This window comes from Streptomyces kebangsaanensis (assembly GCF_001906585.1).
GTDB lineage: Bacteria > Actinomycetota > Actinomycetes > Streptomycetales > Streptomycetaceae > Streptomyces > Streptomyces kebangsaanensis.
In genome coordinates, this window is sequence record NZ_JUJA01000167.1 from 161,564 (window position 1) to 215,371 (window position 53,808).

Consider the following 53,808-nt stretch of genomic DNA (forward strand, 5'->3'; position numbering starts at 1 on the left):
GGGGGCTGCGGCCCCCGAACCTCACTTCACCGACCCCGCCATCACTCCCTGCACGAAGTGCCGCTGGAACGCGAAGAACACCACCACCGGCACCACCAGCGACAGGAACGCCCCCGGCGCCAGCACATCGATGTTGCTGCCGAACTGCCTGATCTGCGACTGCAGTTCCACCGTCAACGGCTGCGACGACGTGTCCGCGAACAGCAGCGCCACCAGCATGTCGTTCCACACCCACAGGAACTGGAAGATGGCGAGGCTGGCGATCGCCGGCCGCCCCACCGGCAGCACCAGCCGGGTGAAGATCCGCCACTCGTCACCCCCGTCCATCCGGGCGGCCTCCAGCATCTCCTTCGGCATCTCGGCGAAGTAGTTCCGCAGCAGGAACACCGCGAACGGCAGTCCGTAGGCCACGTGGAAGAGGACCACACCGGGAATCGTGCCGAACAGCCCCAGCTGCCCGAACATCTTGGCGACCGGCAGCAGCCCGATCTGCACGGGCACCACCAGCAACGCCACGACCAGCAGGAACAGCGGGTCCCGCCCCGGGAAGTCCAGCCACGCGAAGGCGTACCCGGCAAGCGCCGCGACGATGACGACGAGCGCCGTCGTCGGCACCGAGATCAGCACGGTGTTCCAGAACGCCTGCGTCATGCCCGCGTTCTTCAGCAGCGCCGAGTAGTTGTCGAACGACAGCTGCGCCGGGTTGGCGAACGCCGTCCACCAGCCGCCCTTCGCGGTGTCCTCCGCCGACCGCAGCGACGACACGAACAGTCCCGCGAGCGGAGTCAGCCAGATCAGCCCGATCACCACGAGGAACGCCTGGACGAGCCAGTGTCCCAGGCCCCGTCTGATCGCGTTCATCACTGACTCCTTCGGAAACGGCGGACGTTGAACACCATCGCGGGGATCACCAGGAGCAGCAGGAGCACGCCGAGCGCGCTGCCGAGGCCCTGGTTGTTGCCGCCGCCGAAGGACACCAGCCACATCTGGGTCGCCAGTACGGTGGCGTCCTCCTGCACCGGGCCGGGCGCGATGATGTAGACGAGGTCGAAGACCTTCATCACGTTGATCACGAGGGTGACGAAGACGACCGTCAGGACGGGCGCGAGCAGCGGCACGGTGATCCGGCGGAAGATCTGCCACTCGTTCGCCCCGTCGATGCGCGCCGCCTCCAGCGCGTCCCGCGGCAGCGCGGACAGTCCGGCGCCGATCAGCACCATCGCGAACCCGGTCCAGATCCACAGGTACGCCCCGATGATCATGGGGGTGACCAGCGTCGGCCCGAGCCAGGAGATGCCCTGGTAGGGCGGGGCGAAGTTGGACTCCGGCAGCTTCACCGCGTACGACCCCGCCTTCAGGCCGCCGAAGTGGAAGGAGCCGTCGGAGGCGGTCGTGGTGCTCGCGACGGTCCGCCCGTCGCGCACGGCCTCGACCTTCATGCCGGGCAGTCCGCTCTCGCCGCTGTCGACCTTGCCCTGGGTGCCGCCCCCGCCGGGGGTGAAGTCCAGGTAGACGACACCGCGCAGCTCGTCCGCCGCGGTCTTCCCGCCGGCCGCCGCGGACGCCGGTTCGGCGCCGCCCGGCAGGTCCTTGGGCAGCACGCCGACCATCGGCAGGTGCACCGTGTCGCCCGGCGACAGGCCGGCACGGGTGCTGTACGAGCCGTCGTCGCCCTTGGTCAGCCCGTGCCCCTCGCGGGCGCGGGCGGCCGGATACGACGAGGAGTCCTTGAAGACGTCGTGCACGGAGACCACGGCGGCGTTGAGCACGCCCTTGTCCGGGTCCTCGTCGTAGGCGAGCCGGAAGATGATGCCGGCGGCCAGGAAGGACACGGCCATCGGCATGAACAGCAGCAGCTTGAACGCCGTCGCCCAGCGGACCTTCTCCACCAGGACGGCGAGGATCAGCCCGAGCCCGGTGAGCAGCACCGGGGCCACGACCACCCAGATCGTGGTGTTCCGGATGGCCTTGAGCGTCGCCGGGTTGCGGAACATCTCGGTGTAGTTGTCCGCGCCGACGAACCGGGTGCCGGAGGCGTCGAAGAGGCTCCGGCCGACGGAGAACAGCACCGGGTAGACGACCAGCGCGCCCAGCAGCAGCAGCGCGGGGAAGACGAACAGCAGGGCGACGACCCGCCCCCGCCGCCGCAGTCGCCGCGCGCGCTGGGCGGGCGGGACGGACGGCGGCGAGGGGCTCGCGCCCTTGTCCTTCGCGAGCGTGGAGGTCATGTCGGGTCAGCCCTGGTTCTGGTACGCCTTGGCCGCCGCGGCCTCCAGCTTCGCCGCCGTGCCCTTCGGGTCCGACGGGTCGCGCAGGAAGTCCTGCAGGAGCTTCCACTCGCCGGCGCCGCTGGTGCCGCCGAAGGCCGCCGGGGCCTGGTCGGACATGTCGAACCGGACCGCGTCCGCGTCACCGGACTCGACCAGGGACTTGGCGGTGGCGCGGGTGACGTCGTCGCCGTAGGAGGCGAGGTCGAGGCTCTTGTTCGGGGACAGGAAGCCGCCGGCCTCGGCCCACACGGCCGCGGCCTCCGGGGTGGCCAGGAACTCCAGGAGCTTCATGCCGGCCTTGGAGTTCTTGCCGTCCTTGAGGACGACCGCCGCGTCACCGCCGCTGACGACCGGGGCGTTGCCGCCGTCGACCGGCGGGAACGGGAAGAAGTCCGCGTCCTTGCCGATGGTCCTGCCGAACTGGTCGTGGGCCACGCCGGCGACGAAGTCGCCCTCGTAGACCATGCCGGCCTCGGCCTTGGGGCCGAAGACCTTCTCCACCGAGCCCGGGAAGTCGGTGTTGAGGGCCCCCTTCTGGCCGCCCGCGATCAGCTGCTTGTCCTTGAACAGCTTGCCGAGCGTGGTGAGTGCCTTGACGACGCTGTCGTCGGTCCACTTCAGCTCGTGCGCGGCGAGGGCGTCGTACTTCTCGGCGCCGGCCTGGGAGAGGTAGACGTTCTCGAACCAGTCGGTCAGGGTCCAGCCGTCCTGGCCGGCGACCGCGAAGGCGGCGAGCCCGGAGTCGGAGATGGTGCGTCCGGTGTCGAGCATCTCGTCGTACGTCTTGGGCGGCTTGACCCCGGCCTGGTCGAAGGCGTCGGGGCTGTACCAGACGGTCGACTTGTGGGCGGCCTTGAAGTACAGGCCGTACAGGGTGTCGTCGACGCTGCCGTACTGCTTCCACACCGGCGCGAAGTCGGCTTCCACCGACTTCCGGGTGGTGTCGGACAGCGGCGTGAGCCAGCCCTTCTTGGCGAACTGCTGGAGCACGCCGACCTGCGGGACCATCACGACGTCGGGGGCGTTGCCGCCCTCGATCTTGCTGCCGACGACGGTGGAGACATTGTCGCCGGTCGACATGAACTGCGTCTTGGCGCCGGTCTTCTCCGTGAACGCGTCCAGCACCTTCTGGAAGTTCTTCTGCTCGCTGCCGGACCAGACGCCGGCCACGGTGACCGTCTGGCCGCTGAGCGACTTGTCGCCGCCGCCCGCGGAGACGGGGTCGGAGCTGCCGCAGGCGGTCGCGCCGAGTGCCAGGACGAGAGCGGTGCAGCCGGTGAGCAGGGTGGTACGTCGTCGCATCATCGTTGATGTCCCTTCGTGAGGTGGGAAGTTGACGGTTCCGACAGGCTGACGGGATAGGACTGACGGGAGATCAGGGCTCGGAGGTGCCGTCGGCGATCCACCAGGCGGTGGTGGACCCGGCGAGCACTCCGGGCGGGCAGGGGCCGCTGGTCAGCAGCGGGATGCCGGAGACCGGCGCGGGCGTGGGGGCCGTACCGAAGTTGACGGCGCAGACCAGGCCGTCACCGCGGACGAAGGCGAGGACGCCCGGCTCGGCGTCCAGCCAGCGCAGCGTGCCCTCGCCCAACTGGGGCAGCGCGGAGCGCAGTTGCAGGCCGTCGCGGTACAGGTGCCAGAAGGAGCGGGTGTCGGCGAGGGCGCGCTCGGTGACGTACTCGGCGAAGTACTCCGGCTGCGGCAGCCAGGGCTTGGCGTTCTGCGCCCCGGTGGTGAAGCCGAACGGGGAGGCCTGGCCCGACCAGGGCAGCGGCACCCGGCAGCCGTCGCGTATGCGGGCGCGGCTTCCGGTGCGGTGGAAGATCGGGTCGGTGAGCACGTCGTCGGGCAGGTCGACGACCTCGGGCAGGCCCAGTTCCTCGCCCTGGTAGATGTACGCGGCTCCGGGCAGCGCCAGCATCAGCAGCGCGGCGGCGCGGGCGCGGGCGGCGCCCAGTCCGCTCGCCTCGGGGGCGGGTTCGCCGTAGCGGGTGACGGTGCGGACCTGGTCGTGGTTGTTGAGGACCCAGGTGACCGTGGAGCCGGTGCCGGCGATGTCCTCCATGGCCTCGGAGATGACCTTGCGGAAGGCGTCGGCGTCCCAGGGGGCGCCGAGCAGGTCGAAGAAGAAGGCCTGGTGCAGCTCGTCGGGGCGGACGTACTTGGCGTGTTCGCGGGCGCTGGGCACGGAGACCTCGCCGACCAGCAGGCGTTCGCGGCCGTCGCGGGCGGTGTACTCCTCGCACACGGAGCGCCAGTGCCGCCACACGTCGTGCACCTCGGGCTGGTTCCAGGCGAGCGGGTTGACCGAGTCGCGGGTGCGGGCGTCGATCTCCGGGTCGTCCGAGTCGGGCAGCTCGGGGTGCTTGTAGAGGCCGGCGGCGACGTCGATGCGGAAGCCGTCGACGCCCCGGTCGAGCCAGAAGCGCAGCACCCGGTCGAACTCGGCGGGGATCTCGGGGTTGCGCCAGTTCCAGTCGGGCTGCTCGGGCGTGAACATGTGCAGGTACCACTGGCCGGGGCTGCCGTCCGCCTCGGTGATCCGGGTCCAGGCCGGTCCGCCGAACATGGCGTGCCAGTTGTTGGGCGGCTCGGCGCCGTCCGGACCGCGGCCGTCGGCGAAGTGGAAGCGGGCGCGGGCGGCACTGCCGGGTCCGGCGGCCAGCGCCTCGCGGAACCACGGGTGCTCGGCCGAGCAGTGGTTGGGGACGACGTCCAGCAGCACCTTGACGCCGAGCCGGCGGGCGGCCGCCACCAGCTGGTCGAACTCGTCGAGGTCCCCGAAGACCGGGTCGACGTCGCAGTAGTCGGCGACGTCGTAGCCGTGGTCGTGCTGCGGGGAGGGGTAGAAGGGGCTCAGCCAGATCCCGTCGACGCCGAGCTTCTTCAGATACGGCAGCCCCGCGCGGACACCGGCCAGATCGCCGATGCCGTCGCCGGTGCTGTCCAGGAAGCTGCGGACGTACACCTGGTAGATCACGGCGTCGCGCCACCAACCATGCCTGTTCAACCCATTGACCTGTTCCTGTGAAGAGCAGCAGTTATGCATGCATGTTAGGTAGAGGCGTCGGGAGGGTGTCAATGAACTGAACGACACTTCCTGGACAGTTGACCCGTCAAATCCAGACATGTCGGGGCGTAGTGCGCAGAGTTGAGATGTCCGCGTTACCTAACGAGTAAGTACCTGGGGAGAGTGGGGCTCAGCGGTGGGAGATGGCCGCGAGCTCGTGGGCGAGCCGCCGTACGGCCGCCTCGGGCGTCTGCTGCCCGGTCAGCGCGTCGTGCACGACCGCCTGCACCACCAGGCTGACCTGGTCGTAGTGCGCGCTCTTGGGGCGCGGCGCGGCCGCCAGCACGGCATCGCGCAGGGTCGGCAGATAGGGGAACCGCCGCACCAGCTCGGGGTCTTCGTACAGCGCGGCGCGCACGGGCGGCAACGCGCCCCTGGTGAGCACCTGGCGCTGGACGCGCTCGCTGGTGAGGTACGCGATCAGGCGCGCGGCGGAGTCGGGGTGCCGCGCGTGGGCGGCGACGGCGAGGTTGGAGCCGCCGAGGACACTGGTGCCCGGCCCCTCGGGTCCGGGCAGCGGTACGGCGCCGATCTTCCCGGCGACCCTGGAACCCGGCGCGGAGGCGACGGCGTAGGCGTACGGCCAGTTGCGCAGGAAGAGCAGCCGGCCGTCCTGGAAGGCCTGCTTGGACTCCTCCTCCTTGTACGTCAGCGCCTCCTTCGGGATCCAGCCCTCGCGGAAACCGCGCGCCAGGAAGCCGATGCCCTCGCGGGCGGCGCCCGAGTCGACGGTGACGCGCTCGCCCTCGTCGCCGAGGATCGTGCCGCCCGCCGAGTACACGGCCTCGGCCGCGTTGACGGTCAGCCCCTCGTACGGCAGGAACTGGCCCGCGTAGCCGTCCAGTCCGTGCTTCGGCGCGACGGTCCTCGCGGTGTGCTCCAGCTCGGCCCAGGTGCGCGGCGGCGGGATGTCCTCCTTGTCGAGGACGTCCTTGCGGTACAGCAGGAGTCCGGCGTTGGTGACGTACGGCACCGCGTACAGCCGCCCGTCGTACGTGGCCGTGTCGACGACCGGCGGCAGGAAGGTGTCCAGTGGGAAGCCGTCGCGCGGCAGCGGGCGGATCCAGCCGGCGGCGGCGAACTCCGAGGTCCAGTTGACGTCGATGTTGAGCACGTCGAACCGGCTGCGCTTGCCGCCGCGCAGGTCGGTGGTCATCTGGGCGTGGGTCTCGTCGGCGGAGTCCGGCAGCTCGACCAGGGTGACCTTCTCGCCGGGGTGGGTCCGGTTCCAGCCCTCCAGCAGCGGACCGAGGTAGCCGGTGAGGTCGCCGGCGGTGGCCAGGGTGAGCGGTCCCCGGCCGCCGCCGCGCCCCTCGTCGGCGCGGGCGCCGGAGGCGACGTAGCCGGTCACGACCACGACCAGAACGAGAAGGCCCCTACCGGCGGCGCGTATCCACCGCATAGGTTCCTCCTTGCACACCGGCTCCGGGCTTCTTCGCCGGGAGTCAGGCCATGTATACCTGTTAGGTATGGGCGATACTAGGGCCTGGAGCACATTACGCATGACGCGTCTGACAAGGACCTAGGAGGAGAGCACGCGTGCGCCTGCCCCTCCTGGCACTCCTCGCGCGCGGTCCCGCTCACGGCTACGAGCTGAAGCAGGACCTTGAGCAACTGCTGGGCTCCGCGTACCCTCAGCCGAACGTCGGCCAGATCTACGTGACCCTCGGCCGCCTCGAGAGGTCCGGACTGATCGAGGGCGAGGAGGTCGAACAGGCCGGCCGGCCCAACAAGAAGACCTACCGCCTCACCGACACCGGGCGCGAGGCGGTGCGCGACTGGTTCCAGAAGCCCGAGGACGAGCCGCGGGTGCGGGACGAGTTCTTCATGAAACTCGCCCTCGCCCCGCAGACCGGCCTCGCGGACCAGGTCGCCCTGATCAACAAGCAGCGGCGCCAGTACCTCAACACCATGCGCAACCTGTCGAAGCTGGCGGCGGCCGAGGACCGGGACAACAGAATCGCCCATCTGCTGATCGAGGGCGCCATGCTGCACCTGCAGGCCGACCTGGACTGGCTGGAACGGTGCCAGGAGGAACTGGAGGAGCTGGAGTGAGTGACGTCCGGGCTCCGGTGCTGCTGCGGGCCGAGGGCCTCGTCAAGACGCACCACGGCGAGGGCGCGCCCGCGTGTGCCGTGCGCGGGGTGGACCTGTCGGTGGCGCGCGGCGAGTTCGTGGCGGTCACCGGCCCCTCCGGGGCGGGCAAGTCCACGCTGCTCCACCTGCTCGGCGGGCTGCAGCGGCCGGACGAGGGCAGCATCTGGCTGGACGGCCGGTGCACCGACTCCTACAGCGAGGCCCGCTGGGCCGAGGAGCGCCGCAGCGGCATCGGCATCGTCTTCCAGTTCTTCAACCTGGTCTCCAACCTGTCGGTGGCCGACAACGTCGAGCTGCCCGCCCTGCTCGCCGGCCGTTCCCCGAAGCAGGCCCGCGCCGAGCGGGAGGCGCTGCTGGCCGAGCTGGGGCTCCAGGGCAAGGAGCGCAGCATGCCGGGCGAGCTGTCCGGCGGCGAGCAGCAGCGGGTCGCGCTCGCCCGCGCCCTGGTCAACCACCCGCCGCTGCTGCTGGCCGACGAGCCGGCCGGCAGCCTCGACAGCAAGGGCACCCGCGAGGTGATGCGGCTGCTGTCCCGGTTCCACCGGCGCGGGCAGAGCATCGTACTTGTCACCCATGACGCCCGGCTGGCGAGCGCCGCGGACCGGGTGATCAGCTTCTTCGACGGCCGGATCGTCGACGACGCGGAACTGGACGGGACGACGCCGTCGCGGGGTCCGGGGATCTCGGGTGTGCTGGAGCTGAAGGACTGAGCAGGGACCGAGTGCCGAGCAGGGACTGAGTAAGGACTGAGTGCGGTGATGTGCTGGGTGGCACGCGTGCCCCGGTTGAAGGGCTGAGTCCGGTGCGGGCGACTTTGCGCTGGGCGCACTCGGACCTGCGCGCGCATCGCGGGGAGGCGCTGTTCATCGTGCTGGCCACGGCCGGCATCGTCGCCTCGCTGCTGCTGGCCACCGCGCTGTTCGGTTATGCGACCAACCCGTGGCAGCGGGTCTTCACCCAGTCCCACGGGGCCCATGTGTGGCTGCACACGGCGAGGTCCGCCGACACCGGCCGGCTCGCCTCGCTGGACGGTGTGGAGTCGGTCACGAGCGCGTACCTCACCGAGGCCGTCACCGTCTCCTCCCGGGGCACCCGCGCCTCCGTGGAGCTGCGCGGTACGCCCTCGCGGCCCACCGTGGGCCGGCCGCTGCTCGCCTCCGGCCGCTGGCCGGACGCCCGGGAGCCGGACGGCGTGGTCCTGGAGGCCCGGCTGGCCCGGGCGCTGCTGGCCGAACCCGGTGACACCCTCACGCTGCCCGGGACCACGCGCACGCTGACGGTGGTGGGCGTCGCCGAGAGCGCCGAGCCGCGCTACCGGCCGGGTGAGCAGCCGGGGCTGGCGTGGGCGCAGCCGGCCGCGGTGCGCGACCCAGGCGGCCGGGTGATCGGGCTGCGGCTGACCGACCCCGACGACACGGGCTACGCCGTCCAGCGCGCCGTCACCGTGCTGGGTGCCGGGGCGGTCGGCGAGGTGTCCACCTGGCAGCAGGCGCGGGCCGAGGCACAGGGCGACAACCGGCTGCTCGGTCAGGTGCTGGGCCTGTTCGGCCTGGGCGCGCTGATCGCGGCCGGGCTGGCGGTGCACGGCGCGATCGGCACCCGGATCCGGGGGCATCTGCGGGACATCTCGGTGCTGAAGGCGATCGGTTTCACGCCCGGTCAGGTGGTCCGGATCTTCCTGCTCCAGCACGTGGCGTACGCCGTGCTCGGCGCGGCGGCCGCGGCGGTGCTGACCCAGTCGCTGGGCGCGCGGATCCCGGGCCGGCTGGGCGACGCGGTCGGGGTGTGGCAGGGGCTGCCGGGCCATCCGGTGACGCTGTTCGCGGTGCCGGTGGGCGCGGTGCTGTTCATCGGCGCGGTGACGGGACTGGCGGCCTGGCGGGCGGGGCGGGTGCCGCCGGTGCCGGTGCCCCGGCCCGCGGCTCCGCCGGCCGGGCGGCTCATGGGGGTGGCCCGCCGGGCCCTGGGGCTGGGGCTGCCGCCCGCGCTGGTGCTGGGCTGGCACAAGGTGGTCACCGGCCGTGTGCGCACTCTGGCCACGGTGGGACGGCTGGCGCTGCCGCTGCTGCTGATGGTGGTGGCGATGAGCGCGTGGACGACGATCGACCGCTTCCACAGCAGGCCGGAGGAGCTGGGGCTGCCGACCGCGCTGACCGTCCGCGCGGACGGCGGCCTGAACGACGGGGACGCGCGAGTGCTGCTGGCGCGTGAGCGGGGGGTCGACGCCGTCTACCCCGGGGTGGAGGTGGCCGCGCTCGTCCCCGGCCAGACGGCCACGATCGCCCTGCGGGGCCTGGGCACCCGCGAGGACCCCTACCCGTACGCCCTGGCCGAGGGCCGCCGCGCCGACGGCCCCGACGAGGCGGTGGCCGGTCAGGGCCTGCTGGACCTGCTCGGCGTGCGGGTGGGCGACTGGGTCCGGATGACGGTGGGCGACCAGCCGCAGATCCTGCACATCGTGGGCCGCAGCATCGAGCCGGAGAACGCCGGCCGGGTCATCTCGACCTCCCTGGACACCCTGCGCGAGAACGACCCGGGCCTGCGCCCCACCCTCTACCAGCTCCGTCTGTCCCCGGGCGCGGACCGCGACTCGGTCGCGAGGTCCCTGCTCACCGCGGGGGGCGGGCACCTGGACGTGCACGCCGTGACCAACCCGGCCGACGGCCTGTCCCCGCTGCGCGCGGTCGTCGCCGGGCTGATCTGCGTGCTGGCCCTCATCGGTCTCATCGAGCTGCTGACGGCGGTCGGCGGCACGATCCGCGAGAGCGAGCGGGATCTCCTGGCCCTGAAGGCCATAGGCCTCTCCCCTCGCCAGATCACCGCGATCACGGTCACGGCCACCAGCTGCACGGCCCTGGCGGCCGTGGTGGCCGGCACGGCCGTCGGCCTCCCCCTCGCCCACTGGCTGGTCGACGCCCAGGGCCGCTCGAGCGGCCTCGGCACCGGTATCGCGGCGGTCCCCTCCCCCCTGCTCCTGCTGCTGTTCGCGGCGGCCGCGGTGGCGGGCGCGGCGGCCCTGTCCGCCCTCCCCGCCACCCGCGCGGCCCACCGCCGCCTGGCGGACACCCTGAGCGCGGTGGCGTAAGGAACGACGCCCCTGCCCCAGGGCCCGCCCCGAACCCCGCCGGGGGCCGGGGTGCCCCTCACCCCGGCGGGGCTGGTGGGTGGGAAAAGGCCCGTGTCAGCGCCCGCGCAGCTCGCGGTACTTGCTGGTCAGGGTCTTGGTGGACGCGTCCAGGCCCGGGACCTCCGTGCCCTCCGTGAGGGCCGGTTCGATGCGCTTGGCGAGGACCTTGCCCAGTTCCACGCCCCACTGGTCGAAGGAGTCGATGTTCCAGACGGCGCCCTGGACGAACACCTTGTGTTCGTAGAGGGCGACCAGCTGCCCGAGCACCGACGGAGTCAGCTCACGGGCGAGGATCGTCGTCGTGGGGTGGTTCCCGCGGAACGTCTTGTGCGGGACCAGGTCCTCCGCCACCCCTTCCTCCCGTACCTCCTCCGGCGTCTTGCCGAAGGCCAGCGCCTGCGTCTGCGCGAAGAAGTTGGCCATCAACAAGTCGTGCTGCGCCTTGAGTTCACCGCTCAGCTCCGCAACCGGCTCGGCGAAGCCGATGAAGTCCGCCGGGATCAGCTTCGTACCCTGGTGGATCAGCTGGTAGTACGCGTGCTGCCCGTTCGTGCCCGGCGTACCCCACACCACCGGCCCGGTCTGCCACCCCACCGGCTCGCCGTCCCGCTGCACCGACTTCCCGTTGGACTCCATGTCCAGCTGCTGCAGATACGCGGTGAACTTGGACAGGTAGTGCGAGTACGGCAGCACCGCGTGCGACTGCGCGTCGTGGAAGTTGCCGTACCAGATCCCCAACAGCCCCAGCAGCAAAGGCACGTTGGCCTCGGCCGGCGCCGTCCTGAAGTGCTCGTCGACCAGCCGGAAGCCCTCCAGCATCTCCCCGAAGCGCTCGGGGCCGATCGCGATCATCAGCGACAGCCCGATCGCCGAGTCGTACGAGTACCGCCCCCCGACCCAGTCCCAGAACTCGAACATGTTGACCGTGTCGATGCCGAACTCGGCGACCTTCTCCGCGTTCGTCGACAGCGCCACGAAGTGCTTCGCGACGGCCTCCGGCCCGGCCTTCAGCTCGCCGAGCAGCCAGTTGCGCGCCGACGTCGCGTTGGTGACCGTCTCGATGGTGGTGAACGTCTTGGACGCGACGATGAACAGCGTCTCCGCCGCGTCCAGGTCGCGCGTCGCCTCGTGCAGGTCGGCGCCGTCGACGTTGGACACGAAGCGCACCGTCAGCCCGCGGTCCGTGTAGGCGCGCAGCGCCTCGTACGCCATCGCCGGGCCCAGGTCCGATCCGCCGATGCCCACGTTCACCACATTGCGGATCCGCTTGCCGGTGTGTCCCGTCCACTCCCCCGAACGGACCCGGTTCGCGAAGTCGCTCATCCGGTCGAGGACCGCGTGCACCCCGGGCACGACGTTCTCCCCGTCGACCTCGATCACCGCGTCCCGCGGCGCCCGCAGCGCCGTGTGCAGCACGGCCCGGTTCTCGGTGACGTTGATCCTCTCCCCGCGGAACATGGCGTCCCGCAGCCCGGACACGTCCGTCGCGGCGGCCAGCTCCCGCAGCAGCCGCAGTGTCTCGTCGGTGACCAGGTTCTTGGAGTAGTCGACGTACAGGTCGCCGACCCGGAGGGTGTACGCCTCACCGCGCTCCGGGTGGGCGGCGAACAGATCCCGCAGATGGGTGTCGGCGAGCTCCTCACGGTGCTTGGCCAGAGCGGTCCACTCGGGCCTCTGGTTGAGCCTGGTACGGCCGTCTGCGTTCATTCGGACTTCAGCCTCTTTCCTAGCTGTCCTGCTGCGTCCTGCCCCGCTGCCCATCCAACCTAGTTGATCAGCAGGCGACGTGAGTCGTCGTGGCGCCGTCGTCCGGCGCACCCTCCACTACGTCCGCCGCCCGCGCGGGTATCAGCGCGGCCACGGAAAGGACGAAGAACGCCGCCGTGAGCAGCGCCGGGCAGTTCGGCCCCCACGCGGCGGCGACCGCCCCGCCGAGCACCGCGCCGAGCGGCGCCCCGGCCACGGAGAGGGTGCGGAAGGCCGCGCTGACCCGGCCCAGCATCCCGGCTGGGCTGCGCTGCTGCATCAGCGTGGTCGTGTTGACGTTCCACACCATGCCCATCAGTCCGAACACGGCCAGCGCGGCCACCGCCACGGGCAGACTGCGCACCACTCCCATCACCACCAGCGCGGCGATCTGCACCGCCCCGGCCAGCAGCACGGCCCGCATGCGTCCCAGCCGGGCCACGATCCGGCTGTTGACCGCTCCCCCGACCAGGCTGCCGATCGTGTACGCCGTCAGCGCCGCCGCGTATCCCTTGGTGCCGGCGCCCAGCCAGCCGGTCACGACGACCACCAGGGTGGCGATGAGGGCGCCCATCCCGACGTTGCACAGCGCGGTGGCGGCGCACAGCCCGCGCAGCGCCCGGTCCCGCCCGAGGGTGCGCAGTCCCTCGGCTGTCTCGCGCCGCAGCGTGCTGCCCGCCGGTCTCGGCGGCCGCTCGGGCCCGGAGACCCGCAGGGAGGCCACCAGCGCGGCGGCCACCAGGAACGTGGCGGCGTTGGCGGCGAACGGGGCCGCGGCGCCGGCGGCGAGCAGCAGCAGCGGCACGGCCGGACCGCCGAGCAGTCCGCCGGCCACGCGCTGCCCGGTCATCAGCCGGGCGTTGGCGCCGCCCAGCGCCCGCGGCTCCACCAGGACGGGCAGCAGGGCCGTGGCCGCGTTGTCGAAGAGCGTCTGCAGCGTGGTCAGCGCGAAGGCCAGGGCGATCAGCAGACCGATCGAGGCGTGCCCGAGGGCCACGGCCACGGCGAACCCGCCGACCAGCAGGGCCCGTACCGTGTCCGCCGTCCACATCGCGCGCCGCTGGTCCACGCGGTCGGCGACGGCGCCGCCGAGCAGTCCGAAAATGATCCAGGGGAGGTAGCCGCAGGCCGCGACGGAGGAGATGAGCAGCGGGTCGTCGGTCAGCGACACGGCGAGCAGCGGCAGCGCGGTCGTACGCAGCGAGTCGCCGAAGCTGGACAGCACGGCGGCGCTCCACAGCCGTCCGAATCCCCCGCGCCAGGCGGGCGCGCCCACGTCCCCCGTCTTGGTTAACGTCATGGCTTCCTCTCCACGGTTCACCTGATGCGCAAACCGTAGAGGGCACCACTGACAACCGGTCCGCGGCGGCCGGCCGCCCGGGAAGCGACAGGTCCGGTCCCGCGCCCACGAGCGGCGCCGACCGGAGCCCAACTCCTAGATCTCGCCCCGCAGTTTGGCGAGCGCCTCGGCGAGGATCGCCTCGCCGTCCGCGTCGCTGCGCCGCTCGCGCACATAGGCGAGGTGCGTCTTGTAGGGCTCGGTGCGCGGCGGGGCCGGCGGGTTGTCCTGGTCCTGACCGGCCGGGAAGCCGCAGCGCGGGCAGTCCCAGGTGTCGGGGACCTGCGCGTCGCTGGCGAAGCTCGGCTGGGTCTCGTGCCCGTTGGAGCACCAGAAGGAGATGCGCAGACGCGGCGCGGACTCACCGCGCTCGGCCTCGCCCATCGGCCCCGCCCCGACCCGGCTTCCTCGGATCGCGTTGCCACTTGCCACGGTCGTAACTCCCTGCGTGATGGTGCCGCGAAGCGAGACGGCGTACCGCTTCGCTGCGAGCGCCTCAGTCTACGTAAGGCCCAACGCGCGTCCGGTGACTGGAGTTACCGCCCCCCGCACACAGACGCAGGCCCCATGATAGGACGCGCTCGGGAGCGCGTACCGACCATGGGGCCTTACGTACGGAATACACGTGGGCTGTTGTTCAGCCGCTCGTCTTCATCAGGATGCCGAGCACGACGATGCACGCCGTCCACAGCAGACCGACCACCACGGTGATGCGGTCGAGGTTGCGCTCGGCGACCGAGGAGCCGCCGACGGAGGACTGGACGCCGCCACCGAACATGTCGGAGAGACCGCCGCCCTTCCCCTTGTGCATCAGCACCAGCAGCATCAGCAGCAGGCTGAAGACGATCAGGGCGATCGAGAACCCCAAAACCACGGCTGGACCAACTTCCTCGATTCGGATGGACGACGGGGGCGCGGCGAACACCGCCTACCACGCCCCTCGCAAAGAGTACGACGGATCGCCGCTGGCGCATACTCGCAGCTCGGCCCGTCGCCCCGCTCACTGCTCGCGGAAGCGCACGATCCTGACGAACTCGTCCACGTCCAGCGAGGCACCGCCGACCAGGGCGCCGTCGATGTCGGCCTGCGCCATGATCTCGGCGACGTTGCCCGACTTCACGGAGCCGCCGTACTGGATGCGGACCTGGTCGGCGACCTCCTGCGAGTACAGCTCGGCGAGCTTGCCGCGGATGGCGGCGCAGACCTCCTGGGCGTCGCCGGCACCGCAGACCTTGCCGGTACCGATGGCCCAGACGGGCTCGTAGGCGATCACGACCGACTCGGCCTGCTCGGCCGGGAGGTCCTTCAGACCGCCCTCGACCTGGGCGAGCGTGTGGGAGACGTGGTTGCCCGCGTCGCGGACCTCCAGCTCTTCACCGACGCACAGGATCGGGGTCAGGCCGTGCTTGTAGGCGGCCTTGACCTTGGCGTTCACCAGCTCGTCGGTCTCGTTGTGGTACTGCCTGCGCTCGGAGTGCCCGATCACCACGTACGTGCACTTGAGCTTGGCCAGCATCGGGCCGGAGATCTCGCCGGTGTAGGCGCCGGAGTCGTGCTGCGAGATGTCCTGGGCGCCGTACTTGATCTTGAGCTTGTCGCCGTCGACCAGGGTCTGCACGGAGCGCAGGTCGGTGAAGGGCGGCAGGACGGCGACCTCGACGGCCTCGTAGTCCTTGTCGGCCAGGGCGAAGGCGAGCTTCTGGACGTGTGCGATGGCCTCGAGGTGGTTGAGGTTCATCTTCCAGTTGCCCGCCATCAGCGGCGTGCGCGTGCTCATGCGGTTCAGTCCTCCAGTGCGGCGAGGCCGGGGAGCGTCTTGCCCTCGAGGTATTCGAGGGAGGCGCCGCCTCCGGTCGAGATGTGGCCGAATGCCGACTCGTCGAATCCCAGCGTACGGACGGCCGCGGCGGAGTCGCCGCCGCCCACGACGGTGAAGCCGTCGGAGTCGGCCAGGGCCTGGGCGACCGCCTTGGTGCCCTCGGCGAAGTCGGGGTGCTCGAAGACGCCCATCGGCCCGTTCCAGAAGACGGTGGCGGCGTCGGCGAGCTTGGCAGCGTACAGCTTGCGGGTCTCGGGGCCGATGTCCAGGCCCTGCTGGTCGGCCGGGATGGCGTCCGCGGCGACGGCGGTGGGCCGGGCCGGGGCCTTGGTCCTCATGTCCGGGAATTCGGGCGCGACCAGCGTGTCCACGGGCAGGATCAGCTCGACGCCGGTCTTCTCGGCGCGCTCGATGTACTCCTTGACGGCCGGGATCTGGTCCTCCTGCAGGAGGGACTTGCCGATCTCGTGCCCCTGGGCCTTGAGGAAGGTGTACGCCATGCCGCCGCCGATGAGCAGCCGGTCGGCCCTGCCGAGCAGTTCGTCGATGACGGCGAGCTTGTCGGAGACCTTGGCGCCGCCGAGCGCGACGACGTAGGGCCGCCGGACGTCCTGGGTGAGCTTCTTCAGGACGCCGACCTCGGTGGCGATGAGGTGGCCGGCGTAGTGCGGCAGGCGGGCCGGGAGGTCGTAGACGGAGGCGTGCTTGCGGTGCACGGCGCCGAAGCCGTCGCCGACGTAGACGTCCGCGAGGGCGGCGAGCCGGTCGGCGAACTCGCCGCGCTCGGTGTCGTCCTTGGAGGTCTCGCCGGGGTTGAAGCGCAGGTTCTCGACGACCGCGACCCGGCCGGGCTGCAGGCCGTCCACGGCGTCGTGGGCGGCGGGGCCGACGGTGTCCTGGGCGAACGCCACGGGGGCGCCGAGGAGTTCACCGAGCCGCTCGGCGGCGGGCAGCAGGGAGAAGGCCGGGTCCGGGGCGCCCTTGGGGCGGCCGAGGTGGGAGGCCACGACCACCTTGGCGCCGGCGTCGGCGAGCGCCTTGACGGTGGGCAGGACGGCGCGGATGCGGCCGTCGTCGGTGATGACTCCGTCGGCCAGCGGCACGTTGAGGTCGGCGCGGACGAAGACCCGCTTGCCGTCCACGCCTTCGGAGAGAAGTTCGTCGATCGTCTTCATGGGTTGGGACTCCTGAGGAGGAGGGGGCTCTTGATCGTACGAGGACCGATCGATCCGTACGCGGGCGGGTTGTGGTCTTTCGCCCCGTCGTACGTGCGTCAGGGCCCGGGCGGCGCGACCGTGCGCTGCCCGAGCCCTGATCTCACATCGAGGTGCCTGCCCTGACGATCAGAGCTGGTTGCCGACGAAGACCGTCAGGTCGACGAGGCGGTTGGAGTAGCCCCACTCGTTGTCGTACCAGCCGATGATCTTCACGTTCTTGCCTTCCTGAACCATCGTCAGGGAGGAGTCGAAGGTGCAGGACGCCGGCGCGTTGACGATGTCGGAGGAGACGATCGGGTCCTCGGTGTACTCGAGGATGCCCTTCAGCTCGCCCTCCGCGGCCTTCTGGAAGGCGGCGTTGACCTCTTCCTTGGTGACCTCGCGGGAGAGCTCGACGACGAGGTCGGTGACGGAGCCGGTGGGCACCGGGACGCGCATGGCCATGCCGTCCAGCTTGCCCTTGAGCTGCGGCAGCACCAGGGCGGTGGCCTTGGCGGCGCCGGTGGTGGTCGGGATGATGTTCTCCGCGGCGGCACGGGCGCGGCGCAGGTCCTTGTGCGGGAAGTCCAGGATGCGCTGGTCGTTCGTGTACGCGTGCACGGTGGTCATCAGACCCTTGACGATGCCGAAGTTCTCGTCGAGGACCTTCGCCATCGGCGCCACGCAGTTGGTGGTGCAGGAGGCGTTGGAGATGACGTTGTGGTTCGCGGCGTCGTACTTGTCCTGGTTGACGCCCATGACGATGGTGACGTCCTCGTTCTTCGCCGGGGCGGAGATGATGACCTTCTTGGCGCCGCCGGCGATGTGCTTCTCGGCGTCTTCCTTCTTGGTGAAGATGCCGGTGGACTCGATGACGATGTCGACACCGAGCTCGCCCCAGGGGATGTCGGCGGGGTTGCGCTCGGACAGCACCTTGATGGTGTGGCCATCGACGGTGATGGTGTCCTCGGTGTGGGAGACCTCCTGCTTGAGGCGGCCGAGGATGGTGTCGTACTTCAGCAGGTGAGCGGTGGTCGCGGTGTCACCCAGGTCGTTGACAGCCACGATCTCGATGTCTGCACCCTGCTCCAGCAGCGCGCGGAAGTAGTTACGACCGATGCGGCCAAAGCCGTTGATGCCTACGCGGATCGTCACGAACCGATCTCCTCGTTGGTACGCCGGTTTCGACACCGGCGAGCTGTATGGGATGTCCCCGACCACCCCCGACCCTACCCCTCCGGGACCTCCGTAGTGACATCAAGACGGCACGGTGTCCCATATCCGCCGATGGACTCACGGACCCCCCGGCACGGGCGCCCGGATCACCCCGTTTCACTACGGAATACCCATACCAATTGCCCCCGTTGATCACTCATCCGTGCCCTCGGCGGCTCACTTGTGAAATCCGGCAATCCGGACACCATCAAGTCCGGAATGTCCCCCGCCCGAGCACCGCCGTCACCGGGTCGACGACGGTCGCCGACCGGACCGTACCGACTGGTCGGTGTCAGCTGTCGGCGCCCCCTGAGCACACCGAGCGGGGTGTACCCGCGAGCGGGGTGGCCACGCGCACCCGGTCCCCGGGCGAAGGCATCGACAGCGACGCCGGCGGGGCACCGCCCTCCGACGACGCCCACGCCTCAGCGCCACGTCGCCCGGCTGCTGTCGGACGGCCGCTGCCGCCCGACCGGATCGACCGGCCACGCTCAACCCGGCCGGCGTCGGCCCGGCCCTGCCGGCCGGCCTCTGTCCACCGACCCCGTTCGCGTGGCCGCTCGGTCGGCCCGGCTCGGCCGCCCCTTGACGACCAGCCCCGTCAGTCAGCCTCTGCCGCCCGGTCGGGGCCGGTCGGGTTCCTGTCGGTCAGGTGGTCAGGCCCTTGCCGACCGGGCCCGTTCGCGCGGCAGTTCGGGCGGACCGGGTCAGCCGGCCAGGTTGTCCGCCAAGTCCTCCGCGAGGTTGGCCTCGGTGCCCGGGATGCCGAGGTCGGAGGCCCGCTTGTCGGCCATGGCGAGGAGGCGGCGGATGCGGCCCGCGACCGCGTCCTTGGTCAGCGGGGGGTCGGCGAGGGCGCCGAGCTCTTCCAGGGAGGCCTGCTTGTGCTCCATGCGCAGACGGCCCGCGGCGGCGAGGTGCTCGGGGACGTCGTCGCCGAGGATCTCCAGGGCGCGCTGCACACGCGCGCCGGCCGCGACGGCGGCGCGGGCCGAGCGGCGCAGGTTGGCGTCGTCGAAGTTGGCGAGGCGGTTGGCCGTGGCGCGGACCTCGCGGCGCATCCGCCGCTCCTCCCAGGCCAGCACGGACTCGTGGGCCCCCAGGCGCGTCAGCAGGGCGCCGATCGCGTCACCGTCACGGACGACGACCCGGTCGACGCCGCGCACCTCGCGGGCCTTCGCCGCGATGGACAGCCGGCGGGCGGCGCCCACCAGGGCGAGCGCGGCCTCCGGGCCGGGGCAGGTCACCTCCAGGGAGGAGGACCGGCCCGGCTCGGTGAGCGAGCCGTGGGCCAGGAACGCTCCGCGCCAGGCGGCCTCGGCATCGCAGGTGGCCCCCGAGACCACCTGCGGCGGCAGGCCGCGGATCGGGCGGCCCCGCCCGTCGACCAGCCCGGTCTGGCGGGCCAGCTGGTCGCCGCCCGCGACGACCCGCACCACGTAGCGCGAGCCGCGGCGCAGCCCGCCCGGTGCCATCACGATCAGCTCGGAGCCGTGACCGAAGATCTCCAGGATGTCCCGCTTCAGACGCCGCGCCGCCATGGCGGTGTCCAGCTCCGCCTCGATCACGATGCGCCCGCTGACCAGGTGGAGGCCGCCGGCGAACCGCAGAAGGGCGGAGACCTCCGCCTTTCTGCAGCAGGTCCGGGTGACGGGAAGCCGGGAGATCTCGTCCTTCACCGCTGCCGTCATCGCCATGGGCCGATCCTTCCATGCATCCGAAAAATACGGTCGTACGCGGCGGCCAGCAGCTCCGGGTCGTGCCGCGGAGTTCCGTCCCTCCGGGCCACCGGCGCGAGTTCGACCGCGGCGCCGAACCGCTCGGCGGCCTCGCTGAGGTCTTCGCGGTCGGGCACGGCGGCCTCGTCGGCCAGCACCACGTCCAGGGCGAGTTTAGGGGCGTGTCGTCCCAAAACCTCCAAATGACGCTGCGGGGAGAAGCCGGCGGTTTCCCCCGGCTGCGGCGCGAGGTTCAGGGACAGCACCCGCCGGGCCTTGGTCTCGATGAGCGCGTCGAGCAGTTCCGGCACCAACAGGTGCGGGATGACCGAGGAGAACCAGGAGCCGGGCCCGAGCACCACCCAGTCCGCGTCCAGGACCGCCTCCACGGCCTCCGGCACGGCGGGCGGGTCGTTCGGCACGAGGTGTACGGACTGCACCTCACCGGGGGTGAGCGCGACCGTGGCCTGGCCGCGGACGACATCGATGTCCTCGGGCCGCTCCGGATCGTGCCCCCTGACCAGCGCCTGCAGCTCCAGGGGCACGGCCGACATGGGCAGCACGCGCCCGTGCGCGCCCAGCAGCATGCCCACCAGGTCCAGCGCCTGGACATGGTCGCCGAGCTGCTCCCACAGGGCGACGATCAGCAGGTTGCCCACCGCGTGGTCGTGCAGCTCGCCCTGGGAGGTGAAACGGTGCTGGATGACCCGGGCCCAGGTCTGCCCCCAGTCGTCGTCACCGCACAGCGCGGCCAGCGCCTTGCGCAGGTCACCGGGCGGCAGCACCCCCAGCTCGTCGCGCAGGCGCCCGCTGGAGCCGCCGTCGTCGGCCACGGTGACGACGGCGGTGAGGTCGCCGGTGATCCGGCGCAGCGCGGCGAGCGAGGCGGACAGGCCCATGCCGCCGCCGAGCGCGACCACCTTCGGCTGGGCACCGCGCCGGCGCGCCCGCGCCCCCCGGGCCTCGCCGGTGCGCCCGGCGTGCGCGGCGGTCGCCCGACGCGCCGTACGCCCGCCCGGCGCCACCCGGCGCAGCCCGCCCAGTCCGCCCAGCCGCGGAGCACGTCTTCCGGTCACTCCCGCCCCACGTCCCGGTGGACGACGACGGTCTCCACTCCCTCGGCCGCGAGCCGCGCGGCCAGCTTCTCGGACATGGCCACCGAGCGGTGCTTGCCGCCCGTGCAGCCGATGGCGATGGTCACGTACCGCTTGCCCTCGCGGCGGTAGCCGGCCGCGATCAGCCGCAGCAGCTCGGCGTAGCGGTCGAGGAACTCCTTGGCGCCGGGCTGGTTGAAGACGTACGCGGCGACCTCGTCGTTCAGCCCGGTGTACGGGCGCAGTTCGGGCACCCAGTGCGGGTTGGGCAGGAACCGCATGTCCGCGACCAGGTCGGCGTCGACCGGCAGGCCGTACTTGAAGCCGAAGGACATCACCGTGGCCCGCAGCTCGGGCTCCTCCTCGCCGGCGAACTGGGCGTCCATCTTGGCGCGCAGCTCGTGCACGTTGAGGCTGGAGGTGTCGATCACCAGGTCGGCGTCGCCGCGCAGCTCCCGCAGCAGCTCCCGCTCGGCGGCGATGCCGTCGACGATGCGGCCGTCGCCCTGGAGCGGGTGGGGCCGGCGCACCGACTCGAAGCGGCGCACCAGGGCTTCGTCGGAGGACTCCAGGAAAACGATCCGCCGCGTGACGTTCTTGGCCTCCAGGTCGGCCAGGGACTCCCGCAGGGCGTCGAAGAAGCGGCGGCCGCGGACGTCGACGACGACCGCGATCCGGGCCACGTTGCCCTGCGAGCGGGCGCCGAGCTCCACCATGGTGTTGATCAGCGCCGGCGGCAGGTTGTCGACGACGAACCAGCCGAGGTCCTCCAGACACTTGGCGGCCGTGGACCGGCCGGCCCCGGACATGCCGGTGATGATCACCAGCTCGGGAATGGCCGCGTCGGGGACGCCGGCCGTGTCGATACTCACCTGTGCTCCGTCTTCCTGGACCGCGCGCCTCCGCTGCCCGGCGCGCGTCCCCTCGTGGGCCTGATCTCGCTCGGCGGTCCGCCGTGCCTCGTGCTCGGTCATGTCTCCTGCCCCCGTCGGTCGTCCGGGACACCCGTGGTCACGGGCTCCCCCGCGTCGCTCGTCGTCGCCTGGAGCGGCGCTTCCTCCACGTCTTCCATGATCTCTCCCGTCGCCGTGTTGACGGCAGGTCCTGCCGGGGCCGCCTGGGCGAGGGCCGCGGCGATCGTCTCGGCCGTCTTGTGTCCTATGCCGGGCACCTCGCGGATCTGGTCGATTGTCGCGGACCGCAGCCGCTTCACCGATCCGAAATGCTTGATCAGCGCCTGTTTGCGCGTCTCGCCGAGGCCTGGCACGTCGTCCAGGGGCCCGGCCCGGAAGCGCTTGGCCCGCCGGGTGCGCTGGTAGGTGATCGCGAACCGGTGGGCCTCGTCGCGCACGCGCTGCAGCAGGTACAGGCCCTCGCTGCTGCGGGGCAGGACCACCGGATCGTCCTCGCCGGGCAGCCAGACCTCCTCCAGGCGCTTGGCCAGCCCGCACACGGCGATGTCGTCGATGCCGAGTTCGTCCAGGGCCCGCCGGGCGGCGGTGACCTGGGGCCGGCCGCCGTCGACGACGACGAGCTGGGGCGGGTAGGCGAAGCGTCTGGGGCGCCCGTCGTCCTCCGTGAGCGCGCCCGGCGAGCCGTCGGCGAGGGCGTCCTCGCCGTCGGTCCACTCACCGGTCCTCTCTTTCTCCGCGAGGTACCGCTTGAAGCGGCGGGTGATCACCTCGTGCATGGAGCGGACGTCGTCCTGCCCCTCGAAGCCGCGGATCTGGAAGCGGCGGTACTCGCCCTTGCGCTGCAGTCCGTCCTCGAAGACGACCATGGAGGCCACCACGTCGTCGCCCTGGAGGTGGGAGATGTCGTAGCACTCGATCCGCAGGGGGGCGCTGTCCAGGCCGAGGGCCTCGGCGATCTCCTCCAGGGCACGCGAGCGCGTGGTCAGGTCCGAGGCGCGCCTGGTCTTGTGCAGGGCGAGCGCCTGCAGGGCGTTGCGCTGCACGGTCTCCATCAGGGCCTTCTTGTCGCCGCGCTGCGGGACGCGCAGCGAGACGTTCGACCCGCGGCGGTCGGTGAGCCACTGCTGGACCGGCTCGGCCGGGTCGGGCAGGGCCGGGACGAGGACCTCCTTGGGCACGGCGTCCCCGCTCTCCTCGCCGTACAGCTGCTGCAGGGCGTGCTCGACGAGGGCGCCTGTGGTGACGTCCTCCACCTTGTCGGTCACCCAGCCGCGCTGGCCGCGCACGCGTCCGCCGCGCACGTGGAAGATCTGTACGGCGGCCTCCAGTTCGTCCTCGGCGACGGCGACGAGGTCGGCGTCGGTCGCGTCGGCGAGCACGACCGCGTTCTTCTCCATGGCCTTCTTCAGGGCCCCGATGTCGTCGCGCAGGCGGGCGGCCCGCTCGTACTCCATCTCCTCGGCCGCCGCCGTCATCTCCTTCTCCAGGCGGCGCAGGTAGGTGCCCGTGCGGCCGGCCATGAAGTCGCTGAACTCCTCGGCCAGCTCCCGGTGGTCCTCGGCGGAGACACGGCCGACGCAGGGCGCGGAGCACTTGCCGATGTAGCCGAGCAGGCAGGGGCGGCCGGTGCGGGCGGCGTTCTTGAAGACGCCGGCCGAGCAGGTGCGCACCGGGAAGACGCGCAGCAGCAGGTCGACGGTGTCGCGGATGGCCCACGCGTGCACGTACGGCCCGAAGTAGCGCACGCCCTTCTTCTTGTGGCCGCGCATCACCTGTACGCGCGGGAACTCCTCGTTCATCGTCACCGCGAGGTACGGATAGCTCTTGTCGTCGCGGTACTTGACGTTGAACCGGGGGTCGTACTCCTTGATCCAGGAGTACTCCAGCTGCAGCGCCTCGACCTCCGTGGACACCACGGTCCACTCCACGGACGCCGCGGTGGTGACCATGGTGCGGGTGCGCGGGTGGAGGTTCGCCAGGTCCTGGAAGTAGTTGGCCAGGCGCTGGCGCAGGCTCTTGGCCTTTCCGACGTAGATCACCCGGCGGTGCTCGTCACGGAACCTGTAGACCCCGGGAGAGTCCGGGATGTCTCCCGGCCTGGGGCGGTAGCTGGAGGGGTCGGCCATGTCTCACACCCTACTGTCGGGCACCGACACAGCGGCGGGTCCGCTGTGCCGACCGCTCCCGGCCCGCCCGGCGGGGGGTGCGGACTCGGCCAGGAGTGCGCGACTGTCGGTCTCAGGTGTTGTCGGGGCTTGGTCAACACGCTTCAATGCGGGGGAACTCGGGGCCGTCGACGGCGGCGTACGGAGGTGAGGACACCCGTGCCCGCGTGCGGGGGTGGCCCCGGGGACCCGCGGAACGGTCCGACCAGCCGTCCGCACCCTCACAGAAAGGCCCGTGCATGCCGTACGCCCCGCAGCAGGCGGACATCGCGACCGCCGAACTGGACACGGCCCTGCGCGGCGGCCCCTTCCACGTGGCGCTGCGCGCCGCGATCGCCGCCCGTGGACTGCCGTTGCAGCGCGTGCAGCACCATCTGTCGCGCTACGGGGTCAGGGTCGGGGTCACCAGTCTGAGCTACTGGCAGCAGGGCGCGCGGCGCCCGCAGCGGCCGGAGTCGCTGCGGGCCGTACGGGCCCTGGAGGAGATCCTGCGGTTGCCGGACGAGTCGCTGATCCGGCTGCTGACCGAGGCCGAGGAGCGTCCGGACGCGCGGCGGCCCGGGGGGCGTTCCTACCGCTCCCTGGTGGAGGCGTCGGACGTGCTGCGCGGGCTGCTGGCCGAGCTGGACTGTCCGCCCGGCGGCGGTCTGCACACGCTGGGCCATCACGAGCGGGTGCGGATCGGGGCGTGCCGGGAGCTCGCCGAGCGCGAGTCCCAGCACATCGTGCGCGCGCACCGGGACGGTGTGGACCGCTTCGTGGCCGTCCACCACGGCGACCCGGGGTGCGCGCCGGAGCGGATGACCGTGCGCGCCCTGGAGAACTGCCGTACGGGGCGGATACGGCGGCACCACGGCACCGGGGTGCTGGTGGCCGAGCTGCTCTTCGACACCCGGCTGCGGGCCGGTGACACGTTCCTGTTCCGGTACGGCGTCGAGGACGGCACCGCGGGTGTGGCACGCGAGTGCGTCCGGGAGTTCGACTCGGCCGGCGGACAGTACGCCCTTCAGGTGCGGTTCGCCGGCGGTGTCCTGCCGGTTCGCTGCCACCGGTTCACGCAGGCCTCGGCGGCGGCTCCGCGCGGTGGCCGCCAGGAGCTGCCGGTGAGCGCGCGGCACCGTTCGGTCCACCTCGTGGAGGCGCGGGTGCGGTCGGGGATCGTGGGGATCGGCTGGGACTGGGAGTGAGCGGGCCGGACCGGGGACGGCTGCCGGCCGTCAGGCGTCGGGCCCGACGACGAGCTTGCCGCCCTGCGCGCGTACGGGCACCTCGGGCAGCGGGACGGACGCGGGGGACCGCGTCACCTGGCCGGTGGTGGCGTCGAACTCGCTGCCGTGGCAGGGGCAGATCAGCCTCGTCCCCTCGAGCTTGTTGATCGGGCACTGCGCGTGCGTGCAGAGCGAGCTGAACGCCTTCAGGGTGCCGTCGTCGTCCCGGCTGACCACCACGTTGTGGTCCCGGTAGAGCTTGGCGCCGCCCTTGGGGACCTCGCTCTCGGCACCGAGGTCGACCGGTGCGGTGGGCGTGGCGGGAGCGTACGTGCCGCCCGGGTCGCAGGCGGTGAGCCCGAGCGCGGCGACGGGGGTGAGGGCCGCTCCGCGCAGAACGGTGCGGCGGCTCGCGGAGGGGCGGCCGGACATAAGGGTCTCCACTGGTCAAAGGGCCGGACACGCCGACCATACCCACCGGCGCCCATGCGGGCGGGGGCGGGTCGTCCCGGTGCTGATGCGTGGACCCGGCGTTTACCTCCGGCGCGCGATGGGATAGCTTCCCGGCCCGAGCTGCCGAAAGGAACCGACTCGTGATCGTTGTCGCCGGTGAGGCCCTTATCGACCTGGTACCGCGGGGCACGGGCGCCCTCGCCGACCTCGGACCGGCGCTCGGCGGCGGTCCGTACAACACGGCCGTCGCGCTGGGCCGTCTCGGTTCCCGTACGGCCTTCTGCTCCCGCCTGTCGTACGACGCCTTCGGTGAGGCGCTGCTCGACGGGCTGCGGCGGGCCGGGGTGGACGTCTCGGGTGTGCAGCGCGGCACCGAGCCGAGCACGCTGGCGGTCGCCACGGTCGGCGCCGACGGCTCGGCCGCGTACTCGTTCTACGTCGAGGGCACCGCCGACCGCCTGTTCACGGCGCCCGCGGAGCTGCCCGCCGGGACCCGCGCGGTGTCCTTCGGCACCTGTTCGCTGGTCCTGGAGCCGGGTGCGAGCGCGTACGAGGAGCTGATGCGGAGCGCGGCCGGGCGGGGCGTGTTCACCGCGCTGGACCCGAACGTCCGGCCCGGTCTGATCGCGGACGCGGACGCCTACCGGGCCCGCTTCGCGAGCTGGCTGCCCTCGGTGTCGCTGCTGAAGCTGTCCGAGGAGGACGCGCGGTGGCTGGGCGGCACTCCGCGCGCGTGGCTGGCCGCCGGACCGTCGGCCGTGGTGATCACCCACGGGGGCGACGGGCTGACCGCGTTCACGAAGGACGGCGCCGTGCACTCCGTGCCGGGCGAGAAGGTCGACGTCGTGGACACCATCGGCGCGGGCGACACCGTGAACGCGGCGCTGCTGCACGCGCTGTCCGTGCGGGACGTCCTCTCCCCCGAGGGCCTGGCCGGGCTGGACGCCTCGGACTGGACGGGGCTGCTGCGGTTCGCGGCCCGCGCGGCGGCGGTCACCTGCTCGCGCGCGGGCGCCGAGCCGCCGTACGCGGCGGAGGTCGGCGAGCCGTAGCGGCCCCGTCCGGGCGGTGGCTCAGGCCTTGCGGGCCCGGGTCGTCCTCCTGGCGGGTGCGGCCTTCTTCGTCGTCGTGCTGCCGTTGGCCTCGGCCGAGGACGCTGCGTCGCTGATGCTGTCCGGCCTCAGGATCTCGCGCAGGAACTTCCCGGTGTGGCTGGCGGGGACGCCGGCCACCTGCTCGGGCGTGCCTTCGGCGACGACCAGGCCGCCGCCGGCGCCGCCCTCGGGGCCCATGTCGACGACCCAGTCGGCGGTCTTGATCACGTCGAGGTTGTGCTCGATGACGATGACCGTGTTGCCCTTGTCCACCAGGCCGGAGAGCACCTTGAGCAGCTTGCTGATGTCCTCGAAGTGCAGGCCGGTGGTGGGCTCGTCCAGGACGTAGACGGTGCGTCCGGTGGAGCGGCGCTGCAGCTCGCTGGCGAGCTTCACGCGCTGTGCCTCACCACCGGACAGGGTGGTCGCGGACTGGCCGAGCCGGACGTAGCCGAGGCCGACGTCCTTGAGCGTCTTGAGGTGGCGGGAGATCGCCGGGACCGCCTCGAAGAACTCGGTCGCCTCCTCGATCGGCATGTTCAGCACGTCGGCGATGGACTTGCCCTTGTAGTGGACCTCCAGGGTCTCCCGGTTGTACCGGGCGCCGTGGCAGACCTCGCACGGGACGTAGACGTCCGGGAGGAAGTTCATCTCGATCTTGATGGTGCCGTCGCCCGCGCAGTTCTCGCAGCGGCCGCCCTTGACGTTGAAGGAGAAGCGGCCGGGCAGGTAGCCGCGGACCTTCGCCTCGGTGGTCTCGGCGAACAGCTTGCGGATGTGGTCGAACACCCCGGTGTACGTCGCCGGGTTGGACCGCGGGGTGCGTCCGATGGGCGACTGGTCGACGTGCACCACCTTGTCGACGAGGTCGTCGCCGTCCACGCGCGTGTGCCGGCCGGGCACGTTCCGCGCGCCGTTGAGCTCGCGGGCCAGGTGCGTGTAGAGGATGTCGTTGACCAGGGTGGACTTGCCGGAGCCGGAGACGCCGGTGACGGCCGTGAAGACGCCCAGCGGGAAGGACACGTCGATGTCCTTGAGGTTGTTCTCGCGGGCGCCGTGCACGGTGAGCTTCCGGGAGGGGTCGCGGGGGCGCCGGACGTCGGGCACCGGGATGGACCTCTCACCCGACAGGTACTGGCCGGTGTGCGACTCGGCGTTGGCCAGCAGCTCCTTCAGGGAGCCGCTGTGCACGACCTTGCCGCCGTGCTCGCCCGCTCCGGGGCCGATGTCGACGATCCAGTCGGCGGTCTTGATGGTGTCCTCGTCGTGCTCGACGACGATGAGCGTGTTGCCCATGTCGCGCAGCCGGACCAGGGTCTCGATCAGCCGGTGGTTGTCGCGCTGGTGCAGGCCGATGGACGGCTCGTCCAGGACGTACAGCACGCCGACGAGGCCGGAGCCGATCTGGGTGGCCAGGCGGATGCGCTGGGCCTCGCCGCCGGAGAGCGTGCCGGCCGCGCGGTTCAGCGAGAGGTAGTCCAGGCCGACGTCGACCAGGAAGCGCAGCCGCTCGTTGACCTCCTTGAGCACGCGCTCGGCGATCTTCTTGTCGCGGGCGTCCAGCTTCAGCTCGCGCAGGAAGTCGGCGCAGTCGCTGATCGACATCGCGGAGATCTCGGCGATCGACTTGCCCATGAGCGTGACCGCGAGGACGACCGGCTTCAGGCGCGTGCCCGCGCAGCCGGGGCAGGGCACCTCGCGCATGTAGCCCTCGAAGCGCTCGCGGCTCGCGTCGCTCTCGGCCTCGCTGTGGCGGCGCTTGACGAAGGGGATGGCGCCCTCGAAGGGCGTGGTGTAGACGCGCTCGCGCCCGTACCGGTTGCGGTAGCGGACCTCGATCTGCGTCTTGTGGCCGTGCAGCAGGGCCTTCCTGGCGCGCTGGGGCAGGCCCGCGAAGGGGATGTCGGTGCGGAAGCCGAGGGCGTCGGCGAGGGCGCCGACCAGCCGGCCGAAGTACTCCTTGGTGTGCCCGTGCGACCAGGGGTGGATGGCGCCCTCGTCGAGGGTCTTCTCCTCGTCGGGGACGATCAGTTCGGGGTCGACCTCCATCCGCGTGCCGATGCCGGTGCACTCGGGGCAGGCGCCGAAGGGCGAGTTGAAGGAGAAGGAGCGGGGCTCCAGCTCCTCGAAGGACAGGTCGTCGTACGGGCAGTACAGGTGCTCCGAGTACATGCGCTCGCGCTCGGGATCGTCCTCGGGCAGGTCGACGAAGTCGAGCACGACCATGCCGCCCGACAGGCCGAGGGCGGTCTCGACGGAGTCGGTGAGACGGCGCTTGGCGCTGCCCTTGACGGTGAGGCGGTCGACGACCACCTCGATGGTGTGCTTCTCCTGCTTCTTCAGCGTGGGCGGGTTCGAGAGCTGGATGGTCCCGCCGTCCACGCGCGCGCGGGAGTAGCCCTTGGTCTGCAGGTCGGCGAAGAGGTCGACGAACTCGCCCTTGCGCTCGCGCACCAGCGGCGAGAGCACCTGGAAGCGGCTTCCCTCCGGCAGCTCCAGGACCTTGTCGACGATGGCCTGCGGCGACTGCCGGGAGGTCGGGCGGGCGCACTCCGGGCAGTGCGGCTTGCCGATGCGGGCGAAGAGCAGGCGCAGGTAGTCGTAGACCTCGGTGATGGTGCCGACCGTCGAGCGCGGGTTGCGCGAGGTCGACTTCTGGTCGATGGAGACCGCCGGGGACAGGCCCTCGATGAAGTCGACGTCCGGCTTGTCCATCTGGCCGAGGAACTGGCGGGCGTACGAGGAGAGCGACTCCACGTAGCGCCGCTGGCCCTCGGCGAAGATGGTGTCGAAGGCCAGGGAGGACTTGCCCGACCCGGACAGGCCCGTGAAGACGATGAGCGAGTCCCGGGGCAGGTCGAGCGAGACGTTCTTCAGGTTGTGCTCGCGCGCGCCACGGACGATGAGACGGTCGGCCACGCCGGTCCGCACCTTTCTTGAGAGAAGTGACAGGGGCGGGGCCCCCGTGTTTCTTCAGAGTAGGGGGAGCCACTGACAACGCCGGGCGGGATTCCCGGATGCGCCCGGATACTCAACAACGTCCGGCCCTCCGGCATGCCCGATGCCGCACCCGACCCTATAGCACGTGCATTCGATTTACGGGTGTGGTCTGCCGTCTTCACCCGATGGTGTGACCCGGCTAAGGTCGGCGCCATGATTGATCACGCGCGCGACCTGGCATCCCTACAGGACGCAACCGAGCGACTGCTGACCGCGGTCGGCACCTTGGACAACGCAGCTGTGACCGAGCAGTCACGGCTGCCCGGCTGGACCCGGGGCCACATCCTGGCCCACCTGGCCCGCAACGCGGACGCGCTGGTGAACGTCTTCGAGGGGCGCCCCATGTACGCCTCCGCCGAGGCCCGGGAGGCCGACATCGAGCGGGACGCCCCGCGCCCCCTCGACGTGCAGCTCGCCGACGTACGCGAGAGCGCGGCCCGCTTCCAGCGGACGGCGGCCGGGCCCGCGGACTGGTCCCGCACCGTGGAGCTGCGCAACGGCGTCACCGACTCCGCGTCCCGGGTGCCGTTCCGGCGCTGGGTGGAGGTGGAACTCCACCACGTGGACCTGGGGACCGGCTACGAGCTGGAGGACCTGCCGGCGGAGTTCGTCGAGCGGGAGGTCGAGTTCCTGGCCCAGCGGTTCGCCGGGCACCCGGACGTGCCGCCCACCCGGCTGACGGACGGCACCCGCGCATGGGACACGGGTCAGGAGGCGGACGCGCCCGCCGTCACCGTCACGGGGGGCCGGGCGGACCTGCTCGGCTGGCTCGCGGGGCGCCGCGACGGATCCGCCCTGAAGGTGACGGGCGGCGCGCTTCCGGCGCTTCCCCCGCTGTAGCCCGTGCACATGCGGCTCGTGCACAGCCCCCGGGCCGCTCCCCCGCTATAGGCTGACGACCATGACGTACAGCGGAGAGGTGCGGGTCGGCGGCCCGGCGGACGTGCACGAGCTGAAGGACCTGATGATCACCAAGATCGCGGTCGGCCCGATGGACAACAACGCCTATCTGCTGCGCTGCCGGGCCACCGACGAGCAGCTGCTGATCGACGCGGCGAACGACGCGCACACGCTGCTCGGCATGATCGGCGACGACGGCATCGCCTCGGTCGTCACGACCCACCGGCACGCCGACCACTGGCAGGCGCTGGCGGAGGTAGCGGCGGCCACGCGCGCGCGTACGTACGCGGGCCGGGAGGACGCCGAGGGCATCCCCGTGCCGACCGACGTCCTCGTCGACGACGGCGACACGATCCGGGTGGGACGGGTGGAGCTCACCGCACGCCACCTCGTCGGCCACACGCAGGGCTCGATCGCGCTGGTCTACGACGACCCGCACGGGCACCCGCACGTGTTCACCGGGGACTGCCTCTTCCCCGGCGGCGTGGGCAACACCCACAAGAACCCGAAGGCGTTCGCGCGTCTCATCCACGACGTCGAGACGAAGATCTTCGACGTGCTCCCGGACGAGACGTGGGTGTACCCGGGCCACGGCAACGACACGACGCTGGGCGCGGAGCGCCCGCACCTTCCGGAGTGGCACGCGCGCGGGTGGTGAGCGCGGGTGGTGAGCCAGGGCACGGGCGCCCTCTCGCACCCCGTGTGAACCCTTCGCACGCGCCGGTGGTGCGCACCCGCTGGTCCTTCACCGTGATGCGCGGTCGACTGACCGTGGCCCCGCACAGGACGACGGCTCCTGCGCGGTACGGGCCGCCGGTCCTCGTCCCCCGCCCTCGGCCGGCGGCCCCGGCCTACGTGTCCGCCCGCCCCGCGCCGGCCAGGGCCGCCACCCGCTCCACCGCGAAGGCGTACCCCTGCGTCCCGCACCCGGCGATGACGCCGTCGGCGCGCAGCGAGACGTAGGAGTGGTGCCGGAACTGCTCGCGCTGGTGGATGTTGGAGATGTGGACCTCCACCACCGGCAGCCCGTCGCAGGTGTTGAGGGCGTCCAGGATCGCCACGGAGGTGTGCGAGTAGGCGGCGGGGTTGATGACGATCCCGCAGTGGTTCAGCCGGGCCTCGTGGATCCAGTCGACCAGCTCTCCCTCGTGGTTGGACTGGCGGAAGTCGACCGTGCCGCCGTGCGCGGCCGCCGCCTTGGCGCACAGTGCCTCGACGTCCGCGAGCGTGTCGGAGCCGTAGATCTCCGGCTGGCGCCGGCCCAGGAGGTTCAGGTTGGGCCCGTTGAGGACCATGATGGGCGCGGTCGCGAGGGTGTGGGCGGGACGGGTCATGTCGGGCCTCCGGTGAGATCGGCGCTTCGGTGGAGGTCTATCACGCGGCACCGGAGGCCCGTCCGCCGCTACGGATTGATCGCCAGTTCCAGATAGGCGGCCAGCAGCACCAGATGGACACCGCCCTGCAAGGGGGTGGCCCGTCCCGGGACCACGGTGAGGATGCCGACACCGATGGTCAGCGCGAGCAGCACCATGTGGGTGGCGCCGAGGCCCAGGACCAGAGGCCCGGGCAGCCAGATCGACGCGATCGCCACCGTGGGGATGGTAAGGCCGATGCTGGCCATCGCCGAGCCGAGCCCGAGATTGAGGCTGATCTGCACCCTGTCGCGGCGGGCGGCGCGCACCGCGGCGATCGTCTCCGGCAGCAGGATGAGCAGCGCGATGAGCACGCCCACCACGGCGTGCGGCAGGCCGGCGCTGTCGATGGCGGTCTCGATGGTGGGTGACACGCCCTTGGCCAGGCCGACGACGCCCACGAGGGCCAGGCCGAGCAGTGCCAGGCTGGTGAGAGCGGCCCGGTTGGTGGGCATTTCGATGTGCTCCGGGGCCGAGATGACCTCGCCCTGGCGGGTCAGAGGGAGGAAGTACGAGCGGTGGCGCACGGTCTGGGTCGTGACGAACAGGCCGTAGAGCACCAGGGAGGCCAGCGCGGCGAAGATGAGCTGGGCCGAGGAGTACTCCGGTCCGGGCTTGCTGGTGGTGAAGGTCGGCAGCACGAGGCAGAGGGTGGCCAGGGTGGCGACCGTCGCGAGGGCCGCGCCGGAGCCCTCGGGGTTGAAGATGGCGACCTTGTGGCGCAGCGAGCCGACGAGCAGGCTCAGACCGACGATGCCGTTGCAGGTGATCATCACCGCGGCGAACACGGTGTCGCGGGCGAGCGTGGCGCTCTTGTCACCGCCGTCGATCATCAAGGTCACGATGAGCGCGACCTCGATGACCGTGACGGCGACCGCGAGGATCAGGGAGCCGAAGGGCTCGCCCACCCGGTGGGCGACGACCTCGGCGTGGTGCACCGCGGCCAGGACCGAGCCGGCCAGGACCAGGGTCAGCAGCGCGACGCCCCCACCGGGCAGGGAACGGCCCCAGGTGAGGACCAGGAGGACGACCGCGAGCACCGGCACAATGGTCGTCCACTGCGCCAAGAGGAAGCCCCTGAGTCGCGGGATCACGCTTCGATCCTTGCAGGGTCCCGGGTCCTTCGCATGCGAGGTGCACGCTGGTGCGTCGTCCTTTTGGTCAAGCATTCACACGGTCCTTCGCGTCGTCGTGATGTTCCGGCACCTCCTCCACCTCGGCCTGTTTCCTGGCGGCGATCAGGCTGGTGACCGTGGTGACGGCCAGGACGGCACAGATCACGCCCAGGGAGACCGGGATGCTGATCTCCGGGACGTCGACGCCGGACTCGTGCAGCGCGTGCAGCACCAGCTTGACGCCGATGAAGCCGAGGATCACCGACAGCCCGTAGGACAGGTGGACCAGCTTCTTCAGCAGGCCGCCTATCAGGAAGTACAGCTGCCGGAGACCCATCAGGGCGAAGGCGTTGGCGGTGAAGACGATGTACGGGTCCTTGGTCAGGCCGAAGATCGCGGGAATGGAGTCGAGGGCGAACAGGATGTCGGTGGTGCCGATCGCGAGCATCACGACCAGCATCGGCGTCATCACGCGTTTGCCGTTCTGCCGGATCCACAGCTTGGTGCCGTGGTAGCGGTCGGCCACACCGAAGCGGCGCTCGGCCGCCTTGAGCAGCCTGTTCTCCTCGAACTCCTCCTCGTCGTCCCCGCCGGAGCGGGCCTCCTGGATGAGCTTCCAGGCGGTCCAGATCAGGAAGGCGCCGAAGAGGTAGAACACCCACGAGAAGCTCGCGATGATCGCGGCTCCGGCGGCGATGAAGACGGCCCGCAGCACCAGGGCTATGAGGACGCCGACCAGCAGTACCCGCTGCTGGTACTTCGACGGCACGGCGAACTTCGCCATGATCAGGACGAAGACGAAGAGGTTGTCGACGCTCAGCGACTTCTCGGTGATGAAGCCCGCGAAGAACTCGCCGGCCGGTCGGCCGCCGCTGAAGACGAACAGGCCGAGACCGAAGAGACAGGCGAGCGCGACCCAGACGACGGTCCAGATCCCGGCTTCTTTGATCGACACGTCATGCGGCTTGCGGCCGATGAAGAAGTCGACCGAGATCAGGGCGCCCAGGCCCACGATGGTCAGGACCCACAGGGTCAGGGAAACATCCACAGTGCCTCCGGCAGGTGCGTCGCTTGCAAATGACTTGGCGTCCTACTGCCGGAGGTCTCTTCCACCCGTGCGGCCGGGCGCGTGAGGCGCCGGGACCCAGCGGGCCGACGCCCCGGGATCCTTCCGGATCCGTACTGACGGGACGCCGCAACAGGTAGGGAATACTCCCCTCCGTACGAAGAAACTGTAACCGATCCCCCAAAGAATGGTAAAGCCGTAGACCAAGGAAGTTTCAAAAGCGCAGCTCAGACTGCTTTACCGTTCCTTGGGCGTCTCGCGTCCTGGTCAGCGGTTCCAGTCGCGGCGGGCCGTCGCGACCTGGGTGAGCACCAGCTGGAGCACCTGGCTGTCCTGCGGAACCACCGGCGGCTCGTACGTCCAGGCGTGCCCGACCCAGGGGTCGGCGAGGTGGTCGTCGGGCACCGGGGTCAGTCGCAGCAGGGAACGCCACAGCGGGTCGAGCAAAGGTCCGTAGGCGGCGGCGTCCTCGCGGTCGGCGACCATCATCAGATGGACGCCCACGGCCGGGCCCTCGTCGGCGAGGTAGCGCAGCTGGGTCACGGCGCGGTCGTCGAATCCGTGCGGGAAGTCGTTGACGATCAGCAGCTGCTCGGAGGTGTCGAGGCCGGGGGGCAGCGCGTCGGGGGCGCCCCCGCGCACGGCCATCTGCACCAGGTCGACCCGCTGGGTGAGCCGGCCCAGGGCGTCCGCGACCCCGGCGGCGCCGGCCGCGGGCGGTCCCGCGAGGACGCCCGTGTCCACCAGGGGCGCGAGGGCCCGCGCCCCGGATCCGGCCGGGTCGATGACGTGGACGCCGAACTCGCCGGGCGGGTGTACGGCGAGCAGCCGGGCCGCGTGGGCCACGGCCGTCTCCGTCGCCAGGCGGCGCACCTCGTCCTCGTCGGCGAACGGCTCGTCGTCGGACACGGACGGCCGACAGCCGCTGTCGATCCACAGTCCGCGCTGCAGCGGCAGCCGGACCAGCATGGGGATGCGCAGGGACGGGTCCTCCGGCAGGTGCAGGTCCCCGAGGCGTACGGCCATGGGTATCTCCATCGGCACCCGGTAGCCGTGCCAGACCGGGTTGTCCCAGCGGGCGTACGCCGGTGGCAGCGCCGGTTCGACGACCTCGGACTCGGCGGTGAGCTGGTCCAGGTCGCGGTCGAAGGCCGCCCTGGCCTGGTCGACGAGCTGCGCGTGCTTGGCCCGGGCCGCCTCCCGGGCGGCCTCGGCCCGCCCGCCGACGCGGCTGCGCGGGTCGGCCAGTACCTGGTCGATCTCCTTCTCCAGCCGCGACTCGGCGAAGTCCACGGCGCTGCGGTAGGCGGCCGTGGTCCGCGCCAGGTCCTCGAACATGCCCCACACCTGGTTGTAGAGCCGCTCGTCCATGGACCACCCGGTCGCGTCCCCGGCGACGGGGGCCACGGGCTGCGCGGGCGCGTCCTGCCGCCCCGGGTGGCGGTAGTCGACCGGGCCGCCCGTGGGCGCGGAGGACGGGGGCACGGCCGCGGGGGCCGGGTCACCGGGGGTGCCCGGACCGGCCGGCTGCGGCGCCGGCTCTCCGGGCGCGGGCGGCGGCGCGCTCTGCCGCCGTGGGTGGTGGTAGTCGACCGGGCCACCCGTGGGAGCCGGGTTTCCGGAGCCGCCGTAGGAAGCCACGGGCTGCGTCGGCACGTGGCCGGGACGGTCGGGACGGTCGCCGTGCTGCGCACGGGGTGCGGGGGGCGGTGCTATGGAGCGGGACAGGCCCTGGGCCACCGCTTCCTCCACGGCGGTCGCCAGGCGGTGGGGCTCGGGCAGGTGCTGGTCGGTGAGGAGTTCGGGGAGGCCACCGGCGTAGCCCTGGCCCACCGCACGTACTTTCCAGGCGTCCTGCCGGCGGTAGAGCTCCAGGGCGATCACGGCGGACTCCGCGTCCAGGCCGGTGATCGTGTAGGTGGCGAGTTCGGTGCCGTCCAGGGCCGTGACGGCGACGAAGGGGGCGGGGACCGCGCCGAAGCGGACCGGGCCGCCGCCCGCGGTGGGCAGGGCGAGCAGGACGCCGACGCGGTGCACCGCCCCGGGCATGGCGGCCAGGTCGACGGCGAGCCGGTGGTCGGCGGCGGCCTGGCGGGAGACCTCCAGGCCGGGCAGCACGGGAGCGCCGGGGTGGACCACCCACTCGGCGCCCCGCACTCTGCCGCTGTCGTCGCCGAGCGTGGCCGCGGCCACGACCGGACTGCCGGCCGAGATCCGGATCTCCAGGCGGACCTCGGAGAGCGGGTGGTTCTGCCCCCGCACCAGCTCGGCCGTCATCGCCCCTCGTCCCCCTGGTGTCGCTGGTGTGTCGTGTGCTTACAGGTGCGGGCTCACAGGTGCGGCAGGATGACCGGGATCAGGTCCTGGAAGGTGCGGCCGTTGGCGGGGACGCCGAGGGCCGTCATCGTCCAGGTGCCGTTCACGCGGTGCACCTTCGCCATGATCTGGGCGGTGTAGTCGCCGCCGCCCGCGAGGGTGTAGCGGGCGAGCTCCTGCCCGTTGGTCTCGTCGACCAGGCGGCAGAACGCGTTCTGCACCTCCTGGAACGTCTGGCCCGTGAAGGAGTTCACGGTGAAGACGATCTGGTCGATGTGGACCGGCACGCGCTGCAGGTCGACGAGGATCGACTCGTCGTCGCCGCCCTGGCCGGCGCCGCCGACCAGGTTGTCGCCGGTGTGCCGCACCGAGCCGTCGTCGCTGACCAGGTGCTGGAAGAAGACGACGTCGACGGGCTGCTTGTCGGCGAACAGCACGGCGGAGGCGTCGAGGTCGATCTCGCGCGTGCGCGAGCCGAACAGACCCCGGCGGGGCGCCGCCTGCCAGCCGAGACCCATGCGGACCGCGGTCAGGCTGCCCCCGTCGTTCTTCTGCAGACTGATGGCCTGACCCTTGGTCAAGTTGACGGTCACGGCTGATACCCCTCTCGGACTACTCCCCTGTCGCCGCGGCTCCCACGGCTGCCAAGAACCCTACGCAGGGGCGCGGACACCGCCGCACACCGGTCCGCACTTTGTGTCGGTCTTGCAACACAGCGCATCCGGCCCGCGCCCCCACCGGCACCCCTCCACGGGGCATGCGGTACGAGGTCAGGCAAGCCCCGCTTCCCGCATCTGGCGCAGTTCCTTCTTCATCTCCCCGACCTCGTCCCGCAGCCGCGCCGCGACCTCGAACTGCAGGTCGGCCGCGGCGGCGCGCATCCGCTCCGTCATCTCCTCGATCTGCTCGGCGAGTTCGGCCGCCGGCCGGTCGGTGGGCACCGTCTCCTTCGCCTTGCCCCTGGCGGACTTGGCGGGCTTCGCGCCCTTCCCGGCGAGCGCCGGCACGGGGGCCTTCGCGCCCTTGCCGTCCTTGCCCTTGCGGTACCCGGTGCCGAGCAGCTGCTCGGTGTCGACCTCCTCGCGGGCGATCTGCGCGACGATGTCGTTGATCTTCTTGCGCAGCGGCTGCGGATCGATGCCGTTGGCCTTGTTGTACTCGATCTGCTTCTCCCGGCGGCGGTTGGTCTCCTCGATGGCCTTCTCCATCGCCGGGGTGATCTTGTCGGCGTACATGTGGACCTGGCCGGAGACGTTGCGCGCGGCGCGGCCGATGGTCTGGATGAGCGAGGTGCCCGAGCGCAGGAACCCCTCCTTGTCGGCGTCGAGGATCGCCACCAGGGACACCTCGGGCAGGTCCAGGCCCTCGCGCAGCAGGTTGATGCCGACCAGGACGTCGTACTCGCCGCTGCGCAGCTCGCGCAGCAGCTCGATCCGGCGCAGGGTGTCGACGTCGCTGTGCAGGTAGCGCACCTGGATGCCGAGTTCCAGGAAGTAGTCGGTCAGGTCCTCGGCCATCTTCTTGGTGAGCGTGGTGACCAGGACGCGCTCGTCCTTCTCCACGCGGCCGCGGATCTCGTGCACCAGGTCGTCGATCTGGCCCTCGGTGGGCTTGACGACGACCTGGGGGTCGACCAGACCGGTGGGGCGGATGATCTGCTCGACCTGGCCGTCGGAGCGCGACAGCTCGTACTGCCCGGGGGTCGCCGACAGGTACACCGTCTGGCCGATGCGCTCCTGGAACTCCTCCCATTTCAGCGGGCGGTTGTCCAGGGCGGAGGGAAGCCGGAAGCCGTGCTCCACGAGGGTGCGCTTGCGGGAGGCGTCGCCCTCGTACATCGCGCCGATCTGGGGGACGGTGACGTGCGACTCGTCGATGACGAGCAGGAAGTCCTCCGGGAAGTAGTCCAGCAGCGTGTGGGGCGGGGTGCCCGGCGCGCGGTCGTCGAAGTGCATCGAGTAGTTCTCCACGCCGGAGCAGGTGCCGATCTGGCGGAGCATCTCGATGTCGTACGTGGTGCGCATGCGCAGCCGCTGGGCCTCCAGCAGCTTGCCCTGCTTCTCCAGCTCGGCCAGGCGCCCGGTCAGCTCCTTCTCGATGCCGTTGATCGCCCGCTCCATGCGCTCGGGACCGGCGATGTAGTGCGAGGCCGGGAAGACGTACAGCTGCTGGTCGTCGCTGATGATCTCGCCGGTGATCGGGTGCAGCGTGGACAGCGCCTCGATCTCGTCGCCGAACATCTCGATGCGGACGGCCAGCTCCTCGTAGACCGGGAAGATCTCGATCGTGTCGCCGCGCACCCGGAAGGTGCCGCGGGTGAAGGACACGTCGTTGCGCGTGTACTGGATGTCCACGAAGCGGCGCAGCAGCTCGTCCCGGTCGATCTCCTCGCCGACCCGGAGGGGGACCATGCGGTCCACGTACTCCTGCGGTGTGCCGAGGCCGTAGATGCAGGAGACGGAGGCGACCACGACGACGTCGCGGCGGGTGAGCAGCGAGTTGGTCGCGGAGTGGCGCAGGCGCTCGACCTCCTCGTTGATCGAGGAGTCCTTCTCGATGTAGGTGTCCGACTGGGGGACGTAGGCCTCGGGCTGATAGTAGTCGTAGTACGAGACGAAGTATTCGACCGCGTTGTTCGGCAGGAGTTCGCGGAACTCGTTGGCCAGCTGGGCGGCCAGCGTCTTGTTGGGCGCCATGACGAGGGTCGGGCGCTGGAGCTTCTCTATCATCCACGCGGTGGTGGCGGACTTGCCGGTGCCGGTGGCGCCGAGCAGGACGACGTCCTCCTCGCCCGCCTGGACGCGCCGGGCGAGCTCGTCGATGGCCTGCGGCTGGTCGCCGCTGGGCCGGTAGGGGCTGACGACCTCGAAGGGCGCCACCGTGCGTTCGATGTGTGAGACGGGCCGCATGACATCCACCGTACGACCCGCCACTGACAACGAGTCCCGGTCAGCGGTTCTGCGGGGTGCGGAGGCGTTCGTGGGCCGGGACGCGGGCCGGGGCGCGGCGGGTCCGGGACGGGGGGCGGCGGGTGGTGTGGGAGACGAGTTCGCCGGCCGGGACGCCCGGCTTGTGCACGGCGGGGGCCCAGTCGGGCCCGCTCATGACCGCCTGGCGGTCGAACAGGACGACGGCGCCGGCGAGCAGCAGGAAGGTGAGCGGGCCGACCATCATCGGCGCGAGCAGGGCGGCCGGTGACTCGCCGTCGGCGGGGGTGCCGCCGGTGCCGTGCAGGTGGACGCTGACGGCGGCCATGCCGGTGTAGTGCATGCCGCTGACGGCGAGGCCCATGACCAGGCTCGCGCCGACGCTCCACAGCGGTCCCCTGACCTGTCCGGCCGCCCAGAGGGCGGCGATGGCGGCGACGACGGCGATGGCCACGGAGGCCGCGACGGTGAGGGTGTTGTACTCCAGGGTGCCGTTGAGCCGCATTCCGGCCATGCCCAGATAGTGCATGGTGGCGATGCCCAGGCCGGTGATCGTGCCGCCGGTGAACAGCGCGGAGCCGGTCGCGCCCCGGTAGCCGACGATGAAGATCCCTATGCCCACCATGACGATGGCGACGGCCAGGCTGGCGTACGTCGTCGGCCGGTCGTAGAGGACGGGCGCCTCCTCGACGGTGAAGCCGATCATCGCCACGAAGTGCATGGTCCATATGCCGGAGCCGATCGCCGCCGAGGCCAGGGCGAGCCAGCCGGGGCGCCAGGAGTTCGCGACCAGCAGGGCGCGGGTGGTGCAGCGCAGGCCGAGGGCCCCGCCCAGGCAGGCCATGACGCAGGCGACCACCGGGGTGACGAGCCCGTAGCTGAATCCTTCGACCGTGCCTTGCATGCCCGGCTGCCTTTCCGCCCTCTTGAGCCCCCGGAGTGTCGCGTCGAGCCCCGGGCTGTCGCGATGTGCCCCGTCCCGGGACCGTCACGCGGTCAGGGCTGACGCAGAGAGTATGACTCCCCCGGTTTGGCCGAACGATTTTGCGGCAAAGAAACACGCCCTCACCGCAGATGTGTGGCAACGGTGGACACACGGGAGGGTCAACTCCGCGTACACCGTGTTCTCCGTACGTTCGCGCCTCATTGACCGTCTGCTGCCAGTCTGGTGCTGTCCGTGATCAGTCCGTCGCGAGGAGTACGCATGCACGCGCGTGCAGTTGCCGCCACGATCATCGCGCTGGCGGGGACCGCCCTGCTGGTGCCCGCCTCCGAGGTACAGGCCGCCGGAACCCCTGAACGGCCGCCCGCGGTCGTCGCTGAACGGCCCCCCGTGGTCGTCGCCCACCGGGGCGCCTCCGCCTACGCCCCGGAGAACACCCTGCCCGCCGTCGACAAGGCCGCCGCGCTCGGCTTCTCCTGGATGGAGAACGACGTGCAGCGCACCAAGGACGGCCGGCTCGTGGTGATCCACGACGACAGCCTGCGGCGGACGACCGACGTCGAGAAGGTCTTTCCCGGCCGGGCGCCATGGAAGGTGAAGGACTTCACCGCCGCGGAGATCGCCCGCCTGGACGCGGGCAGCTGGTTCTCCCCCGCGTACGCGGGCACGCGCGTGCCGACGTTGGAGCAGTATCTGCGCCGGGTCGAGCACCACCACGAGAAGCTGCTGCTGGAGATCAAGAATCCCGAGCTGTATCCGGGCATCGAGCAGCAGATCCTGAAGGAGCTGGCCAACGACGGCTGGCTCGACCGGCGGCATCTGGCGGACCGGCTGATCGTGCAGAGCTTCAGCGCGGACAGCCTGCGGACCGTGCACGAGCTGAAGCCCGCCGTCCTGACCGGCTTCCTCGGCCGGCCGGCCGAGGCGGACCTGAACCGGTACGCGGCCTTCGCGGACCTGATCAACCCGTCCTACGGCACGATCTCCGCGGATTACGTGAAGGCCGTCCAGGCCCATGCCGGGCCGCACCACAAGCCGCTGAAGGTCTTCACCTGGACGGTGGACGACGCCGCCCACGCCCGGGCCGTCGCCGGGTACGGCGTGGACGGGATCATCTCGAACAGGCCGGACGTGGTGCGGGAGGCGCTCGGCGGTACGTGAGCGCTCCGCTCGGGCCGCTGCCGGGGCGGAGCCCGGGCGGGGCCGGGGCCGGAGCCGGGGCGTTGTCAGTGGTGGGCCGTACCGTGAGCACATGGACAGCCACGAGCACAGCGAACAGGTCGTGTGGACCGTCGTCGACACCGGCATCGGCCCCTTGCTGCTGGCCGCGACCCGTCGGGGCCTGGTCAACGTCGTGTTCCACGCCACCGACGCGGTACGGGACCGGGCGCTGGCCCGGCTGGCGTCCCGGCTGGGCGGGGAGCCGTCCGAGGAGCCCGGCTCCCCGCTGCTCGCGGAGCCGATACGCCAGGTCCGGGCGTACTTCACGGGCGAGCGGCGCGACTTCGACCTGCCGTTGGACTGGTCGCTGATCTCGGGCTTCAACCGGCAGGTGCTGCGCGAGCTCGCGTCGGGCGTGCCGTACGGCACGGTCGTCGGGTACGGCGACCTCGCCGAGCGGGTCGGGCAGCCCGGCGCCGCGCAGGCGGTGGGCGCGGCGATGGGCTCCAATCCGCTGCCGGTGGTGGTGCCGTGCCACCGGGTGGTCGAGAGCGACGGGGGCATCGGCGGGTTCGGGGGCGGCCTGGAGGCCAAGCGGAGGCTGCTCGCGCTGGAGGGGGTACTGCCCGAGCCGCTGTTCTGAGGCCCCCGCTCGTCCGGTCGTAGCGCTAACCGCAGTGCTGGTCGTAGTGACGGGCCTCGAAGACGTTCCCGTCGGGGTCGCGGAAGTAGAAGCTGCGCCGGGCCTTGCCGCGTGCGCCGTAGGAGTCGTAGGAGAAGTCGGTCACGGGGACGGCGTGCTCCTGGAGACGGGTGCGCAGGGCGTCGAAGGCGTCGGCGGGCAGGGACAGGCAGACGTGGTTCACCGGGTGGCCCGCGCTGTCGGCGGCGCCGGGGAGCATGTTCATGCGCCGCGCCATGTCGTACGGGGCGAGGTCGAGGATCGTCTCGTCGTTGAGGCGTACGGAGGGGAAGGAGACCTCGCCTGCGGCGAACTCGTCGACCCGCAGCGGCTCCAGGCCGACGGTCCTCCCGTAGAAGCCGGCGGCGGCGACGGGGTCGCGCACCCACAGGACGACGTGGTCGAGGCGCGGGGCGTCGTCCGTCGTGTTGTCCGTCCTGTTGTCCGTCCTGTCGTCCGTCGTGTCGTCCGTCATGCCTTCCAGGCTGGTGGTGTGTCGTGCGGGCCGCAAGGGCGGCTACGGCTTGATGCCCCACGCCGAGATCATCGGGGCCGTGGCCAGGTCCATCGTGCCGGTGGCCACGTTGGCCAGGTGCTGGTCGATGTCCTCGTCGGTGGCCAGGCCCGCGGTGACGAGGCGGGTGCGGATCTGGCGGATCGTGGCGGACTCCAGAGCGGCGCAGGCCGGGGAGGCGAAGGGGAAGTAGGCGTCGGCCTCGACCCGGTGCAGGCCGGCCTCACGCAGCAGGCGGGGGAGGCGGCGACCGTAGGAGAGGTCGGCGCCGTGGTCGGCCAGCAGTCGGCGGAAGCCGCGGCGGAGCCGGTTGGCCAGTTCCTGCGCCGGGCCGTGTTCGTCGGGGCAGGGCAGGGGCTGGAGCGCGGGGTCGGCGTCCTCCAGCAGCAGCCGTCCGCCGGGCCGCAGCGCCTCGACCATGGACCGCAGGGCCCGTTCCCGGTCCGGCACGTGGACCAGGACGAGCCGGGCGTGCACGAGGTCGAAGTCGTTCCCCGGCGGCTCCTCGACGCCCACGTCGTGCACCCGCACCTCGACCGGCGGACGGGCGGCTCCGGCGACCAGCGAGGTGTCGATGTCGGTCGCGACGACCCTGCCGGCGGGCCCGACCCGCCCGGCCAGCCAGGAGACGACGGAGGTGCCGCCGGCGCCGACCTCCCAGCACCGCCGGCCCGGCCCCACTCCTAGTTCTTCCAGGTGGCGGAAGGTGGTGGGGTCGAAGAGCGTCGCGAAGGCGTCGAACCGTTCGCCTGCCTCGGTCTGCCGGTTGTCGAGCAGATAGCCGTCGCCGTGCGTCGTCATGACCGGATTGTCTCAGCCGTTCCAGGCCGGGCGGCGTGGGTCGTCCGCGCGTACCAGGACGTCGGCCGTGCCGGCCGGGTCGGCCTCGGTCTCGTAGCGGTCGAAGGCGGGGAGTGTCCAGTGGTCCGCCTCGGGGGTGCGGCGGCGCAGGGCGCCCGGGGAGAGGAGGAGGTGGACGGTCAGGTCGAAGGGGAACCAGTGGCGCAGCAGGAGGGGGCCGTGCAGCAGGAGCAGGCCGCCGGGCGGGAGCCGGACGTAGGGGCTGCGGGTGGCGCGGTCGGTGGCCGGGTCCCACAGGTCGGGCAGGACGCGGCCGTCACCGCCGGGTTCGAGCGGGCCGAAGACCTCCCGCCACAGGGCGCCGGTGTCGAGCCAGCCGTCGTAGTAGGAGTCCACGTCCCGGTGGCCGTGCTCCAGGCGGAGGGAGGCCGGGCGCAGGAAGCCCCCGGTGCCGACGACCAGCGAGGGCCGGCCGAGCGGGCGCAGCGCCTCGGCGACGCGTTCGGCGAGGTCGCCGGGGCGGGCGGCGGGGGCGCCGTCGAAGGCGATGCGCGGCCAGGGGCTGCCGTCGCCGGGCTTCAGGTCGAGCAGGCGCTCGGCGAGGCGGTCGGCGAGCCGTTCCCAGGTGATCGCTTGGAGTCGCACACCGCCCATGATGCGACAGGCCGCGCCCTTCCCGGCCGGGCCTGCCGGGCTCTGCGCGCGGGCCGGCGCGGACGTATCGTGGCCGGGAAGAGGTGTGCCCAGGCAAGGGGGACGGCCATGGCCGATCCCAAGGGATTCATGACCACGCCTCGGCGGGAGTGGCCGCGCCGGCCGGTCGAGGAGCGGGTGCGGGACTGGCACGAGGTGTACGTGCCGGGCGGGTTGCTGCCGATCATCAGCAAGCAGGCGGACCGGTGCATGGACTGCGGGGTGCCGTTCTGCCACGAGGCCTGTCCGCTGGGCAATCTGATCCCCGAGTGGAACGACCTGGTGTCCCGGGAGGACTGGCGGGCGGCGAGCGACCGGCTGCACGCGACCAACAACTTCCCCGAGTTCACTGGGCGGTTGTGTCCGGCGCCGTGCGAGGCGGGGTGCGTGCTGACGATCAACCAGCCGGCCGTCACCATCAAGAACGTGGAGTGCGCGATCGCCGACCGGGCCTGGGAGGAGGGGTTCGCCCCGCCGCGCCCGCCGGACCGGCTGTCCGGGCGGACCGTCGCGGTGATCGGTTCGGGGCCCACCGGGCTCGCCGCGGCGCAGCAGCTGACCCGAGCGGGGCACACGGTCGCGGTGTACGAGAGGGACGACCGGCTCGGTGGGCTCATGCGGTACGGCATCCCCGCGTTCAAGATGGAGAAGCACCATCTGGAGCGGCGGCTGGAGCAGATGCGGGCCGAGGGGACCAAGTTCCGTACGTCCACGGTGGTGGGGCAGGACGTGGGGGCGGCGGAACTGCGGGCGCGCTACGACGCCGTGGTGATCGCCACGGGCGCCACGGCGTGGCGGGAACTCCCCGTCCCTGGGCGGGAGTTGGCCGGGATTCATCAGGCCATGGTCTATCTGCCGCTGGCCAACCGGGTGTGCGAGGGGGACCTGGAGGCGTCCCCCGTGTCCGCCGTCGGCCGGCACGTCGTGATCGTCGGCGGCGGGGACACCGGGGCCGACTGCCTGGGCACGGCGGTGCGGCAGGGCGCCGCGTCCGTGACCCAGCTGGACATCTACGCCCAGCCGGGCGCGGAGCGCGACGAGGACACCGAGCCGTGGCCGACGTACCCGAAGGTCTACCGGCTGTCGGCCGCCCACGAGGAGGCGGGCGATCTGCGCACGGCGCCCGCCGCGGACGCCGACGCACGGCTGTTCGCCGCGTCGACGCTCCGCTTCACCGGTGACGCCGACGGACACGTGCGCGAGCTGCACCTGGTCGAGGTCGACGCGCGGCGCCGCCCCCTGCCGGGCACCGAGCGCACGCTGCCCGCCGACCTCGTCCTGCTCGCGCTGGGTTTCTCCGGCCCGTCCCAGGAGGACGGCCTGATCGCCCAGCTGGGCCTGGACCTCACCCCCCGCGGCACCCTCGCCCGCGACCGCGCCTTCGCGACCAACGTCCCCGGCGTCTTCGCCGCCGGCGACGCGGCCCGCGGCCAGTCCCTCATCGTCTGGGCCATCGCCGAGGGCCGCTCGGTCGCGGCAGCCGTGGACCACCACCTGACCGGCGGCCCGTCCCGGCTCCCGTCCCCGATCGGCCCCTACGACCGCCCGATGAGGGTCTGAGACCGCCCGACGAGATCCCGGCGGCCGGGCCGGGCGTCACGGCTCGCGTGCCACCGCTCGCGTCACGGCTTCCGCGCCACCGCCCCGTACCCCGGGATCACCCCGTCGTCCTGGCCCGGGACCGGGTCGCCCAGCTCCGGGTGCCACTTGTGGACGACCTCGACGCCCGGGTCGACCAGCTCCAGACCGTCGAAGAACCGGGCGAACTCCTCGCGGGAGCGCAGGGCCAGGGTGACGCCCGCGCCCTTCAGCTTCGCCGTCGCCGTCTCCGACTTCTCCGGGGTGAAGTCGGAGGTGGCGTGGGTCATCATCAGGTAGCTGCCGGACGGGAGTTCGGCGAGGAGGCGGGAGACCAGTTCGTGGGCGCCGTCCTCGTCGGAGATGAAGTGGAGCAGGGCGATCATGGACAGGGCCACGGGCCGGCCGAGGTCCAGGACCTTGCGGGCGCCCTCCATGATCGTGGCCGGATCGCGCACGTCGGCCTGGAGGTACTCCGTGACCCCCTCGGGCGTGGAGCGCAGCAGGGCCGCCGCGTGGGCCAGCACGATGGGGTCGTTGTCGCAGTAGACGACGCGCGCGTCGGGCGCGACCGACTGGGCGACCTGGTGGAGGTTCGGCTCGGTCGGGATGCCGGTGCCGATGTCCAGGAACTGCCGTACGCCCTGCCCGGCCAGCCACCGGGTGGCCCGGTGCATGAACGCGCGGTTGACCTTGGCCATCACCGGCACCCGCGGTTCGAGGGCCAGCATCTGCCGGCCCATCTGCTCGTCGACGGGGTAGTTGTCCTTGCCGCCGAGGTACCAGTCGTACATCCGCGCGGGGTGCGGCCTGCTCGTGTCGATCCCGTTTTCGATCCCGGTCATACGGCGCCTCTTAAGCATCTGAAGGGAAAGGCAGTCATGGTCAAGTAAGTGTCAAGCTTAGGCAGTTGAGGGACAACCAATGAAGTCAGGCGAGCAGGAAGTCCGCCACCCCCGCCTTCGCGCCCTCGATGAACGCCGTCATCTCGTCGGTGGTGTAGATGAGCGCCGGCCCGTCCGGGTCGGTCGACTGGCGGACCGCTATCCGGCCGTCGGCCAGCTTCATCGCCTCCAGGCAGTTGCCTCCGTTGCCGCCGCTCCACGGCTTGTGCCAGCCCTCGCTGCCCAGGTCCCGGGCGGGCATGCCGTTGTAGATGCGCTTCATTCGAGCTCCTTGCGGAGATCCCGGAGGATCTCCTTCGTGCGATGTGCTGTGGCGGCCTGCGCCGCCATGCGGTCCATGACCTCAAGGTGGGTCGCCACCTCTTCGCGCGCGTCCAGGTAGACGGCGCCGGTCAGGTACTCGCTGTAGACCATGTCCGGCAGTTCGGGCATGGCGAACCGGAACAGCACGAAGGGCCCGTACGTGCCCGGGTGCGGCCCCGAGGAGAACGGGGCGACCTGGAGCGTCACGTTGGGCAGCTTCGTGGCCTGAAGCAACTTGTCGACCTGCGCGCGCATCACCTCGGGCCCGCCGACCCGGCGGCGCAGCGCGGTCTCGTCCATCACCGCCCAGAACCTGGGCGCGTCGGGGCGGGTGAGCAGGTCCTGGCGTTGCATGCGCAGCGCGACGTGGCGCTCGATGTCCTCGGGGCTGGTCTGGCCGACGGCCCCGGACTTGAGCACGCCGCGCGCGTAGTCCTCGGTCTGCAGCAGGCCGGGGACGAAGTGCGGTTCGTACGACCGGATGAGTACGGCGGCGCCCTCCAGACTGACGTACATCGAGAACCAGCCCGGCAGGATGTCGTGGAAGCGCTGCCACCAGCCGGGGCGGTTGGCCTCCTCGGCGAGCTTCACGAAGAGCTCGGCCTCGTCGTCGGGGACGCCGTAGGCCTTCAGCAGCAGCTGCAGGTACGGGATCTTGAGGGCGACCTCGGCCATCTCCATACGGCGTACGGTCGCGGGGGCGACGTGCAGGACGCGGGCGGCCTCCTCGCGTTTGAGTCCCGCACGCTCCCGCAGATCCAGCAGGCGCCGGCCGAGCACGACCTGCCCGACGGTCGGCGCGGACCGCGGCTCGCTCACACTCCACCTCCACGACTCAACCGGATGACACCACGTCAGGGCCTTCCGGGCCGCCTGACGGCCCGACAGCTCTACGGCGCCACCCGAAGACCGGACGGAGGATCGGGCAAGGATCCCCGGCGATCCCAACTGGCGCCGCTCGACGTGCTGTTGCGTGCAGTGTGCCATGACCGCTCACCGCGTCACCCACCACTCTGCATTTTTCAGAGTGCCACTTGCCAAGTGTTCATGGCGGGGAGATAGTGGCAAGCGTGATTCCGTCCCCGCCCTTAGGAACAGACACGTCCGCGAGCCCGTCGGGCTCCGGTGCCCCCATGGGAGCGTGCCCCGTCGAGGCCGCCGCCCCACGTCGGTTCCGTTTCGAACTGGCCGCGCATCCCGGTTCTCCCGCCCAGGCCAGGCGCCTGGTCAGGACCCGGCTGACCGGCTGGTCCGTGTGCGAGGACACCTGCGAGACGGCGGCCCTGGTGGTCTCCGAGCTGGTCACCAACGCGATCGTGCACACCGCCAGCAGCCAGATCATGTGCGAGCTGCAGGACGGTGACGACCTGGTGCGCATAGCCGTGCGCGACGAGGGGTGCGCGCCGGGTCAGCCGCACCCGTCGCTCCGGCTGCCGGAGGAGGAGCACGGCAGGGGCCTGCTCCTCGTCGGCGCTCTGTGCCGGGCGTGGGGCGTGCAGGAGTACGGCCCCGGCCTGATGGTGTGGGCGGAGCTCTCCCGGGGTGCCGCTCCCGCCCGGGAAGCACGGGAGGCCCGGAACGACCTCGGCTGGGGCGCCCGCCCCAGGCCGGGTCCGCCCCGCGACGCGGACGGCGGGGACGATCCTCAGGCCCACCACGGAACGGGGACCGCATGGCTGTGACCGGAGCCCTGGGTTCCGGCCGTGCGCTCAGCCTGGACACGCTCGTACGCGTGGGCCGCGCCGCGCACACGCCCGGCGCACCCCGGCGCCTGACCGTCCCCGAGGGCATGACGACCCCCCTGGGCTGCGACGCGGTGGCGGTCCCCGCCCACCTCGGGTCCCAGCTCATGCCCCGGCTCCCCCGCGTGGGCTGCGTCTACGCCGACCGCGCGCACTGGTGGTGGATCGTCCCCGCGGACTCCGACTACGCCCTGCACTGGCCGGCCCCGGCCCACTACTCCACCGGCGCGGTCCTTCCCGCCGCCCCGCACCCCACCGCTCCCGCCCTGGTCCACCGTCCCCGGGGCACGATCCCCTACACCCCGCCGATCCCCCTCTACCTGGCCCTGTGCCGGGTGACGGGAGCGACCCCCTCCTGGTCCCGCCCCGTCACGGCCTGACGCACGGCCCGGCCGGGCTCCGGCCGCGGACCGTGGTTCTACCGGGCCGTGGCTCTACCGGACCGTCACGCGCAGGGTTTCGAGGGTGGGGTCGGCTGCGTCGGGGACGAGCATGCCCGCGGCCGCACCGGTCCTCAGATAGCTCACGACGTCCGTGGTGATGACCTCTCCCGGGGCCGCGACGGGTACGCCGGGCGGGTAGGGGCTGAGCACCTCGGCGGCGACGCGCCCGACGGCCTCGTCGGCGGGGACGTGTTCCGCGTCCGCGAAGAAGGCGTCGCGGGGCAGCATGGCCTGCTCCAGCTCCAGTGCGGACGGTTCGGGAAGCCTCACCGGGGTGCGGGCCTCGATGGTGCCGGCCTGGTCGACGAGGCGGCACAGGGAGTCGACGAACAGGTCCTCGGTGCGGTCGTCGTCCGCGTGGGTGATCTGCCCGCCGATCCGGCAGGTGTCGGACGATCCGAGATCGACGTGGCAGTGGGCGCGCAGCCACTCGGCGGCCTGCATGCCGCTGATGCCGAGCTCGCGCACATCGACGGTGATCCTCAACGGGTCCGTCTCCGCCGCCAGGCCGGCCTCGACGACCTCCGGACCCATCAGACGCAGTCCGGGCAGGGCGCCGACGGTCTCACGGATGCGTGCGGAGCGGCGCAGCGCCGCCTCCAGCAGGTCGTGACCCTGCTCGACCATATGGCGGCGCCACCCGTCGAGGGTGGCGTACACCAGGGAGGAGGAACTGGTGGTGCCCAGCAGGTCCTCCCGCTGCTTGAGCACCTCCGGGGAGACCCGGTCGCCCTGCAGGTGGAAGACGGAGCTCTGCTCGATCGCACCGCCCATCTTGTGGACGCTCGTGACGACCAGGTCGGCGTCGGCGTTCATGCCCCAGAGCGGCAGGTCGGGGTGGAAGGGCAGGTGGGCTCCCCACGCCTCGTCGACGATCAGCGGGACGTCCTGGTCGTGGCAGGCACGCGCGATACCGCGGATGTCCGCGCAGGAACCCCAGTCGGTGGGCGTGATCAGCAGCATCCCCTTCGCGTCGGGGTGCGCCCGCAGCATCCGCCGTACGTCGTCGGGCTCGGGCGGATGCGCCAGGTGCCGCTCGGCGTCGAACTTGGGATGCACCCACACCGGCTGCACGCCGTTGACGATCACGCCGGCGATCACGGACTTGTGGGCGTTGCGGGAGATGAGGAGCTTCTCGCCGGGCCCGGCCACCGCCAGCATCGCGGTCTTCACCGACAGGGAACTGCCGCAGGTGGAGAAGAACGCCTGTTCGGCGCCGACGGCGTCGGCCATCAGCTCCTCGGCCTGCGTGAGGACTCCCTGCGACTCGCGACGGTCGTCGAGCCCGTTGAGGGAGAGCACGTCGGAGGCGAACACCCCTTCGCCGACGATGTCGACGACCCGTGGATCGGCTCCCCGCCCCTGCTTGTGCCCCGGAGGCCCGTACACGACGTCACCACGGCGCCGGAACTCCTGCAACGCCTCCAACACGGGAACCCGGGAGTGATCCACCACGCCTCCTCATCGAGGGACCGCACAACCTCAGCATCTGACGTCGCTGTCGAGTTGCACGGGTGCGGAGATCAAAACGCCCGCGTCACGCGGTCGCGTCCACCGCCCCCTCGCCGCTGCGTACGATCACCAGGAACGTGTCGGTCGCGAGGTCCATGACAACCTCGGCGGGAAGGCCCTCCAGTCGCCGGGCATGGGCGAACTCCTCCGCCGGCCACGATCCGCGCGGACCGCCTGCGGGAAAGCGCTGAAGCACCGTTCGCCCGTTCACCTGGTACCTCCACCTCATCGTGCTGTAATCAGAGATTTAAACGCCAGACACGGGGTGAATGTCTCGTCCAGTGACGGTACTGAGACGTACTCGACACGAATTCAGTGCCCGAACTGCGTCCCGTCTCACATTTTCCGCCTTTTCCGGTACGGTCCGTTCCGCTCCGCGCACCCTCCGCATCCATCCCGCCTTCGCCCCCCTCCGCAGTACGGTGCACACCCGCCGACATGCACCCACTGACCAGGGCGTGGGTACGCCAGTGCCCCGTGACCCGAGCCGATCGGTCACGGGGCACCGCGCTGTTCTACGCGTTGTGCTGAGCGGCGAACCCGACGAACTCGGCCCAGGCACCCGGCGTGAGGCTCACCGTCGGACCTGCCTTGTCCTTCGAGTCACGTACGTGCGTGGCGCCCAGCCAGGAGGCGACCTCGACGCACTCGCCGCCCGACCCTGTGCTGTAGCTGCTCTTGAACCAAGCTGCCTCGGGTACAGCGTTCATTTCTCTCCCAGCAACTTCTCGACGAAGGCCATCGACTCGCGCGGAGTGAGGGCCTGTGCCCGGAGGATGCCATACTGCTCCACGATCTCCCGGACCGACTCCCGCTCCGTGTGGAGACGGCTGTCCTTGTACGCCTCCACGTATGCGATCCTCTGCCCTTCCAGGGTCTCGATCAAGGTGAACGGGCCTTCCAGCGCAGCATGTTCTTCCCGCTCGATCGGCATCACCTGGATTTCGACGTTGCGACGCCGACCGTGCAGCAGGATCTGCTCCCACTGGCCGCGCATGACGTCCCGCCCGCCCAGCGGGCGACGTAGTACGTGCTCCTCGATGACGAAGCTGACGGTGGGCATGGGCTTACGGGAGAAGATCTCCTGACGCGCCAGGCGAGCCGCGACCCGCTGGGCGATGACCTCCTCGTCCAGCAGTGGACGCCACATGCTGAACACCGCCTGCGCGTACTCCTCGGTCTGCAACAGTCCGGGTACCGCCTTCGTGGCGTACACGTGGAGGGCTGCCGCCTTCGACTCCAGCCGCGCCGCATCCCGGAAGAACGGCGGATACTGCGCCTGCGCCACCTCCTCCTTCCCCGCCTTCAAGACCCCACCCGCGCCGAGCTCTTCGTCGGCCCTGTCGATGAACTTGGGCGGCGGGATCCGCCTCCCCTGCTCGAAGCTGGCGATCGTGGACGCCGAGTACCCCGTCCGACTCCCGAACTGCGCCCGGTCCAGCCCCGCTCCCTCCCGGAACAGCTTCAACTGCCGTCCGAAGAGGTGCAGGATCCCCCACCCCGGCTCGTACTCGACCTCCGCCCGCTGCCCGTCGTCCTCCACGCCCGGCACCTCCCGTACGTACTCACCCTGCCGATTCACCCCGCACCGCGTTCACTTCCGCGACCAACGCGCCGCGCGGGGAGCCGGTCACGATCCGCCCCGCGTACAGCCGCGCTCCCAGTGGTGTACAGCCGAAACCGGTCAGCGGATCACGCCTGTTCAAAGCTACGCACAGCCAGCGATCGTTTACTCCATGAAGCCAGCAACTCCCCCGCAAAGGTGTACGCCGGACCCCGTGGCGGCCCCGCTCGAGTTCGCGATGCGGTTCACGTCGACCCCGCGCGGAGCACGCCTGGCCCGCCGGCTGGTCTCGCACCGGCTGAACGAGTGGGGCCACCCGTACGACTCGTCGGTGAACGAGGCCGTCACGCTGATCGCGGCGGAGCTGACCGCGAACGCGGTGCGGCACGGGCACGTACCCGGCCGCGACTTCCACCTGCGGATCAGCGAGGCGGAGGGTGCGCTGCGGGTGGAGGTCGGGGACACGCGCGGGGAACGGCTGCCCGCGCCCGGACCGCCGGGTCCGGAAGGCGAGTCGGGGCGGGGCCTGCTGCTGGTGGAGGCGCTGGCGGACGACTGGGGGACCGCTCCCCGGTCCGGCGGTCCCGGCAAGGTCGTCTGGGCCGAGGTGCGGCTGCCGGGGGCGGGCGGCCGGGAACCGGTCAGACCTGTTCGAAGTGGAACGCCTTGATGAAGCAGTCGCGGGGCTGGGCGACGGCGAAGAGGACGCACTCCACGAGCGACTGCGCGGTGAGGGCGTCCTCGGCCCCGCGCGGTGTGGTCTCCCACTCCTCGGAGAGCGGGTCGGGGTTGTCGAAGTCGGGCGGGTAGAGGGAGATCATCCGGACTCCCCGGGGCCGCAGGCGCTTGGAGAGGATCTCGGTGAACCCCGCCTGGGCGCTCTTGGCCGCGTAGAAGGCGGCGTGCGCGTCCGAGCGGTGGTGACCGGCCGTTCCGCAGGCGGAGATCATCGTCACCACATCCGGCTTGTCTGAGCTGAGCAGGAGAGGGAGGAAGTTCTTCACGGCCCGGACGGTTCACGGCCCGGACGGCGCGGTGGAGTGCGGCGGCCGCCGGGGAGACGGAGCTCGCTGACGATCTTCCACTTTCGCCGGCGGCCGGTCCATCCGGCCCGTCGCGGTCGGGCCGGATCGGCCGGACATGCCTGGTCAGACGGCCCGTTCGGCGGTGGCCGGCGGGGCCGGCGCCTCGCCACGCCGGGCCTGCAGCAGCTGCCGGCGCTTGGCGCCCCCTGAGACGCGGTGCAGGCGGTACGCGCCGGGCTTGCGCGCCTCGTCGGCCAGGTGCTTGACGATGCCCTGGCACACGAGCTCCTTGAGCCTCGCGCCGGGGCGGCCGTCGATGTGGAGCCCCAGCGCGACGTCGTACCGGTGGGCGAACTGGAAGATGCCGTCGCGCCGGCCCAGGCTGATGCACTGGCCGGCGAACAGCTGGTTGAGGGGCGAGGGCCGCTCGTCCGCGATCCGGCTGAGCACCGTGTCGGCGGCCCGCGCGCCCAGGGGTATCGCGGCCTGGCAGCTCATCCGCAGTGGCAGGTCCGACGGTGCCGCCGAGTCGCCGGCCGCGACGATGCGCTCGTCGTCCACGCTCGTCAGCGTCTCGTCCGTGCGCAGGCGGCCCAGGGCGTCGGTGCTCAGCCCGCTGCGCGCGGCCAGGTCCGGCACGCCGAAGCCGGCGGTCCAGACGGTCACCCGGCTCGGCAGCTC

48 protein-coding genes and 2 pseudogenes are annotated in these 53,808 nt (G+C 71.5%); 13 read left to right on the top strand and 37 right to left on the bottom strand.

The features are described 5' to 3' along the window. Positions 1–21 precede the first annotated feature (21 nt). The 5 genes from RH94_RS35540 to RH94_RS35560 all read right to left on the bottom strand — a co-directional run bounded on the left by RH94_RS35540 (position 22) and on the right by RH94_RS35560 (position 6,742). Complete coding sequence (locus tag RH94_RS35540) at positions 22–861, bottom strand: carbohydrate ABC transporter permease (RefSeq protein WP_073952417.1); 840 nt, start codon at positions 859–861, stop codon at positions 22–24. Continuing rightward, positions 861–2,228 carry an ABC transporter permease gene (locus tag RH94_RS35545; RefSeq protein ID WP_073952418.1) on the bottom strand — a complete coding sequence of 456 codons (1,368 nt, stop codon included), beginning with the start codon at positions 2,226–2,228 and terminating at the stop codon, positions 861–863. Before RH94_RS35545 ends, RH94_RS35540 begins: the two co-directional genes overlap by 1 nt. Positions 2,229–2,234: 6 nt before the next feature. Beyond that, positions 2,235–3,575: an ABC transporter substrate-binding protein gene (locus RH94_RS35550; protein ID WP_073952419.1), complete on the bottom strand. Its 1,341-nt coding sequence runs from the start codon at positions 3,573–3,575 to the stop codon at positions 2,235–2,237. A 70-nt stretch (positions 3,576–3,645) separates the two neighbouring features. Next, on the bottom strand, positions 3,646–5,319 hold the full coding sequence (locus RH94_RS35555) for a glycoside hydrolase family 13 protein (protein WP_199881131.1): 1,674 nt from the start codon (positions 5,317–5,319) through the stop codon (positions 3,646–3,648). Between the two features lie 151 nt (positions 5,320–5,470). Next, positions 5,471–6,742 carry an ABC transporter substrate-binding protein gene (locus RH94_RS35560; protein WP_073952421.1) on the bottom strand — a complete coding sequence of 424 codons (1,272 nt, stop codon included), beginning with the start codon at positions 6,740–6,742 and terminating at the stop codon, positions 5,471–5,473. A gap of 137 nt (positions 6,743–6,879) precedes the next feature. On the opposite strand from RH94_RS35560, the gene RH94_RS35565 reads away from it, so the two are divergent. The 3 genes from RH94_RS35565 (at position 6,880) to RH94_RS35575 (ending at position 10,522) form a co-directional block, all read left to right on the top strand. After that, positions 6,880–7,395: a PadR family transcriptional regulator gene (locus RH94_RS35565; protein ID WP_073952422.1), complete on the top strand. Its 516-nt coding sequence runs from the start codon at positions 6,880–6,882 to the stop codon at positions 7,393–7,395. Then, positions 7,392–8,147, top strand: coding sequence for an ABC transporter ATP-binding protein (locus tag RH94_RS35570; RefSeq protein WP_073952423.1), 756 nt, complete (start codon positions 7,392–7,394; stop codon positions 8,145–8,147). The genes RH94_RS35565 and RH94_RS35570 overlap by 4 nt, the downstream gene beginning before the upstream one ends. 92 nt (positions 8,148–8,239) lie before the next feature. Continuing rightward, the gene (locus RH94_RS35575; RefSeq protein WP_073952424.1) at positions 8,240–10,522 is read left to right on the top strand and encodes an ABC transporter permease; all 2,283 of its coding nucleotides are present in this window, start codon (positions 8,240–8,242) and stop codon (positions 10,520–10,522) included. A 96-nt stretch (positions 10,523–10,618) separates the two neighbouring features. On the opposite strand, the gene pgi is transcribed toward RH94_RS35575, so the two are convergent. The 11 genes from pgi to uvrC form a co-directional block, all read right to left on the bottom strand. Beyond that, positions 10,619–12,271: a glucose-6-phosphate isomerase gene (pgi, locus tag RH94_RS35580; protein ID WP_073952425.1), complete on the bottom strand. Its 1,653-nt coding sequence runs from the start codon at positions 12,269–12,271 to the stop codon at positions 10,619–10,621. Between the two features lie 67 nt (positions 12,272–12,338). Next, complete coding sequence (locus RH94_RS35585) at positions 12,339–13,610, bottom strand: MFS transporter (protein ID WP_073952426.1); 1,272 nt, start codon at positions 13,608–13,610, stop codon at positions 12,339–12,341. 135 nt (positions 13,611–13,745) lie between these two features. After that, positions 13,746–14,081, bottom strand: a complete 336-nt coding sequence (locus tag RH94_RS35590; protein ID WP_073952427.1) for an RNA polymerase-binding protein RbpA — start codon at positions 14,079–14,081, stop codon at positions 13,746–13,748. Positions 14,082–14,286: 205 nt separating this feature from the next. Continuing rightward, the gene (gene secG / locus RH94_RS35595) at positions 14,287–14,523 is read right to left on the bottom strand and encodes a preprotein translocase subunit SecG (RefSeq protein WP_073952428.1); all 237 of its coding nucleotides are present in this window, start codon (positions 14,521–14,523) and stop codon (positions 14,287–14,289) included. A 126-nt stretch (positions 14,524–14,649) separates the two neighbouring features. Then, a complete protein-coding gene (tpiA, locus tag RH94_RS35600) occupies positions 14,650–15,426 on the bottom strand; it encodes a triose-phosphate isomerase (protein ID WP_073952429.1) in 777 nt (258 codons plus the stop codon). Positions 15,427–15,431: 5 nt separating this feature from the next. Further along, positions 15,432–16,643, bottom strand: a complete 1,212-nt coding sequence (locus RH94_RS35605) for a phosphoglycerate kinase (RefSeq protein WP_073952430.1) — start codon at positions 16,641–16,643, stop codon at positions 15,432–15,434. Between the two features lie 168 nt (positions 16,644–16,811). Next, positions 16,812–17,819, bottom strand: a complete 1,008-nt coding sequence (gap, locus tag RH94_RS35610) for a type I glyceraldehyde-3-phosphate dehydrogenase (protein ID WP_073952431.1) — start codon at positions 17,817–17,819, stop codon at positions 16,812–16,814. Between the two features lie 767 nt (positions 17,820–18,586). Beyond that, a complete protein-coding gene (whiA, locus tag RH94_RS35615; protein WP_073952432.1) occupies positions 18,587–19,576 on the bottom strand; it encodes a DNA-binding protein WhiA in 990 nt (329 codons plus the stop codon). After that, a complete protein-coding gene (locus tag RH94_RS35620; protein ID WP_107428902.1) occupies positions 19,567–20,673 on the bottom strand; it encodes a gluconeogenesis factor YvcK family protein in 1,107 nt (368 codons plus the stop codon). The genes whiA and RH94_RS35620 overlap by 10 nt, the downstream gene beginning before the upstream one ends. Continuing rightward, positions 20,670–21,665 (bottom strand): RNase adapter RapZ, encoded by a 996-nt coding sequence (gene rapZ / locus RH94_RS35625; RefSeq protein ID WP_073952433.1) that lies wholly within the window; start codon positions 21,663–21,665, stop codon positions 20,670–20,672. Before rapZ ends, RH94_RS35620 begins: the two co-directional genes overlap by 4 nt. Then, complete coding sequence (gene uvrC / locus RH94_RS35630) at positions 21,662–23,731, bottom strand: excinuclease ABC subunit UvrC (RefSeq protein WP_073952434.1); 2,070 nt, start codon at positions 23,729–23,731, stop codon at positions 21,662–21,664. The genes rapZ and uvrC overlap by 4 nt, the downstream gene beginning before the upstream one ends. A gap of 278 nt (positions 23,732–24,009) precedes the next feature. Here uvrC and RH94_RS35635 point away from each other — a divergent pair, with 278 nt between their 5' ends. After that, positions 24,010–24,957 carry a hypothetical protein gene (locus RH94_RS35635; protein ID WP_073952435.1) on the top strand — a complete coding sequence of 316 codons (948 nt, stop codon included), beginning with the start codon at positions 24,010–24,012 and terminating at the stop codon, positions 24,955–24,957. 30 nt (positions 24,958–24,987) lie between these two features. On the opposite strand, the gene RH94_RS35640 is transcribed toward RH94_RS35635, so the two are convergent. Beyond that, the gene (locus RH94_RS35640) at positions 24,988–25,410 is read right to left on the bottom strand and encodes a Rieske (2Fe-2S) protein (protein ID WP_073952436.1); all 423 of its coding nucleotides are present in this window, start codon (positions 25,408–25,410) and stop codon (positions 24,988–24,990) included. Between the two features lie 161 nt (positions 25,411–25,571). On the opposite strand from RH94_RS35640, the gene RH94_RS35645 reads away from it, so the two are divergent. Continuing rightward, a complete protein-coding gene (locus tag RH94_RS35645) occupies positions 25,572–26,483 on the top strand; it encodes a carbohydrate kinase family protein (RefSeq protein WP_073952437.1) in 912 nt (303 codons plus the stop codon). 21 nt (positions 26,484–26,504) lie between these two features. Here the strand turns inward: RH94_RS35645 and uvrA are convergent, their stop codons facing one another. Continuing rightward, complete coding sequence (gene uvrA, locus RH94_RS35650) at positions 26,505–29,444, bottom strand: excinuclease ABC subunit UvrA (protein ID WP_073952438.1); 2,940 nt, start codon at positions 29,442–29,444, stop codon at positions 26,505–26,507. 234 nt (positions 29,445–29,678) lie between these two features. Here uvrA and RH94_RS35655 point away from each other — a divergent pair, with 234 nt between their 5' ends. Together RH94_RS35655 and RH94_RS35660 are read left to right on the top strand one after the other, a co-directional pair. Then, positions 29,679–30,365 (top strand): maleylpyruvate isomerase family mycothiol-dependent enzyme, encoded by a 687-nt coding sequence (locus tag RH94_RS35655; RefSeq protein ID WP_073952439.1) that lies wholly within the window; start codon positions 29,679–29,681, stop codon positions 30,363–30,365. Between the two features lie 61 nt (positions 30,366–30,426). Continuing rightward, a complete protein-coding gene (locus tag RH94_RS35660; RefSeq protein ID WP_073952440.1) occupies positions 30,427–31,083 on the top strand; it encodes an MBL fold metallo-hydrolase in 657 nt (218 codons plus the stop codon). Positions 31,084–31,276: 193 nt separating this feature from the next. On the opposite strand, the gene aroQ is transcribed toward RH94_RS35660, so the two are convergent. The 7 genes from aroQ to RH94_RS35695 all read right to left on the bottom strand — a co-directional run bounded on the left by aroQ (position 31,277) and on the right by RH94_RS35695 (position 40,165). Continuing rightward, positions 31,277–31,759 carry a type II 3-dehydroquinate dehydratase gene (gene aroQ, locus RH94_RS35665; protein ID WP_073952441.1) on the bottom strand — a complete coding sequence of 161 codons (483 nt, stop codon included), beginning with the start codon at positions 31,757–31,759 and terminating at the stop codon, positions 31,277–31,279. Positions 31,760–31,827: 68 nt separating this feature from the next. Further along, positions 31,828–32,931, bottom strand: coding sequence for a calcium:proton antiporter (locus tag RH94_RS35670; RefSeq protein ID WP_073952442.1), 1,104 nt, complete (start codon positions 32,929–32,931; stop codon positions 31,828–31,830). A 67-nt stretch (positions 32,932–32,998) separates the two neighbouring features. Next, positions 32,999–34,000: a TerC family protein gene (locus RH94_RS35675; protein ID WP_073952443.1), complete on the bottom strand. Its 1,002-nt coding sequence runs from the start codon at positions 33,998–34,000 to the stop codon at positions 32,999–33,001. 285 nt (positions 34,001–34,285) lie between these two features. After that, a complete protein-coding gene (locus tag RH94_RS35680; RefSeq protein WP_073952444.1) occupies positions 34,286–36,295 on the bottom strand; it encodes a TerD family protein in 2,010 nt (669 codons plus the stop codon). Positions 36,296–36,348: 53 nt separating this feature from the next. Beyond that, positions 36,349–36,927, bottom strand: coding sequence for a TerD family protein (locus RH94_RS35685; protein WP_073952445.1), 579 nt, complete (start codon positions 36,925–36,927; stop codon positions 36,349–36,351). Positions 36,928–37,104: 177 nt separating this feature from the next. Then, positions 37,105–39,243, bottom strand: coding sequence for an excinuclease ABC subunit UvrB (gene uvrB / locus RH94_RS35690; protein WP_073952446.1), 2,139 nt, complete (start codon positions 39,241–39,243; stop codon positions 37,105–37,107). 40 nt (positions 39,244–39,283) lie between these two features. Next, the gene (locus tag RH94_RS35695; RefSeq protein ID WP_073952447.1) at positions 39,284–40,165 is read right to left on the bottom strand and encodes an MHYT domain-containing protein; all 882 of its coding nucleotides are present in this window, start codon (positions 40,163–40,165) and stop codon (positions 39,284–39,286) included. Between the two features lie 300 nt (positions 40,166–40,465). Here RH94_RS35695 and RH94_RS35700 point away from each other — a divergent pair, with 300 nt between their 5' ends. Both RH94_RS35700 and RH94_RS35705 read left to right on the top strand, forming a co-directional pair. After that, a complete protein-coding gene (locus RH94_RS35700; protein ID WP_073952448.1) occupies positions 40,466–41,365 on the top strand; it encodes a glycerophosphodiester phosphodiesterase in 900 nt (299 codons plus the stop codon). A 91-nt stretch (positions 41,366–41,456) separates the two neighbouring features. After that, positions 41,457–42,008 (top strand): methylated-DNA--[protein]-cysteine S-methyltransferase, encoded by a 552-nt coding sequence (locus RH94_RS35705; protein ID WP_073952449.1) that lies wholly within the window; start codon positions 41,457–41,459, stop codon positions 42,006–42,008. A gap of 25 nt (positions 42,009–42,033) precedes the next feature. On the opposite strand, the gene RH94_RS35710 is transcribed toward RH94_RS35705, so the two are convergent. Genes RH94_RS35710 through RH94_RS35720 form a run of 3 tightly spaced genes read right to left on the bottom strand, consistent with a single transcriptional unit; the run spans position 42,034 to position 44,016 of the window. Beyond that, complete coding sequence (locus tag RH94_RS35710) at positions 42,034–42,522, bottom strand: VOC family protein (protein ID WP_073952450.1); 489 nt, start codon at positions 42,520–42,522, stop codon at positions 42,034–42,036. Between the two features lie 42 nt (positions 42,523–42,564). After that, a complete protein-coding gene (locus RH94_RS35715) occupies positions 42,565–43,362 on the bottom strand; it encodes a methyltransferase domain-containing protein (RefSeq protein WP_073952451.1) in 798 nt (265 codons plus the stop codon). A gap of 12 nt (positions 43,363–43,374) precedes the next feature. After that, positions 43,375–44,016 (bottom strand): nucleoside/nucleotide kinase family protein, encoded by a 642-nt coding sequence (locus tag RH94_RS35720; RefSeq protein WP_199881132.1) that lies wholly within the window; start codon positions 44,014–44,016, stop codon positions 43,375–43,377. A gap of 108 nt (positions 44,017–44,124) precedes the next feature. Between RH94_RS35720 and RH94_RS35725 the strand changes: the two genes are divergently transcribed. Next, positions 44,125–45,615: a glutamate synthase subunit beta gene (locus RH94_RS35725; protein ID WP_073952452.1), complete on the top strand. Its 1,491-nt coding sequence runs from the start codon at positions 44,125–44,127 to the stop codon at positions 45,613–45,615. A 62-nt stretch (positions 45,616–45,677) separates the two neighbouring features. Here RH94_RS35725 and RH94_RS35730 read toward each other — a convergent pair whose 3' ends face one another. The 3 genes from RH94_RS35730 to RH94_RS35740 all read right to left on the bottom strand — a co-directional run bounded on the left by RH94_RS35730 (position 45,678) and on the right by RH94_RS35740 (position 47,660). After that, complete coding sequence (locus RH94_RS35730; RefSeq protein WP_073952453.1) at positions 45,678–46,478, bottom strand: SAM-dependent methyltransferase; 801 nt, start codon at positions 46,476–46,478, stop codon at positions 45,678–45,680. Between the two features lie 85 nt (positions 46,479–46,563). Then, positions 46,564–46,800 (bottom strand): DUF397 domain-containing protein, encoded by a 237-nt coding sequence (locus RH94_RS35735; RefSeq protein ID WP_073952454.1) that lies wholly within the window; start codon positions 46,798–46,800, stop codon positions 46,564–46,566. Next, positions 46,797–47,660: a helix-turn-helix domain-containing protein gene (locus RH94_RS35740; protein ID WP_073952455.1), complete on the bottom strand. Its 864-nt coding sequence runs from the start codon at positions 47,658–47,660 to the stop codon at positions 46,797–46,799. The genes RH94_RS35735 and RH94_RS35740 overlap by 4 nt, the downstream gene beginning before the upstream one ends. Positions 47,661–47,902: 242 nt before the next feature. On the opposite strand from RH94_RS35740, the gene RH94_RS35745 reads away from it, so the two are divergent. Then, entirely contained in the window at positions 47,903–48,523 is a 621-nt protein-coding gene (locus RH94_RS35745; protein ID WP_079189312.1) for an ATP-binding protein, read from the top strand. Then, positions 48,514–48,963 (top strand): hypothetical protein, encoded by a 450-nt coding sequence (locus tag RH94_RS35750; protein WP_073952457.1) that lies wholly within the window; start codon positions 48,514–48,516, stop codon positions 48,961–48,963. The genes RH94_RS35745 and RH94_RS35750 overlap by 10 nt, the downstream gene beginning before the upstream one ends. 54 nt (positions 48,964–49,017) lie before the next feature. Here RH94_RS35750 and RH94_RS35755 read toward each other — a convergent pair whose 3' ends face one another. The 4 genes from RH94_RS35755 to RH94_RS35770 all read right to left on the bottom strand — a co-directional run bounded on the left by RH94_RS35755 (position 49,018) and on the right by RH94_RS35770 (position 52,081). Beyond that, positions 49,018–50,478, bottom strand: coding sequence for an aminotransferase class I/II-fold pyridoxal phosphate-dependent enzyme (locus RH94_RS35755; protein WP_073952458.1), 1,461 nt, complete (start codon positions 50,476–50,478; stop codon positions 49,018–49,020). An 85-nt stretch (positions 50,479–50,563) separates the two neighbouring features. Continuing rightward, positions 50,564–50,749 (bottom strand): hypothetical protein, encoded by a 186-nt coding sequence (locus RH94_RS35760; protein ID WP_073952459.1) that lies wholly within the window; start codon positions 50,747–50,749, stop codon positions 50,564–50,566. Positions 50,750–51,053: 304 nt separating this feature from the next. Further along, complete coding sequence (locus RH94_RS35765) at positions 51,054–51,248, bottom strand: DUF397 domain-containing protein (protein ID WP_073952460.1); 195 nt, start codon at positions 51,246–51,248, stop codon at positions 51,054–51,056. After that, a complete protein-coding gene (locus tag RH94_RS35770) occupies positions 51,245–52,081 on the bottom strand; it encodes a helix-turn-helix domain-containing protein (protein ID WP_073952461.1) in 837 nt (278 codons plus the stop codon). The genes RH94_RS35765 and RH94_RS35770 overlap by 4 nt, the downstream gene beginning before the upstream one ends. A gap of 193 nt (positions 52,082–52,274) precedes the next feature. Here RH94_RS35770 and RH94_RS35775 point away from each other — a divergent pair, with 193 nt between their 5' ends. Further along, entirely contained in the window at positions 52,275–52,772 is a 498-nt protein-coding gene (locus RH94_RS35775; RefSeq protein WP_324614343.1) for an ATP-binding protein, read from the top strand. Here the strand turns inward: RH94_RS35775 and RH94_RS35780 are convergent. Together RH94_RS35780 and RH94_RS45690 are read right to left on the bottom strand one after the other, a co-directional pair. Further along, positions 52,744–53,118, bottom strand: a pseudogene (locus RH94_RS35780) (SDR family NAD(P)-dependent oxidoreductase); the annotation flags it as partial. The gene RH94_RS35775 and the pseudogene RH94_RS35780 overlap by 29 nt on opposite strands. Before the next feature lie 132 nt (positions 53,119–53,250). Further along, positions 53,251–53,808, bottom strand: a pseudogene (locus RH94_RS45690) (FAD-dependent oxidoreductase); the annotation flags it as partial.

Bases quoted from the DNA above. Each gene is read 5' to 3' on its own strand.
- RH94_RS35540 (WP_073952417.1), bottom strand. From the start codon at position 861: ATGAACGCGATCAGACGGGGCCTGGGACACTGGCTCGTCCAGGCGTTC.
- RH94_RS35545 (WP_073952418.1), bottom strand. From the start codon at position 2,228: ATGACCTCCACGCTCGCGAAGGACAAGGGCGCGAGCCCCTCGCCGCCG.
- RH94_RS35550 (WP_073952419.1), bottom strand. From the start codon at position 3,575: ATGATGCGACGACGTACCACCCTGCTCACCGGCTGCACCGCTCTCGTC.
- RH94_RS35555 (WP_199881131.1), bottom strand. From the start codon at position 5,319: ATGCATAACTGCTGCTCTTCACAGGAACAGGTCAATGGGTTGAACAGG.
- RH94_RS35560 (WP_073952421.1), bottom strand. From the start codon at position 6,742: ATGCGGTGGATACGCGCCGCCGGTAGGGGCCTTCTCGTTCTGGTCGTG.
- pgi (WP_073952425.1), bottom strand. From the start codon at position 12,271: ATGAACGCAGACGGCCGTACCAGGCTCAACCAGAGGCCCGAGTGGACC.
- RH94_RS35585 (WP_073952426.1), bottom strand. From the start codon at position 13,610: ATGACGTTAACCAAGACGGGGGACGTGGGCGCGCCCGCCTGGCGCGGG.
- tpiA (WP_073952429.1), bottom strand. From the start codon at position 15,426: ATGAGCACGCGCACGCCGCTGATGGCGGGCAACTGGAAGATGAACCTC.
- RH94_RS35605 (WP_073952430.1), bottom strand. From the start codon at position 16,643: ATGAAGACGATCGACGAACTTCTCTCCGAAGGCGTGGACGGCAAGCGG.
- whiA (WP_073952432.1), bottom strand. From the start codon at position 19,576: ATGGCGATGACGGCAGCGGTGAAGGACGAGATCTCCCGGCTTCCCGTC.
- rapZ (WP_073952433.1), bottom strand. From the start codon at position 21,665: ATGACCGAGCACGAGGCACGGCGGACCGCCGAGCGAGATCAGGCCCAC.
- uvrC (WP_073952434.1), bottom strand. From the start codon at position 23,731: ATGGCCGACCCCTCCAGCTACCGCCCCAGGCCGGGAGACATCCCGGAC.
- RH94_RS35635 (WP_073952435.1), top strand. From the start codon at position 24,010: ATGCCGTACGCCCCGCAGCAGGCGGACATCGCGACCGCCGAACTGGAC.
- RH94_RS35640 (WP_073952436.1), bottom strand. From the start codon at position 25,410: ATGTCCGGCCGCCCCTCCGCGAGCCGCCGCACCGTTCTGCGCGGAGCG.
- RH94_RS35655 (WP_073952439.1), top strand. From the start codon at position 29,679: ATGATTGATCACGCGCGCGACCTGGCATCCCTACAGGACGCAACCGAG.
- RH94_RS35660 (WP_073952440.1), top strand. From the start codon at position 30,427: ATGACGTACAGCGGAGAGGTGCGGGTCGGCGGCCCGGCGGACGTGCAC.
- aroQ (WP_073952441.1), bottom strand. From the start codon at position 31,759: ATGACCCGTCCCGCCCACACCCTCGCGACCGCGCCCATCATGGTCCTC.
- RH94_RS35680 (WP_073952444.1), bottom strand. From the start codon at position 36,295: ATGACGGCCGAGCTGGTGCGGGGGCAGAACCACCCGCTCTCCGAGGTC.
- uvrB (WP_073952446.1), bottom strand. From the start codon at position 39,243: ATGCGGCCCGTCTCACACATCGAACGCACGGTGGCGCCCTTCGAGGTC.
- RH94_RS35695 (WP_073952447.1), bottom strand. From the start codon at position 40,165: ATGCAAGGCACGGTCGAAGGATTCAGCTACGGGCTCGTCACCCCGGTG.
- RH94_RS35700 (WP_073952448.1), top strand. From the start codon at position 40,466: ATGCACGCGCGTGCAGTTGCCGCCACGATCATCGCGCTGGCGGGGACC.
- RH94_RS35705 (WP_073952449.1), top strand. From the start codon at position 41,457: ATGGACAGCCACGAGCACAGCGAACAGGTCGTGTGGACCGTCGTCGAC.
- RH94_RS35710 (WP_073952450.1), bottom strand. From the start codon at position 42,522: ATGACGGACGACACGACGGACGACAGGACGGACAACAGGACGGACAAC.
- RH94_RS35715 (WP_073952451.1), bottom strand. From the start codon at position 43,362: ATGACGACGCACGGCGACGGCTATCTGCTCGACAACCGGCAGACCGAG.
- RH94_RS35720 (WP_199881132.1), bottom strand. From the start codon at position 44,016: ATGGGCGGTGTGCGACTCCAAGCGATCACCTGGGAACGGCTCGCCGAC.
- RH94_RS35725 (WP_073952452.1), top strand. From the start codon at position 44,125: ATGGCCGATCCCAAGGGATTCATGACCACGCCTCGGCGGGAGTGGCCG.
- RH94_RS35730 (WP_073952453.1), bottom strand. From the start codon at position 46,478: ATGACCGGGATCGAAAACGGGATCGACACGAGCAGGCCGCACCCCGCG.
- RH94_RS35735 (WP_073952454.1), bottom strand. From the start codon at position 46,800: ATGAAGCGCATCTACAACGGCATGCCCGCCCGGGACCTGGGCAGCGAG.
- RH94_RS35750 (WP_073952457.1), top strand. From the start codon at position 48,514: ATGGCTGTGACCGGAGCCCTGGGTTCCGGCCGTGCGCTCAGCCTGGAC.
- RH94_RS35765 (WP_073952460.1), bottom strand. From the start codon at position 51,248: ATGAACGCTGTACCCGAGGCAGCTTGGTTCAAGAGCAGCTACAGCACA.
- RH94_RS35775 (WP_324614343.1), top strand. From the start codon at position 52,275: ATGAAGCCAGCAACTCCCCCGCAAAGGTGTACGCCGGACCCCGTGGCG.